62 protein-coding genes and 1 tRNA gene (2 of these 63 cut by a window edge) are annotated in these 54,512 nt (G+C 64.0%); 49 read left to right on the top strand and 14 right to left on the bottom strand.

Going from position 1 to position 54,512, the window contains the following annotated elements; translation table 11 throughout:
* From JNM03_RS09205 to JNM03_RS09220, 4 genes are all read left to right on the top strand, one after another.
* Positions 1-416, top strand: partial view of an oxidoreductase gene (locus JNM03_RS09205; protein ID WP_294036153.1) — the end only. 481 nt of this gene lie to the left of the window's left edge; the window shows 416 of its 897 coding nt (coding positions 482-897); its start codon lies beyond the left edge, outside the window; its stop codon occupies positions 414-416.
* A 240-nt stretch (positions 417-656) separates the two neighbouring features.
* On the top strand, positions 657-1,808 hold the full coding sequence (locus JNM03_RS09210; protein WP_294036154.1) for a site-specific DNA-methyltransferase: 1,152 nt from the start codon (positions 657-659) through the stop codon (positions 1,806-1,808).
* The gene (gene folP / locus JNM03_RS09215) at positions 1,808-2,941 is read left to right on the top strand and encodes a dihydropteroate synthase (RefSeq protein ID WP_294036155.1); all 1,134 of its coding nucleotides are present in this window, start codon (positions 1,808-1,810) and stop codon (positions 2,939-2,941) included. The genes JNM03_RS09210 and folP overlap by 1 nt, the downstream gene beginning before the upstream one ends.
* Positions 2,938-3,753 carry a hypothetical protein gene (locus JNM03_RS09220; RefSeq protein ID WP_294036156.1) on the top strand — a complete coding sequence of 272 codons (816 nt, stop codon included), beginning with the start codon at positions 2,938-2,940 and terminating at the stop codon, positions 3,751-3,753. Before folP ends, JNM03_RS09220 begins: the two co-directional genes overlap by 4 nt.
* A 4-nt stretch (positions 3,754-3,757) precedes the next feature.
* Here JNM03_RS09220 and JNM03_RS09225 read toward each other — a convergent pair whose 3' ends face one another.
* Positions 3,758-5,191, bottom strand: a complete 1,434-nt coding sequence (locus JNM03_RS09225) for a sigma-54 dependent transcriptional regulator (protein ID WP_294036157.1) — start codon at positions 5,189-5,191, stop codon at positions 3,758-3,760.
* Between the two features lie 235 nt (positions 5,192-5,426).
* Between JNM03_RS09225 and JNM03_RS09230 the strand changes: the two genes are divergently transcribed.
* The 6 genes from JNM03_RS09230 (at position 5,427) to JNM03_RS09255 (ending at position 10,210) form a co-directional block, all read left to right on the top strand.
* Positions 5,427-5,546, top strand: a complete 120-nt coding sequence (locus tag JNM03_RS09230; RefSeq protein ID WP_294036158.1) for an aa3-type cytochrome c oxidase subunit IV — start codon at positions 5,427-5,429, stop codon at positions 5,544-5,546.
* A 13-nt stretch (positions 5,547-5,559) separates the two neighbouring features.
* A complete protein-coding gene (locus JNM03_RS09235; RefSeq protein WP_294036159.1) occupies positions 5,560-6,681 on the top strand; it encodes an NAD(P) transhydrogenase subunit alpha in 1,122 nt (373 codons plus the stop codon).
* Between the two features lie 117 nt (positions 6,682-6,798).
* Positions 6,799-7,407, top strand: a complete 609-nt coding sequence (locus tag JNM03_RS09240) for a fasciclin domain-containing protein (RefSeq protein WP_294036160.1) — start codon at positions 6,799-6,801, stop codon at positions 7,405-7,407.
* 147 nt (positions 7,408-7,554) lie between these two features.
* On the top strand, positions 7,555-7,836 hold the full coding sequence (locus JNM03_RS09245; RefSeq protein ID WP_294036161.1) for an NAD(P) transhydrogenase subunit alpha: 282 nt from the start codon (positions 7,555-7,557) through the stop codon (positions 7,834-7,836).
* A gap of 110 nt (positions 7,837-7,946) precedes the next feature.
* Complete coding sequence (locus JNM03_RS09250; RefSeq protein ID WP_294036162.1) at positions 7,947-9,398, top strand: NAD(P)(+) transhydrogenase (Re/Si-specific) subunit beta; 1,452 nt, start codon at positions 7,947-7,949, stop codon at positions 9,396-9,398.
* Positions 9,399-9,511: 113 nt separating this feature from the next.
* A complete protein-coding gene (locus tag JNM03_RS09255; RefSeq protein ID WP_294036163.1) occupies positions 9,512-10,210 on the top strand; it encodes an aspartate/glutamate racemase family protein in 699 nt (232 codons plus the stop codon).
* A 42-nt stretch (positions 10,211-10,252) separates the two neighbouring features.
* Here the strand turns inward: JNM03_RS09255 and JNM03_RS09260 are convergent, their stop codons facing one another.
* Complete coding sequence (locus JNM03_RS09260) at positions 10,253-10,663, bottom strand: DUF2147 domain-containing protein (RefSeq protein ID WP_294036164.1); 411 nt, start codon at positions 10,661-10,663, stop codon at positions 10,253-10,255.
* A gap of 98 nt (positions 10,664-10,761) precedes the next feature.
* On the opposite strand from JNM03_RS09260, the gene JNM03_RS09265 reads away from it, so the two are divergent.
* From JNM03_RS09265 to JNM03_RS09300, 8 genes are all read left to right on the top strand, one after another.
* Complete coding sequence (locus tag JNM03_RS09265) at positions 10,762-11,973, top strand: parallel beta-helix domain-containing protein (RefSeq protein ID WP_294036165.1); 1,212 nt, start codon at positions 10,762-10,764, stop codon at positions 11,971-11,973.
* Positions 11,970-13,007 (top strand): SO2930 family diheme c-type cytochrome, encoded by a 1,038-nt coding sequence (locus JNM03_RS09270; RefSeq protein ID WP_294036166.1) that lies wholly within the window; start codon positions 11,970-11,972, stop codon positions 13,005-13,007. Before JNM03_RS09265 ends, JNM03_RS09270 begins: the two co-directional genes overlap by 4 nt.
* Before the next feature lie 148 nt (positions 13,008-13,155).
* Positions 13,156-13,788, top strand: a complete 633-nt coding sequence (gene maiA / locus JNM03_RS09275) for a maleylacetoacetate isomerase (RefSeq protein ID WP_294036167.1) — start codon at positions 13,156-13,158, stop codon at positions 13,786-13,788.
* A complete protein-coding gene (locus JNM03_RS09280) occupies positions 13,785-15,833 on the top strand; it encodes a TonB-dependent receptor (RefSeq protein ID WP_294036168.1) in 2,049 nt (682 codons plus the stop codon). Before maiA ends, JNM03_RS09280 begins: the two co-directional genes overlap by 4 nt.
* Positions 15,834-15,905: 72 nt before the next feature.
* Positions 15,906-16,352, top strand: coding sequence for a MarR family transcriptional regulator (locus tag JNM03_RS09285; protein ID WP_294036169.1), 447 nt, complete (start codon positions 15,906-15,908; stop codon positions 16,350-16,352).
* A complete protein-coding gene (locus JNM03_RS09290; RefSeq protein ID WP_294036170.1) occupies positions 16,345-16,626 on the top strand; it encodes an HPr-rel-A system PqqD family peptide chaperone in 282 nt (93 codons plus the stop codon). Before JNM03_RS09285 ends, JNM03_RS09290 begins: the two co-directional genes overlap by 8 nt.
* Positions 16,623-17,489, top strand: coding sequence for an HprK-related kinase A (locus JNM03_RS09295; RefSeq protein ID WP_294036171.1), 867 nt, complete (start codon positions 16,623-16,625; stop codon positions 17,487-17,489). The genes JNM03_RS09290 and JNM03_RS09295 overlap by 4 nt, the downstream gene beginning before the upstream one ends.
* 5 nt (positions 17,490-17,494) lie before the next feature.
* Positions 17,495-18,496 (top strand): nucleotidyltransferase family protein, encoded by a 1,002-nt coding sequence (locus tag JNM03_RS09300; protein ID WP_367235742.1) that lies wholly within the window; start codon positions 17,495-17,497, stop codon positions 18,494-18,496.
* On the opposite strand, the gene JNM03_RS09305 is transcribed toward JNM03_RS09300, so the two are convergent.
* Positions 18,493-19,155 carry an HAD-IA family hydrolase gene (locus JNM03_RS09305; protein ID WP_294036173.1) on the bottom strand — a complete coding sequence of 221 codons (663 nt, stop codon included), beginning with the start codon at positions 19,153-19,155 and terminating at the stop codon, positions 18,493-18,495. The genes JNM03_RS09300 and JNM03_RS09305 overlap by 4 nt on opposite strands.
* A gap of 60 nt (positions 19,156-19,215) precedes the next feature.
* On the opposite strand from JNM03_RS09305, the gene glmU reads away from it, so the two are divergent.
* From glmU to JNM03_RS09340, 7 genes are read left to right on the top strand one after another with little or no spacing between them, the layout of a single operon-like run.
* Positions 19,216-20,571, top strand: a complete 1,356-nt coding sequence (glmU, locus tag JNM03_RS09310; RefSeq protein ID WP_294036174.1) for a bifunctional UDP-N-acetylglucosamine diphosphorylase/glucosamine-1-phosphate N-acetyltransferase GlmU — start codon at positions 19,216-19,218, stop codon at positions 20,569-20,571.
* Positions 20,568-20,882: a hypothetical protein gene (locus JNM03_RS09315; protein WP_294036175.1), complete on the top strand. Its 315-nt coding sequence runs from the start codon at positions 20,568-20,570 to the stop codon at positions 20,880-20,882. The genes glmU and JNM03_RS09315 overlap by 4 nt, the downstream gene beginning before the upstream one ends.
* Positions 20,883-20,912: 30 nt before the next feature.
* Positions 20,913-21,137 (top strand): CopG family transcriptional regulator, encoded by a 225-nt coding sequence (locus JNM03_RS09320; protein ID WP_294036176.1) that lies wholly within the window; start codon positions 20,913-20,915, stop codon positions 21,135-21,137.
* Positions 21,134-21,502, top strand: coding sequence for a PIN domain-containing protein (locus JNM03_RS09325; protein WP_294036177.1), 369 nt, complete (start codon positions 21,134-21,136; stop codon positions 21,500-21,502). Before JNM03_RS09320 ends, JNM03_RS09325 begins: the two co-directional genes overlap by 4 nt.
* Positions 21,503-21,519: 17 nt before the next feature.
* Positions 21,520-23,343 carry a glutamine--fructose-6-phosphate transaminase (isomerizing) gene (gene glmS, locus JNM03_RS09330; RefSeq protein ID WP_294036178.1) on the top strand — a complete coding sequence of 608 codons (1,824 nt, stop codon included), beginning with the start codon at positions 21,520-21,522 and terminating at the stop codon, positions 23,341-23,343.
* Positions 23,340-23,837, top strand: coding sequence for an STM3941 family protein (locus JNM03_RS09335; RefSeq protein ID WP_294036179.1), 498 nt, complete (start codon positions 23,340-23,342; stop codon positions 23,835-23,837). Before glmS ends, JNM03_RS09335 begins: the two co-directional genes overlap by 4 nt.
* Positions 23,838-23,891: 54 nt before the next feature.
* Entirely contained in the window at positions 23,892-24,305 is a 414-nt protein-coding gene (locus JNM03_RS09340; protein ID WP_294036180.1) for an aldehyde-activating protein, read from the top strand.
* 11 nt (positions 24,306-24,316) lie between these two features.
* Here the strand turns inward: JNM03_RS09340 and JNM03_RS09345 are convergent, their stop codons facing one another.
* Positions 24,317-24,505, bottom strand: a complete 189-nt coding sequence (locus JNM03_RS09345; protein ID WP_294036181.1) for a hypothetical protein — start codon at positions 24,503-24,505, stop codon at positions 24,317-24,319.
* Between the two features lie 57 nt (positions 24,506-24,562).
* Here JNM03_RS09345 and JNM03_RS09350 point away from each other — a divergent pair, with 57 nt between their 5' ends.
* From JNM03_RS09350 to JNM03_RS09360, 3 genes are all read left to right on the top strand, one after another.
* Complete coding sequence (locus JNM03_RS09350; RefSeq protein ID WP_294036182.1) at positions 24,563-25,222, top strand: HAD family phosphatase; 660 nt, start codon at positions 24,563-24,565, stop codon at positions 25,220-25,222.
* A 205-nt stretch (positions 25,223-25,427) separates the two neighbouring features.
* Positions 25,428-26,297 (top strand): dienelactone hydrolase family protein, encoded by an 870-nt coding sequence (locus JNM03_RS09355; protein ID WP_294036183.1) that lies wholly within the window; start codon positions 25,428-25,430, stop codon positions 26,295-26,297.
* 133 nt (positions 26,298-26,430) lie between these two features.
* Positions 26,431-27,954: a long-chain fatty acid--CoA ligase gene (locus JNM03_RS09360; RefSeq protein ID WP_294036184.1), complete on the top strand. Its 1,524-nt coding sequence runs from the start codon at positions 26,431-26,433 to the stop codon at positions 27,952-27,954.
* Here JNM03_RS09360 and JNM03_RS09365 read toward each other — a convergent pair.
* Both JNM03_RS09365 and JNM03_RS09370 read right to left on the bottom strand, forming a co-directional pair.
* Complete coding sequence (locus JNM03_RS09365; protein ID WP_294036185.1) at positions 27,951-28,967, bottom strand: aldo/keto reductase; 1,017 nt, start codon at positions 28,965-28,967, stop codon at positions 27,951-27,953. The genes JNM03_RS09360 and JNM03_RS09365 overlap by 4 nt on opposite strands.
* A 73-nt stretch (positions 28,968-29,040) precedes the next feature.
* Complete coding sequence (locus JNM03_RS09370) at positions 29,041-29,631, bottom strand: LysE family translocator (protein ID WP_294036186.1); 591 nt, start codon at positions 29,629-29,631, stop codon at positions 29,041-29,043.
* Positions 29,632-29,704: 73 nt separating this feature from the next.
* Here JNM03_RS09370 and JNM03_RS09375 point away from each other — a divergent pair, with 73 nt between their 5' ends.
* From JNM03_RS09375 to queE, 8 genes are all read left to right on the top strand, one after another.
* The gene (locus tag JNM03_RS09375) at positions 29,705-30,157 is read left to right on the top strand and encodes an Lrp/AsnC family transcriptional regulator (protein ID WP_294036187.1); all 453 of its coding nucleotides are present in this window, start codon (positions 29,705-29,707) and stop codon (positions 30,155-30,157) included.
* A gap of 92 nt (positions 30,158-30,249) precedes the next feature.
* Entirely contained in the window at positions 30,250-31,236 is a 987-nt protein-coding gene (locus JNM03_RS09380) for an LLM class flavin-dependent oxidoreductase (protein ID WP_294036188.1), read from the top strand.
* A gap of 110 nt (positions 31,237-31,346) precedes the next feature.
* The gene (locus tag JNM03_RS09385; protein WP_294036189.1) at positions 31,347-32,534 is read left to right on the top strand and encodes an aspartate aminotransferase family protein; all 1,188 of its coding nucleotides are present in this window, start codon (positions 31,347-31,349) and stop codon (positions 32,532-32,534) included.
* Positions 32,531-33,457 carry an ornithine carbamoyltransferase gene (gene argF / locus JNM03_RS09390; protein ID WP_294036248.1) on the top strand — a complete coding sequence of 309 codons (927 nt, stop codon included), beginning with the start codon at positions 32,531-32,533 and terminating at the stop codon, positions 33,455-33,457. Before JNM03_RS09385 ends, argF begins: the two co-directional genes overlap by 4 nt.
* On the top strand, positions 33,454-34,368 hold the full coding sequence (locus JNM03_RS09395) for an Hsp33 family molecular chaperone HslO (RefSeq protein WP_294036190.1): 915 nt from the start codon (positions 33,454-33,456) through the stop codon (positions 34,366-34,368). The genes argF and JNM03_RS09395 overlap by 4 nt, the downstream gene beginning before the upstream one ends.
* 181 nt (positions 34,369-34,549) lie before the next feature.
* Complete coding sequence (locus JNM03_RS09400) at positions 34,550-34,924, top strand: DUF3617 domain-containing protein (protein WP_367235739.1); 375 nt, start codon at positions 34,550-34,552, stop codon at positions 34,922-34,924.
* Positions 34,925-35,092: 168 nt separating this feature from the next.
* The gene (gene queC, locus JNM03_RS09405) at positions 35,093-35,776 is read left to right on the top strand and encodes a 7-cyano-7-deazaguanine synthase QueC (protein ID WP_294036192.1); all 684 of its coding nucleotides are present in this window, start codon (positions 35,093-35,095) and stop codon (positions 35,774-35,776) included.
* 3 nt (positions 35,777-35,779) lie between these two features.
* On the top strand, positions 35,780-36,412 hold the full coding sequence (gene queE / locus JNM03_RS09410; protein WP_294036193.1) for a 7-carboxy-7-deazaguanine synthase: 633 nt from the start codon (positions 35,780-35,782) through the stop codon (positions 36,410-36,412).
* Positions 36,413-36,422: 10 nt separating this feature from the next.
* Here queE and JNM03_RS09415 read toward each other — a convergent pair whose 3' ends face one another.
* The gene (locus tag JNM03_RS09415) at positions 36,423-36,761 is read right to left on the bottom strand and encodes a hypothetical protein (protein WP_294036194.1); all 339 of its coding nucleotides are present in this window, start codon (positions 36,759-36,761) and stop codon (positions 36,423-36,425) included.
* A 10-nt stretch (positions 36,762-36,771) separates the two neighbouring features.
* Complete coding sequence (gene lipB / locus JNM03_RS09420; protein ID WP_294036195.1) at positions 36,772-37,425, bottom strand: lipoyl(octanoyl) transferase LipB; 654 nt, start codon at positions 37,423-37,425, stop codon at positions 36,772-36,774.
* Positions 37,426-37,556: 131 nt separating this feature from the next.
* Here lipB and JNM03_RS09425 point away from each other — a divergent pair, with 131 nt between their 5' ends.
* Together JNM03_RS09425 and JNM03_RS09430 are read left to right on the top strand one after the other, a co-directional pair.
* Positions 37,557-38,300 carry a hypothetical protein gene (locus tag JNM03_RS09425; protein WP_294036196.1) on the top strand — a complete coding sequence of 248 codons (744 nt, stop codon included), beginning with the start codon at positions 37,557-37,559 and terminating at the stop codon, positions 38,298-38,300.
* A gap of 87 nt (positions 38,301-38,387) precedes the next feature.
* Positions 38,388-39,263, top strand: coding sequence for a hypothetical protein (locus JNM03_RS09430; protein WP_294036197.1), 876 nt, complete (start codon positions 38,388-38,390; stop codon positions 39,261-39,263).
* 54 nt (positions 39,264-39,317) lie between these two features.
* Here JNM03_RS09430 and hemF read toward each other — a convergent pair whose 3' ends face one another.
* Together hemF and JNM03_RS09440 are read right to left on the bottom strand one after the other, a co-directional pair.
* On the bottom strand, positions 39,318-40,178 hold the full coding sequence (gene hemF, locus JNM03_RS09435) for an oxygen-dependent coproporphyrinogen oxidase (RefSeq protein WP_294036198.1): 861 nt from the start codon (positions 40,176-40,178) through the stop codon (positions 39,318-39,320).
* On the bottom strand, positions 40,175-40,633 hold the full coding sequence (locus JNM03_RS09440) for a tRNA (cytidine(34)-2'-O)-methyltransferase (protein ID WP_294036199.1): 459 nt from the start codon (positions 40,631-40,633) through the stop codon (positions 40,175-40,177). Before JNM03_RS09440 ends, hemF begins: the two co-directional genes overlap by 4 nt.
* Positions 40,634-40,858: 225 nt before the next feature.
* Here JNM03_RS09440 and petA point away from each other — a divergent pair, with 225 nt between their 5' ends.
* From petA to JNM03_RS09465, 5 genes are read left to right on the top strand one after another with little or no spacing between them, the layout of a single operon-like run.
* Entirely contained in the window at positions 40,859-41,416 is a 558-nt protein-coding gene (gene petA / locus JNM03_RS09445) for a ubiquinol-cytochrome c reductase iron-sulfur subunit (RefSeq protein WP_237837440.1), read from the top strand.
* Positions 41,417-41,429: 13 nt separating this feature from the next.
* Positions 41,430-42,710 carry a cytochrome b/b6 gene (locus tag JNM03_RS09450; protein ID WP_294036200.1) on the top strand — a complete coding sequence of 427 codons (1,281 nt, stop codon included), beginning with the start codon at positions 41,430-41,432 and terminating at the stop codon, positions 42,708-42,710.
* Positions 42,711-42,741: 31 nt separating this feature from the next.
* The gene (locus JNM03_RS09455; protein WP_294036201.1) at positions 42,742-43,551 is read left to right on the top strand and encodes a cytochrome c1; all 810 of its coding nucleotides are present in this window, start codon (positions 42,742-42,744) and stop codon (positions 43,549-43,551) included.
* Between the two features lie 26 nt (positions 43,552-43,577).
* On the top strand, positions 43,578-44,132 hold the full coding sequence (locus JNM03_RS09460) for an adenine phosphoribosyltransferase (protein WP_294036202.1): 555 nt from the start codon (positions 43,578-43,580) through the stop codon (positions 44,130-44,132).
* Complete coding sequence (locus JNM03_RS09465; protein WP_294036203.1) at positions 44,122-44,694, top strand: nucleotidyltransferase family protein; 573 nt, start codon at positions 44,122-44,124, stop codon at positions 44,692-44,694. The genes JNM03_RS09460 and JNM03_RS09465 overlap by 11 nt, the downstream gene beginning before the upstream one ends.
* Positions 44,695-44,760: 66 nt before the next feature.
* Here the strand turns inward: JNM03_RS09465 and JNM03_RS09470 are convergent, their stop codons facing one another.
* Positions 44,761-45,528, bottom strand: coding sequence for a DUF1134 domain-containing protein (locus JNM03_RS09470; protein WP_294036204.1), 768 nt, complete (start codon positions 45,526-45,528; stop codon positions 44,761-44,763).
* 240 nt (positions 45,529-45,768) lie between these two features.
* Here JNM03_RS09470 and JNM03_RS09475 point away from each other — a divergent pair.
* The 6 genes from JNM03_RS09475 to JNM03_RS09500 all read left to right on the top strand — a co-directional run bounded on the left by JNM03_RS09475 (position 45,769) and on the right by JNM03_RS09500 (position 50,626).
* A tRNA-Ser gene (locus JNM03_RS09475) sits at positions 45,769-45,861 on the top strand.
* Positions 45,862-46,214: 353 nt separating this feature from the next.
* Positions 46,215-47,516, top strand: coding sequence for an Hsp70 family protein (locus tag JNM03_RS09480; protein ID WP_294036205.1), 1,302 nt, complete (start codon positions 46,215-46,217; stop codon positions 47,514-47,516).
* A gap of 122 nt (positions 47,517-47,638) precedes the next feature.
* A complete protein-coding gene (locus tag JNM03_RS09485; protein ID WP_294036206.1) occupies positions 47,639-48,280 on the top strand; it encodes a PepSY-associated TM helix domain-containing protein in 642 nt (213 codons plus the stop codon).
* 11 nt (positions 48,281-48,291) lie between these two features.
* Positions 48,292-48,819 carry a DUF2271 domain-containing protein gene (locus JNM03_RS09490; protein WP_294036207.1) on the top strand — a complete coding sequence of 176 codons (528 nt, stop codon included), beginning with the start codon at positions 48,292-48,294 and terminating at the stop codon, positions 48,817-48,819.
* A gap of 20 nt (positions 48,820-48,839) precedes the next feature.
* The gene (locus tag JNM03_RS09495) at positions 48,840-49,670 is read left to right on the top strand and encodes a DUF4198 domain-containing protein (protein WP_294036208.1); all 831 of its coding nucleotides are present in this window, start codon (positions 48,840-48,842) and stop codon (positions 49,668-49,670) included.
* 26 nt (positions 49,671-49,696) lie between these two features.
* Positions 49,697-50,626: an FAD:protein FMN transferase gene (locus tag JNM03_RS09500; RefSeq protein ID WP_294036209.1), complete on the top strand. Its 930-nt coding sequence runs from the start codon at positions 49,697-49,699 to the stop codon at positions 50,624-50,626.
* Here the strand turns inward: JNM03_RS09500 and JNM03_RS09505 are convergent.
* The 3 genes from JNM03_RS09505 to JNM03_RS09515 form a co-directional block, all read right to left on the bottom strand.
* Entirely contained in the window at positions 50,623-51,306 is a 684-nt protein-coding gene (locus JNM03_RS09505; RefSeq protein ID WP_294036210.1) for a Fe2+-dependent dioxygenase, read from the bottom strand. The genes JNM03_RS09500 and JNM03_RS09505 overlap by 4 nt on opposite strands.
* 57 nt (positions 51,307-51,363) lie before the next feature.
* Complete coding sequence (locus JNM03_RS09510) at positions 51,364-53,841, bottom strand: TonB-dependent siderophore receptor (protein ID WP_294036211.1); 2,478 nt, start codon at positions 53,839-53,841, stop codon at positions 51,364-51,366.
* Positions 53,842-53,972: 131 nt separating this feature from the next.
* Positions 53,973-54,512 carry the 3' portion of an energy transducer TonB gene (locus tag JNM03_RS09515; protein WP_294036212.1) on the bottom strand. 186 nt of this gene lie beyond the right edge of the window, so only the last 540 of its 726 coding nucleotides appear in the window; the start codon falls outside the window, past its right edge; the stop codon is at positions 53,973-53,975.

Genomic DNA, 54,512 nt, shown 5'->3' on the forward strand with positions numbered 1-54,512 from the left:
CAAGCCGGACCTACCATCATTGGCAGCGCTACCAGACCAGCAAGCTCGCGAACCTTCTGTTCATGTTCGAACTCGACCGGCGGCTTGGCGCCGCGGGCCGCGCGACGCAGGCGATCGGATGCCATCCGGGAGTGGCGCTGACCGAACTGACGCGGCACCTGCCGCTGCCGCTCAGGACGATGACGCCGCTCGCCGCGCCCTTTTTCAACAGTGCGACGCAAGGGGCATGGCCGACGCTGCAGGCAGCGACCGGCGCGCATGTCCAGGGTGGCGATTATCTGGGGCCGCAGGGACTGGGCGAGGTGTCGGGCCGGTCGGGGCCGGCGCGCGCGACGCGCGATGCGCGCGATCCGAAACTGGGGCGCGAGCTGTGGCAGCGGTCGGTCGAACTGACCGGGGTCGATCCCGGCCTTTAGGATCAGGGCTCATGGCTTCGCAGCCTGGAGGATCAAAATAAATTCGGCTGTGAGTCTTCCCGGCCACACTACCAGTGGTTGAGTCTCCGATTCGTCCCAGACTCCATATGTCGTGGCAGACTCGTTTCGTTCTCCTGCCGTTAACCATATCGACACGCAGAATCCCTAGAATCCGTGACTTGACGGCGGACTCCGCCGGACTCATCAGGGCCTTCTTTCGGGTTTGGACAGGGGCGAAACATGGGTGTGATGGAACGGGTCAAGGCGCCGGCGGTAAAGCAACGCGCACCCAAGGCGGCGCCAGCGCGGGCCGCCGCGGACCTGCCGCTCGACAGCATCCTGCAGGGCGATTGCGTCGAGATGATGCGTTCGCTGCCGGCGGCAAGCGTCGACATGATCTTCGCCGATCCGCCCTATAACCTCCAGCTTGGCGGCGATCTTCACCGTCCCGACGGCAGTCAGGTCGACGCGGTCGATGACGAATGGGACAAGTTCGACAGCCTCGCCACCTATGATCGCTTTACCCATGCCTGGCTCGCGGAGGCAAAGCGCATCCTGAAACCGGGTGGCAGCATCTGGGTGATCGGAAGCTATCACAATATCTTCCGCGTCGGCGCGGCGTTGCAGGATCAGGGGTACTGGATCCTCAACGACATCGTCTGGCGCAAGGCGAACCCGATGCCCAATTTCAAGGGCACGCGCTTTACCAATGCGCACGAGACGCTGATCTGGGCGTCGATGGGCGAGAAGGCGCGCTATACCTTCAACTATCGCGCGATGAAGACGCTCAACGACGAGTTGCAGATGCGCAGCGACTGGCTGATCCCGATCTGCGGCGGGCAGGAACGGCTCAAGAAAGGTGGCAGCAAGGTCCACCCGACGCAAAAGCCCGAGGCGCTGCTCTATCGTATCCTTCTTGCCTGCTCGAACCCCGGCGACGTCATCCTCGATCCCTTTTTCGGGACCGGCACGACCGGCGCCGTGGCTAAGCGCCTTGGCCGCCATTTCATCGGCATCGAGCGCGAGGATGACTATATCGAGGCCGCGCTGGAACGCATCGAGATGGCGCTGCCGCTCGACGAGAGCGCGGTGAAGACGATGATGGCGCCGCAGGCCGCGACGCGCGTCGCGTTCGGCACGCTGGTCGAGGGCGGCCTGATTCCGCCGGGAACGGTGCTGACCGACACGAAGCGGCGCTGGAAGGCGAAAGTCCGCGTCGACGGCAGCCTCGAATGCGATGGCCAGCCGGCGGGATCGATCCACAAGGTCGGCGCCGGCGTGCAAGGCGCGCCGAGTTGCAACGGCTGGACCTTCTGGCACGTCGATACCGGCAAGGAATTGCGCGTGATCGATGCGGTGCGGCAGGACTGGTTGCTGGCGAACGAGGCCTGATGTTCCAGCCGCTGACCAGGCCCGACCTCGGCAAGACGTGGGAGGACGCCCGCGTCTATCTGCGCCCGGCGTGTTTCGTCGACCGGCCGCACGAGCTTGACGACGACTGCCTGCGCATCGCCGATACGCTGATCTGGTTTGCGGCCTGGCATGTCAGCCTGCGCGATACCGACGGCATCAAGTCTGCGATCGTTCCGGTTCCCGAACTCGATGGCTGGATCGCGGCGATGCCTGATGCGCTTGCCGCATCGGCGCAGGCGCAGCGTGCGGCGGCTTTGCGGCCCCGCGGCAGTCTTCAGCTTGGCGAGCGCGTCGTGCGGCTGGGCGAACCGCAGCTTATGGGAATCCTCAACGTCACGCCGGACAGCTTTTCGGACGGCGGCAAGCATGTCGATACCGCCGCGGCCAGCGAAGCCGGCTTTGCGCTGGCGGCCGCCGGTGCGGCGATTGTCGATGTCGGCGGCGAATCGACGCGCCCCGGCGCGCCGCTCATCTGGGAAGGCGATGAGATCCAGCGCGTCGAGAGCGTCGTATCGGCGCTTGCGCGTGGCGGTGTCGCGGTGTCGATCGACACACGCAAGGCGGCGGTGATGGAGGCGGCGCTCGCGGCGGGGGCGACGATCGTCAACGATATCTCGGCGCTGCGTTACGACGAGCGCGCGATGGAGGTGGTGGCGAAAGCGGGTTGCCCGGTCGTGCTGATGCACGCGCCGTCGGCGAAGAGCGACCCGCACGAGGGCGGCGGCGCCTATGCGCACCCTGTCTTCGACGTTTACGACATGCTGGCCGATCGGGTCGCCGCGTGCCGGGCGGCCGGAATCGACCCCGCGAAGATCATCGTCGATCCCGGCATCGGCTTCGGCAAGGGCGTCGCCGACAATCTGGCGCTGATAAACGGGCTGGCCTTGTTCCATACCCTGGGCTGCCCCGTGCTGTTCGGGGCAAGCCGCAAACGCATGATCGGCGCGCTCGACAACGAAGCGCCCGCCGACCAGCGTCTGGGCGGCAGCGTGGCGCTTCATTATCAGGCGGCGGGGCAGGGCGCCCAGTTGCTGCGGGTCCACGACATCGCCGAAAACCGGCAGGCGCTGCGTGTGTGGCGCGGGCTGCGGGATGCGGCGCTGACGTCATGAAGTTTCTGGCAGCGCTGTTCCAGCTGCTGCTTGTCGGGCTTCCCATCGCATTGCTGTTCATGCCTCGGCGCGCCTATGGCTGGGTGCTGGCGGTGCTGGTGCTCGCGATCGGATTGATCGGCTGGCAGGTCAACCGGCCGATCAGCATGGCCGACGACTGGGCTCCGCTCGGTCGGATGGTCGCTACGGCCGCGATGCTGCTCTGGATCGGCGTTTACGTCTTGCGCATGGCGATCGATGCCATCGTAGCGATCAAATATTCGCGGCAGCCTATCGACTATCGGCCTTTCCGGGCTTCGCTTGCGATATGCGCCACGGGGTGGGCGGGCTGGCTGTTCGGGCCGCCGTTCGCGCGATGGTTTGGGGGCTGGCCGGTATTGCTTGCCGGCGTCGCGGCTGCCTTGTTTCTGATCGGACTTGGTCGGCGGGCCGATCGTGGGCAGTGGGTGCTTGTCGGCATCGGCGCGACGATCATCGCCGGGATCGTCGGTATATTGAGCTGGCCGTCAGCCGTCGCACGCGCTGCGGCCGATCGGGCGGCGGGGCAGCCCTATTGCATCATGATCGGCGACGGTGACGGCGATTATCGGCCCGCGCGCTCGATGCTCGATCTTTCGCCGCTCCTGATGCGCGCGAACGAGGCACCCTATCTCCGCAACCAGGATGCGTTGCTGATTTTCGATGCGGGCGGCGGGCTGCATTTCTCGTATCAGCGCAGGCGGTTCGAGCGCGGAAACGAAGGCGACGAATATGTCGACAATCCGCTCTGCGCAACGAAAGTCGATTTCGCGTCGGCGCTTCCCTATTGGTGAGGCGTCACGCCGCGGTATCGATCCCGAGGTCGCTCAGCTTGCGGTACAGCGTCGAGCGGCCAATGCCGAGGCGGCGGGCGACTTCGCTCATCCGGCCGCGGTAGTGGCCGATCGCGAGGCGGATGACGTCGGCCTCGATTTCCTCGAGCGGGCGGAGATTGCCGTCGGGCAGGTAAAGCGTGACGCCGATCGCCTCGCCGTTGATCGCGACATCGTCGCTGCCTCCGGGCGTGCCGCCGCCCAGCGCGGCTTCGATCGCCTTGAAATCGGCGCTGGTCAGGACGTCGGTCTTGCTCGCGGTCGCTGCGCGGAACAGCACATCCTGCAACTGGCGGACATTCCCCGGCCAGGCATAAGCGGCGAGCAGGCGCAGCGCGTCGTCGGTGACGCCGATCGGCCCCATGCCCGGAAGACCCCCGATGCGGGCGAGCAGATGGCGTGCGAGTGGACCGACATCGCCGCGGCGTTCGGATAGCGAGGGCAGCGTAAACTGCGCGGTCGACAGCGCGTAGAACAGGTCTTCGCGGAAGTGGCCGGCCTCGATCAGCTTGTCGAGCGGGCTGGTGCTGGTCGCAATGATCCGGACATCGACGCTCTGGCGGATCGAACCGCCGATCATCTGGACTTCGCCGGTGTTCAGAAATTCGACGAGCTTTGCCTGCGTTTCCAGCGGAATACATTCGACATGGTCGATGATGATGCTGCCGCCGTCGGCCTGGACCAGCCGGCCAAGCTGACGATCGAAGGCGCCGGGGAAGGCGCCGCGTTCGTGGCCGAACAGTCCCGATCCGATCAGTCCCGGCGATACGGCCGAGCAATCGACCATCACCAGCTGACCGCGTGCGCGGGGCGAGGCACCGTGGATAGCGCGGGCAAAGACTTCCTTGCCGGTGCCGGGCCGGCCGTTGATCATCACCGGGACGCGCGCGCGCGCGGCCTTCGCGGCGATCGCCAGCGCACTTCGGAAATTGGGGCTCGACCCGATGATTTCCTCGAACGCCAACGGCGCGCGCAGCTTTTCGGTGAGCGGGCGGAGTTCGCCCTGCGGGCCGCCTTGCGACACGATCCGGTCGAGCGCTTCCAGCAATCGGTCGGGCGCAATCGGTTTCTGGACGAAGTCACTGGCGCCGGACCGCATCGCGGCGACCGCGACTTCGACGCCGTTGCGCATGGTGATCACGATCAGCGGCAGCGCGGGGCGCCAGCGCCGTAATTCGGCGACGAACTCGGCAATATCCATGCCGGGTGTGCCCTGATCGACAAGGACGGCGTCGAGCGCCATGCCTTCCTGGGTGCCAAGCTTGGCAAGGGCGGTGTCCGTGTCGGCGGCGACGATGCTGCGCCAGCCGCCGCGCGACACCAGCGCCGACAGAAAGCGCTGCTGTGCAGGCTCGCTGTCGACGATCATCACCGTTCGCGTATCGCGCGTGCTGGCCATAGTCCCGATTCTGCCCTTGTTCGGCCACGTACGTGCCGGTTCCTCCGCTCAAGCGCTGTGATTTACGGCACATGGGTAAAGGGGCGATTAAGGCCGTTCGGCTTTTACCACAGCGGCGCGTTTTCGCGCCGGGGCCACTTGACCAGCGGCAAGGCATGGCTAAGACCGGCGCGACGCCCGATTCTGGAGCGCGCGCGAGCGCGTCCTTGTGGCGAGCAGGCAAAGGGGACAGGTCATGGCGGAACAGGAAATGAAGGCAGCGAACGAAACCTACGAAGGTTTCATCAGCTTGTTCAAGGTCGGCACGATCCTTTCCGTGATCGTCGCGATCGTCGTCGTTCTTTTGATCTCCTGACCGGCCTTCCGGCATGCGCATCGCAGTCTTGAAGGAGCTCGCCGCCGGCGAGACCCGCGTCGCCGCGACTCCCGAAACCGTGAAGAAATTCATCGGCCTCGGCGCTGAAGTTTCCGTCGAATCCGGTGCGGGCGAGGCGGCATCGATTGCCGACGCCGACTATGCCGCCGCCGGAGCAAGCGTTGGCGCACGCGCCGACGTGCTGAAAGGCGCGAACATCATCCTCGCGATCCAGGGGCCCGATCCCAAGGAGCTGAAGGGCTTTGCCGATGGCGCCTGGCTTGCCGCCGGATTGAACCCGTTCGGAGAAAGGGCGCGCGTCGATGCCTATGCGAAGCTCGGGCTCGAAGCGCTGGCGATGGAGTTCATGCCGCGCATCACCCGTGCGCAGTCGATGGATATTTTGTCGAGCCAGGCGAATCTCGCGGGATACAAGGCCGTTCTGATCGCGGCGAACGCCTATGGCCGTGCCTTTCCGATGATGATGACCGCTGCCGGCACCGTCAGCGCGGCAAAGGCGTTTGTGATGGGCGTCGGCGTCGCCGGACTGCAGGCCATTGCGACCGCTCGGCGGCTGGGCGCGCAGGTCAGCGCGACCGACGTGCGCGCTGCGACGAAGGAACAGATCCTGTCGCTTGGCGCCAAGCCGATCTTCGTCGAAAGCGTCGCGGGGATCGAGGGTGAGGGTGCGGGCGGTTACGCCACGGAAATGTCCGAAGAATATCAAAAGGCGCAGGCCGAGTTGGTGTCGGGACACATCGCGAAGCAGGACATCGTCATCACCACCGCGCTGATTCCGGGGCGTCCCGCGCCGCGGCTGATTTCGGATGCGCAGCTCGCGACGATGCGCACGGGCAGCGTGATCGTCGACATGGCGGCCGAAAGCGGTGGCAATGTCGAAGGGTCTGTGTCGGGCGAAGCGAAGAAGATCCATGGCGTTACTGTCATCGGCGCGAAGAATATCGCGGCGCTGATGCCCGCTGACACGAGTGCGCTGTTCAGCCGGAACCTGTTCAACTTCCTGTCCGCCTTCTGGGACAAGGAAGCGGGCAAGCCCGTACTCGACGAGGAAATCGGCAATGCCGTGCGCCTGACGCAGGGCGGCAAGGTCGTGAACGAGCGACTGCTCGGCTGAATCCGCTCAGGACTGTCTTTCTCCTGAAACTTTCGCGTCACAGGGCGCGTTGACTGGGGAGTGTTCCGCGGGTTCGGCGAATCCGCGGAATCCCGTCGTTGGGCAGGGAGAATTCGGATGAAGTCCATATGGCTGCTTACCGCAACACTGGCGGGCGGTCTGGCGCTCGCGGGGTGCAACGGCAATCCCGGACAGTCGAAGGCCGAAACTGCGGCGACGGGCGACGTTGTGACCGCCAGTAGCAATCCGACCGTCGGCGGCGCCGAGATGCTGCCGACGAAGACGATCATCGAAAACGCCTCGGCCTCGCCTATCCACAAAACGCTGGTAGCCGCATTGAAGCAGGCCGATCTGGTCGCGACATTGTCGGGCGCCGGGCCTTGCACCGTCTTTGCGCCCACCGACGAAGCTTTCGCTCAGATCCCTGCGGTGCAGCGCGACGGCTGGATGCGTGCCGCGCAAAAGCCGGTGCTGGCGGGCATCCTGAAATATCATGTCGTTCCGGGCAAGCTGACCGCAGCCGACCTCGATGCGAAAATCGCCGAGGGGAAGGGGCAGGCGGTGCTGGCGACGACGGACGGGCAGGACCTGATCGCAACGAAGAGCGATGGCGCCATTCTTTTGACCAGCGCGAGCGGCAACAAGGCGCTCGTCACCCAGGCCGACGTGCTTCAATCCAATGGGGTGATCCATGTTGTCGATTCGGTGCTGTTGCCCCGGATGTAAGCGGCCGAAGCAATTTTATTTCACGCAAGGCGCGGATTTTTCGCACGGGCGAAGTCCGCGCCTTTCTTTTTGGCAGCTTTGGAGTCGACACGTCCCCTTGCGCACGGCAAGAGGTGCGCCAAGCGGAATCAGCAGGGGAGCGGACCCGTGGACTTTATTTCGATTTTCTCGATTTTCCTTCTGGCCTGTTTCGTCGGCTATTTCGTCGTCTGGTCGGTGACGCCGGCGCTGCACACGCCGCTGATGAGCGTCACCAACGCCATTTCCTCGGTCATCATCGTCGGGGCGCTGATCGCCAGCGCGGCCGCGGGATCGCCGGTGTCGAAATGGCTTGGCCTCGCGGCGGTGGTGATGGCGAGCGTCAATATCTTCGGCGGCTTTGCGGTCACCGAGCGGATGCTCGCCATGTACAAGAAGAAAGAGCGCTGAGGCGCAGTTTTGTCGTCCCGGCGCAAGGCCGGGGTCGCGTCGATACGATTTGACGCGAGACAGCATATTCCGGCTCGCGCCGGAATGACGGGGCAGGGGAAGAGTTTCACATGCACGAAGTAGCACCGATCAATCCCTGGGTGGCGTTGGCCTATCTGGCCTCGGGCATCCTGTTCATCATGGCGCTGCGCGGCCTGTCGAGCCCGGCGTCGTCGCGGCGCGGCAATCGCTTTGGTATCCTCGGCATGACGATTGCGGTCGTCACCACCCTGCTGACCCATGTCCCGCGGACGGCCGATGGCGCCCTGGATGCGATTTCGATCGCCGAAGTGCTGGGGGCGATCGGGATTGGCGCGGTGATCGGCATCGTGATGGCACGTCGGATCGCGATGACCGCGATGCCGCAGCTTGTCGCGGCCTTCCACAGCCTCGTCGGCCTTGCGGCGGTAGCCGTGGCGGCGGCGGCGTACCTCAACCCCTCGGCTTTCCACATCGCCGACGCGGCGGGTCAGATTTTCGCGGTCAGCCGGATCGAGATGGGCCTCGGCATCGCGATCGGTGCGATCACCTTCTCGGGTTCGGTCATCGCGTTCCTGAAGCTGAACGGCAATATGTCCGGATCGCCGATCATGCTGCCGGGGCGGCACGTCATCAATCTGGCGACGCTTGCGGGCATCCTCGGCCTGATCGGATATTTCCTCACCGACCAGTCGCCCTGGGTGTTCTGGACGATCACGGCGCTGAGCTTCGTGATCGGTTTCCTGCTGATCATCCCGATCGGCGGCGCCGACATGCCCGTCGTCGTGTCGATGCTGAACAGCTATTCGGGCTGGGCCGCCGCGGCGATGGGCTTCACCCTCGGCAACACCGCGATGATCATCACCGGCGCGCTTGTCGGATCGTCGGGCGCGATCCTGTCGTACATCATGTGCCGGGCGATGAATCGCAGTTTCCTGAGCGTGATCGCCGGCGGTTTTGGCGCCGACGCAAGCGCGGCGGCGGGCGGCAGCAAGGAACAGCGTCCGTGGAAACCGGGCAGCGCCGACGATGCCGCCTTCCTGATGAGCCAGGCAGAGAATGTCATCATCGTGCCCGGATATGGCATGGCGGTCGCGCAGGCGCAGCACGCGCTGCGCGAAATGGCGGATCAGCTCAAGAAAGAAGGCGTGAACGTCAAATATGCGATCCATCCGGTCGCGGGCCGTATGCCGGGCCACATGAACGTGCTGCTGGCGGAGGCGAATGTCCCCTATGACGAGGTGTTCGAGCTGGAGGATATCAACGGCGAATTCGCGCAGGCTGACGTGGCCTTCGTGATCGGTGCGAACGATGTGACCAACCCGGCGGCAAAGACCGACAAGACCTCGCCCATCTATGGGATGCCCGTGCTCGACGTCGAGAAGGCGAAGACCGTGCTGTTCGTGAAGCGCTCGATGGGCGGGGTCGGCTATGCCGGCGTCGACAACGACGTTTTCTACATGGACCAGACGATGATGCTTCTGGGCGATGCGAAGAAGATGGCCGACGACATCGTCAAGGCATTGAGCGGCGGCGGCCACTGAGCGGTTTGTCGCAAACTATCGCGCGCGGGGTTGTCCGCGGGCCACAGTTTTTCTAGCCAAGTTCGGGACCGGGTCCGGCGAGACCCGGTCCTGTTGCATTTCGGAGGATCAGCTTGCGAAAAATCGGTCTTATCGGCGGTATGAGCTGGGCCTCAACCGAGCTTTACTATCGGCACCTCAACAAGGGCGTGCAGAAACGTATCGGCACGTCCTGCTCGGCGCCCATCCTGCTCGAAAGCCTGAATTACTGCGAGTTGTCGCGTATTTCGACGCCCGAGCAGTGGACTCATGCGAAGGAGGTCCTGATCGCGTCGGCGAAGCGGCTCGAAGACGCGGGGGCGACCGCGCTGATGATTGCGGCGAATTCGATGCACAAGGTCGCCGAGGACGTCGCCGCGGCGATTTCGATTCCGCTGCTGCATATCGTCGACGAGACGGGCGAGAAGATGAAGGCGGACGGGATCAGGTCGGCCGGAGTCATCGGGACGCGCAACGTGATGACCGAACCCTGGTTCCGCCAGCGGCTCGTCCGTCATGGCCTGACGCTTGCACCCTATGACGCCTCGCGCGCCGATGCGGTCGACAACATCATCTATGACCAGTTGATGCAGGGGAAGGTGACCGAGGACGCGCGGCGGACGATGCGTACCTTCATCACCGACATCGCGAAGCAGGATGTGCAGGCGCTTGTGCTGGCCTGTACCGAACTGGTCATGATCGTCGATCCCGACGCGAACGTGCTGCCGGTCTACGACACGACGCGCATCCATGTCGCGGCGGGGGTCGACTGGATTCTGGGCGACGCACCCTGACGAAAGCCTTGCTCGCCGCAAGACGGCAGGAAAGGAGCTGAACTAGGCCATCCGCGTCCAGGTCACCGTCCGGCAGAACACCGCGACGCAGCCTTTCATCGTCAGCGTATTGCCCTTCACGCGCAGATGCGCCGTGTAATAGCGGCCGTCTTCGGGGCTGTAGCCTTCGCCTTTCCAGCCGTCGCCGTTCGGTGCCAGGTCCCAATAGATCTGAAGCCCGGCAACCTTCCGGCTACGTTTCGCCTTGTCGGGGTTGCGCTCGTCTAGCTGGCCGCCTGCGGGCTGCTTGATCAGCAGGCGCTCGATACGCCCGCACATCTTGTCGCCGCAGGGCGCCATGACGACGATCCCCTTGCCATCATCGGTTTTCCAGCGTCCGGCAATCGACGCGGGTGCCGCGGCCGACGCCGGAACGGCGAAGGCGGCTAACGCCATCAAGAATATGCGACCCAAAGCGACCTCTCCCTTTATGAGTTACATGCATGTCAGCAACATCGCTTGGCATCCGTCAAGTCTTGCCGCATGCTCGCCCGCAAACGAGGGAGAGAGACATGCGATTCCACAGCCTGCGCCGTGCGGCGGCGCTTTGTATCGCGGCAAGCCTGGTCGCCGGTCCCGCCGCCGCAAAAACGATCAGCGTCGCTGCCGGAACGCCCGACGCCAACGAAAAGCTGCAAGAGGCCCTGATCCTCGCCGAACCGGGCGACGTCGTCGAACTGGCCGCGGGGACATGGAAGCTGGCGGACGGGCTGTCGCTCGACGTGAACAACGTCACCGTGCGCGGCGCGGGAACGGGCGAGGGAGGATCGATCCTCGATTTTTCGGGTCAGCAGGGCGCGGGCGAGGGGCTGCTCGTCACCTCCGACGACGTCTATCTCACCAATTTCGCGGTGATCAACACCCGGGGAGACGGGATCAAGTCGAAGGACGCCGATCGCATCGTCTATCACAAGCTGCGCGTCGAATGGACCGCCGGACCCAAGGCGACGAACGGCGCGTACGGCATCTATCCGGTCGAAAGCACCGACGTGCTGATCGACAGCGTCTTTGTGCGCGGCGCCTCGGACGCGGGCATTTACGTCGGCCAATCGAAAAACATCGTCGTGCGCGAATCCATCGCGCAGGAGAATGTCGCCGGGATCGAGATCGAAAACAGCTTCGACGCCGACGTTCACGACAATATCGCGACGCGCAACACCGGCGGCATCCTGGTATTTGACCTGCCCAGCCTTCCGCAACAGGGCGGACACAATGTTCGCGTCTTTGAAAATGCCGTGACCGACAACAGCACTCCCAATTTCGCGCCGAAGGGGAATATCGTTGCCGGCGTGCCGACCGGAACCGGCGTGCTGGTAATGGCGAACCGCAATGTCGAGGTTTTCGACAATGTCTTCGACCAGAACGGTACCGCCAATGTGATGATCGTCGGCTATCGCTATGACTATAAGGATCCGAACTATCAGCCGTTGCCGAAGGCGATTGTCGTGCGCGGCAATCAGCACGGCAAGGCGGGTTATGCCCCCGCGTTCGAAGGGGGCGACCAGATCGCCGCCGCGCTTGGCGGATCGTTGCCGCCGGTGCTGTGGGACGGCGCGGGCGACGCGGTGGTGCTCGACGATGTGGGTGTGCTGTCGCTCGGCCTGCCCGACGTGAAGACGCCGCGCAGCGAAGCGAAACCCGAGCCCGCGAACCTCAAGGGTACGCCGCCCGCGCCGCTGCCCGAAATCAGGCTTCCTGCCAGCATGGAGGCCCGGCTCAAGTGAGACGATTTGCCGCAGCGATCGCGGCGGCCCTGCTCTGTGCCAGCGGAGCCTATGCGGTGTCGGGTCCGCTTCCCGATCAGGCGGTGCCCCATCAGGCGGTGATCGACGGCACGGCGATGCCGACGAAGCTGTCGGCCTTTGGCCTTTTTCGCGAAGGCACCAGCGAACTGATCCCGGCCCTGCTGCCCTACAGTCTGCGAACGCCCCTGTTCAGCGATTATGCCGAAAAGCATCGCGCCGTCTGGATGCCGCCGGGAACCAACGCCCCGATCGGCCGCGACGGTGTTCCGGGTTTCCCGGTGGGGACCGTCATCGTCAAAAGCTTTGGCTGGCCCGACTGGAACGGCGGCCGCCCGGTCGAAACGCGGCTGTTGATCCGGCGCGCGGGCGGCTGGGTCGCGCTGCCCTATATCTGGGATGCGGATGGTCGGGATGCATCGCTCGCGATCGCGGGGCGCCGGGTTCCGGTGACCTTCAGGAGCCCGGACGGAATATCGCACAGCATCAATTATGCGGTGCCGAACAAGAACCAGTGCAAGGAATGCCACAGCCTGAAGGGCGACATCGTCCCCATTGGACCCAAGGCCAATAATATGGAGTTCGGGACGGCGGGCGGCCGGTCGGATTCGTCGCGCTTCTTCTCCTATCCTGCGATGCGGATCGCGTCGATGCCCAAGTGGGACGATCCGAAGAGCGGGACGGTGCAGGACCGTGCCCGCGCCTATCTCGCCGTCAATTGCTCGCATTGCCACAATCCCGAGGGAAGCGCGTCGAACAGCGGCCTGTTCCTGCGCTGGACCGACCCGGTGAACGTGAACTACGGCATCGGCAAGCGGCCGACCGCGGCCGGGCGGGGTAGTGGGGGCATGGACTTCGCGATCGCGCCCGGCGACCCGGAGCACAGCTTCCTGATCTATCGCCTCGAAAGCCTCGACCCGGGAATCGCGATGCCTGAGCTGGGGCGCTCGACGGTTCACAAGGAAGGCGCGGCGCTGCTGCGGCAATGGATTGCCGAGATGCCGAAGGACGAGTGAGAGCAGGCGATCGGGCTTGAATGATATGGACCTAGCCCATATTCGTCATCCCGGCGAAGGCCGGGATCTCATCGTCGAGACCTGACGCGCCGTCGAGATCCCGGCCTTCGCCGGGATGACGCAAAAAGTGGATGGTGCGCCGAACCTTATGACATCTCTCGTCCTCCACGATTATTTCCGCTCCTCGGCCAGCTACCGCGTTCGCATCGCGCTCAACCTCAAAGGGCTGGCGTATGAGCGGGTCGAGGTCAGCCTGATCGCTGGCGAGCAGAAGAGCGACGACTATCTGGCGCAGAATGCCCAGGGTTTCGTGCCGATGCTGGTGGCGGACGGCGAGACGATCATTCAGAGCCTTGCGATCATCGACTGGCTCGACCGCAGCTTTCCCGAACCGCGGCTGATCCCCGACGAGGCGATGCCGCGCGCGGTCGCGCTGGCGCAGGCACAGGTCGTCGCCAGCGACATCCACCCCCTCAACAATCTTCGCGTGCTGAAATATCTCAAGAATAGCCTTGGGCTCAACGAGATCACCAAGGACCGCTGGATTCACGAATGGATATTGCAGGGCTTCGACGCGCTTGAGGCGATGGCCGGCGACGGCACCTACCTTGGCGGCGAGGCACCCGGCATCGCCGATTGTTGCCTGGTGCCGCAGGTTTATAATGCGCGGCGCTTCGAGGTTCCGCTCGACAGCTACCCACGGCTGCTCGCGATCGATGCCGCATGCATGGAACTGGAGGCGTTTCGGCGCGCGCATCCCGATGCGGTGAAATCGGCGTGATCCGGTGGCTGGTCGGGGTATGCGCGCTGGCCTTGCCGGCGGTCGCGATGGCACAGGACGAATATAGTGGCGACACTGACTGGACGACGGCCGATCCCGTCGCTTTCCACAGTCCATATGAAATCGTGGTGCGCGGTGGCTTGCTTCAACGCAATGACGGCGACCTGGTCCAGGACAGCGCAATCCTGACGGATTTGCTTCCCGGCCTCGGTGTCCGCGTCGAAAACCGCCTGCGCGACGAAGCGGGCCTCGTCCAGTTCCGCCGCTCCGACGGTCGCAGCGCTCATCCAACCAGTCACGGTGTCACCCTGCGTGGTCTTGGCGGCAATGCGTCGAGTCGCGCGCTGGTAACGCTCGACGGCGTTCCCCAGGCCGATCCGTTCGGCGGCTGGGTCGCGTGGAGCGCCTATGACGCGATCAACCTTGGCGGAGCGATCATCGCCCGCGGGGGTGGGAGCGGGGTCGATGGACCGGGCGCGCTTGCCGGAACCGTCGGCCTGTATTCGACGATCACCGATGGCGCCGACGCAAGCTTCGCTTATGGTGGCCGACAAAGCTGGGACGTTTCGGGATCGGTTGGCGGCAGGGTCGGCACCGGCGCCGTTGCGATCGATGGTCGCTATGGCCGCGGTGATGGTTTCATCCCGGTCGCGAAGGGGCAGCGCGGGGCCGTCGATCGCGCCGCACCCTATGAACAGGGCGGGCTTGGCCTGCGCCTGCGTTTCGACACCGGCGGAAACGGCCGCGTCGAAGCAAGCGTGCGTGGGTTTTCGGACCGGCGCGACCGCGGGACCGACTTTACGCAAAGCAAGGTCGACGGCGTCGATGCGAGTGTCCGGTTCGTTCACGATCCTTATGGTGAAACCCAATGGCTCGCGCTCGGCTATATCCAGCTTCGCGATTTCGAAAGCGGTTTTGCCAGCGTGGCGGCCGGCCGGAACAGCGTTGTCCCGGCGCTGTTTCAGCGTGTCCCGGCGACGGGGCTGGGAGCCCGCGTCGAGGTGCGTCCCGGAGTCGATGGAGCAAACCCGCTGCGCGTGGGCCTCGACTGGCGGCGAACGGTCGGCCGCACCGAGGAGGATTTCTTCTTCACCGGCCTGGTACCCGGCCGCCACCGGATCGCCGGAGGCAGCAGCGACACGGTCGGCGCCTTCGCCGAATGGACGTCGGGCGAGACGAACTATGGCTTGCTCTGGACGTTGAGCGGTCGCATCGATCGCTGGTCGCTGGGTGACGGCTATCGGCTCGAACGCAATATCGGCGGATCGGTGATCACCAATCTTGCCTTTGCGTCCCGCAATGGCTGGGAAGGCAGCGGACGGGCGGGCGTGCGCTGGGCGTCGGACGCCTTTTCGCTCCGTGCCGCGGCGTATCGCGGCTGGCGCCTGCCGACGCTCAACGAACTCTATCGTCCGTTTCGCGTCGGCGCGGAGGTGACGACGGCGAATGAGGCGCTGCAACCCGAGCGGCTATGGGGCGGAGAGATCGGGGCGGACTGGCAGCCGGACGATACCAGGCTGTCGCTGACGCTGTTCGCCAACCATCTGACGAACGCAATCGCCAATGTCACACTCGCGCCGAACCTGAACCAGCGGCAGAATCTCGATGCGATCGACAGCAAGGGGATCGAGTTGAGCGCCGAACATCGGTGGGGCTTTGCCACGCTGCGCGCGACCTATGCCTATACCGATGCAAAGGTCGATGCTTCGGGTGCGGCGCTGGCGCTCGACGGTCGGCGACCGGCGCAGATCGCAAAGCACGGCGGCAGCGTCTCGCTGCGCAGCAACAACAGCGGACCGCTCGGCGGCTTCGCGACGATGCGGTATATCGGCAGCCAGAATGAGGATGATCTCGGCCTCCTCAAACTCGACGACGCGCTGACGTTCGATGCCGGCTTGTCGTGGCGCTTCTCCGATAACTTCAGCATCGAGGCGCGCGGCGAGAATATCACGAACGAGCTGGTCCCGGCGGCCATCTCGTCGGCCGGGATCGTCGAGCGCGCGACGCCGCGGACGCTGTGGGTCGGTGCGCGCGTCGCATTCTGACCTTCACAGCCGGGGGAAAAGCGCGATAGGATGACGTACGCCGGAAACGGTGCGTTGGGGGAAGATCAAGGAATGGCCGCGAAGAAACTGAATCTCGACAATTTCCTGCCCTATCGCCTGTCGATCGCGTCCAACGTGTTGTCGAGCCGGATCGCCGCCGAATATCAGAATCGGTTCGGGCTCAAGATCCCCGAATGGCGCCTGATGGCGGTGTTGGGAGAAGGAAGGCCGCTGACTCAGCGCGAACTGGTCGCGGCGACGCGGATGGACAAGGTGACGGTCAATCGCGCGGCCAAGGCGCTCGCCGAACGCCGGCTTATCGCCCGCCAGGCGCACGAGGCCGACGGGCGATCGCACCACCTCGAACTGACGGAAACCGGGCGGTCGCTGTACGATGCGATCGTTCCCGCCGCCCTCGCCAGCGAGGCGCAGCTCGAATCGAACCTCGCGGATCACGAACGCGAAACCTTGCTTGCCATTCTGGCGAAACTGACGTCCGCTGCGGAGGATTATGGTTGATCGCGTCTATCGCGCGGCGCCTCCCGATGCGCTGCGGATCGAGCCTCTGGGCGAACTGACCGCCGTTTTCGACCGCCGCTCGATGCAGACGCATCTTGTCATCTCACCGCTGCCGGAGATTCTGGCGATGATGGGGAACGAGGCGGTCAGCGCGTCGTCGCTGGCCGGGCGACTCGCCGCCGATTTCGATCTCGACGGCGAGGGCGACGTTGCGGTCCTTGTCGCCGATCGGCTCGCCGAACTGGCGGCGCTGGGCCTGGTGGGGGAGGTGTGAGGCATAGCACCCGAATCGCCGTCGGCCCTGTCCAGTTCCGCATCGGCAGCGATTGGCGGGCGCCGATCGCGGCGCTCGAAAAACTATATGCCGCCTATCCAGGCGAGGATGCACGGCCCGCCGATGCCACCGTCCGCCTTTTCGCGGCGCGCCCCTGGCGTCGCTGGTTGCGGCCCTCGGTTCATATCGGCGGCGACTTCGTCGTTCCCGACGCACTGCCGCTGCCGCTGTCGATGGGCCTGCTCGCGGCCGAGATGGGAATGAATTTGCAGGTCGCGCTTGGCTGGCGTCGGCACATGCTGCTGCATGCGAGCGCCGTCGCGAAGGACGGCTGTGCCGTGATCCTGTCGGGGGAATCGGGATCGGGCAAATCGACGCTCGCGGCGCTGCTCGGCGAGGGCGACTGGCGGCTGATGGGCGATGAATTCACGCTGATCGATCCCGCGACCGGCGACGCGCTGGCCTTTCCGCGCGCGGTCAGCCTGAAGAATGAGGCGATCGGCGAGATTGCGGCGCGCGTCGATGCGGGGCGGCTTGGGCCGCTGCTCGCGGGAACGCCGAAGGGGGACATCCGCCACCTGATCCCGCGCGCCGACGCGGTTGCCGCAATGCATGAACCGGTGCGCCCCGCGCTGCTGCTGTTTCCGCGCTTTGGCGGTGAAACGGCGATCGAACCGATGGGGGAAGGAGAGGCGTTCGTACGGCTTACCGAGGCATCGACCAACTATATCGCGCTGGGCGAACCGGGCTTCGCGGCGCTGACCCGTCTGGTGAGGGAAACGCCGGCTTTCGGCATTTCCTATCCCGACAGCGCCGCCGGCATGGCGCTGGTTGAGCAGCTTTTCGCCGAGGCCCGCCGGTGAGCGCGATGCGCCTCCTCGTCGATTTGCTGGCGGGGCGGCGCGGGGCAGCGACGCTGGCTCCGCGCGAGTGGGACGGCGTGATGTCGGTGGCCCGCGCCGAGGCGATGCTCGCGACGCTCGCGCACAGGCTGGACGGTGCGGATTTGCCGCCGTCGGTCACCACGCTGTTCGCCGACCAGCGCGCAGCGGCGGCCGTCGCGCGGACCCAGTCGCTGTGGGAAGCCGAAATGGCGCGGCGCGCGCTGGCGAGCGAGCGGATCGAGTTCGTGCTGCTGAAGGGTGCGGCCTATGCCGCCGCCGGCCTGTCTTGCGCCGAAGGGCGTCAGATCGGTGACCTCGACATCCTCGTCCTCGGTCACGATATCGGGCGGGCCGAGAATGAATTGCTGGAGGCCGGATGGGAGTGGGTGAAGCCTGACCCCTATGACGACGCCTATTACCGCGAGCATATGCACGAGCTGCCGCCGCTGATCCACAAGGCGCGCGACCGGATGATCGACGTGCATCACACGATCCTGCCACGGACGCACCGGGTCACGCCCGATCCGCTGGTCCTGATGGCGGAGGCCGTTCAGACCTCCTCCGGCTTCCGCGTGCTCAGTCCGCCGGCCATGGTCTGCCACTGCGCCGCCCACGTGCTGGCCGACGGCGACCTTCAGGGCGGCTTGCGCAACCTGTGGGATTTCCATCTGCTGGTGACCGAATTCACCGGCAGGGATACCGGTTTTCAGGCGCAGCTTTTTAAGCAGGCGGCTTTGCACGGCCTCGTCGATGTCGTGAAGCGCGCGCTTCGGTTGTCGCACCGCCTGTATGATACGCCGCTGATGCTGGACCAGCGGACGGTCCCGTCGGACGATCTCTTCATACGCCGCCTGCTTGCGCGGGACGATTGGGGACGCCCAACGCAATTTGCGCTGCATCAGGCGTTTTACATTCGCTCGCACTGGCTTCGGATGCCGCCGCTCATGCTATCGCGGCATCTTTGGACCAAGTGGCGAAAGCGCTAGAGCGCCGCGAGTAACGGCACGAGTTCGCCATAATCGTCGATGACATGATCGGCGCCGAACTCTCTGGCGGGGCGGTCGAGAAATCCAAAGCCGACGATGACGCTCGGTACCCCGGCGTTTCTGGCCGCCATGACGTCGTAGATGCTGTCGCCGACGAATGCGGCGCGTCCGCCCCCGCTCTGTTCGATCATCGCGCGGATCGGTTCGGCCGCCGGCTTGCGGATGGCCAGCGTGTCGCCGCCGATGATCGCGGCCATGCGGTCCGCGAGCCCCAGTTCACCCAGCAGCTTTCGGGCCATGCCCTCGGCCTTGTTGGTGGCCACCGCGGTGCGCACGCCAAGGGCGTCGAGCTGGTCGAGCGTGGCGATCAGGCCCGGAAACGGGCGGCTGTGGACGGCGATATGCGCTTCGTAATAGTGCAGCAGGTCAGGATAGAGCCGCTCCACGGTGCCGTCCTCCGCACCGCCGGTCGCGCGAAGCCCCTGTTCGAGCATATGTTTCGCGCCGAGCCCGATCATCGGCCGCACCTCGGCTTCGCTGAGCGGCGCGCGGTCGATCAGCGCAAGCGCGTGGTTGACCGCGGCAGCCAGGTCCGCGGCGGTATCGACGAGGGTGCCGTCGAGGTCGAAACCGACGATACGGAAAGGGAAATCGTTCATATCGGCCCGCATGGCGTGATGTGCTGGAATCCGCAATGATTTGCTGGCATGGCGCGCGGTATGACCCACAAGATCGCCGCCATCGTCCTTGCCGCGGGCAAGGGCACCCGCATGAAGTCCGACCTCCACAAGGTGCTGCATCCGATCGCCGGGCGGCCGATGCTGCTGCACCTGATGGCGAGCGTCGATGCGCTGAACCCCGCGAAGAAGGTCGTCGTCGTCGGTGACAAGGCCGACCAGATCGAAACCGCGCTCGCCGGCAGCGCTGGGCTTGCGGTGCAGGAACCGCAACTCGGTACGGGTCATGCGGTGCAGCAGGCCGAAGGCGCGCTGGCGGATTTCGATGGCGACGTGCTGATCCTTTATGGCGACGTGCCTTTCGTGCCGACCGCCACGATGCAGGCGATGATCGAACGGCTTGGCGCCCCCGACGCGCCCGCGGTCGTCGTGCTCGCGTTCGAGCCTGCCGATCCGCTGCAATATGGCCGCGTCATTACGGATGGCGACCGCGTCGTGAAGATGGTCGAGCACAAGGATGCGACCGAAGCCGAACGCGCGGTGCGGCTTTGCAATTCGGGGTTGATGGCGGCGAAGGCGCGCGACCTGTTCGCGCTGCTCGCGCGTGTGACCGACGACAATGCGGCGAAGGAATATTATCTCGTCGATATCGTCAACATTGCCAACGCCGACGGCCGGTCCTGCGCGGTCGTGAAAACCGATCCCGATGACGTTGCCGGCATCAACAGCCGTGCCGAACTCGCGCAAGCGGAGGCGCAGTGGCAGGCGTTCAAGCGCGAGGAGGCGATGGCGGGCGGCGCCTCGCTGCGTGCACCCGATACCGTCTGGTTTTCGTGGGATACCGAACTCGGCCGCGACGTGACGGTCGAACCGAACGTCTTTTTCGGTCCCGGCGTGACGGTCGCCGACAAGGTGACGATCCGCGCCAACTGCCATATCGAAGGTGCGATAATCGGCGAGGGATGCGACGTCGGCCCCTTCGCGCGGCTGCGCCCCGGCACCGTGCTGGGCGAGAAAGCGAAGATCGGCAATTTCGTCGAAACCAAGAAGGCGGTGCTCGGCAAGGGCGCCAAGGCTAGCCACCTGACCTATCTGGGCGATGTCAGCGTCGGCGCGGGCGCGAACATCGGCGCGGGGACGATCACCTGCAATTACGATGGCTATTTCAAATACAAGACCGAAATCGGCGAGAATGCCTTCATCGGGTCGAACAGCGCACTGGTCGCCCCGGTGAAGATCGGCCGCGATGCGATCGTCGGCGCGGGCAGCACGGTGACCGCGGATGTGATGGACGGCGAGCTTCGCCTCGTTCGCGCCGAACAGTCTGTGAAGCCCGGCTGGGCCGACCGCTTCCACGACGCGATGCGCAAGAAGAAGGCGGCGGAGAAGAAAGCATGAGCGACCGCTACGACGACAAGCCCTTCCTGCGCTATGTCGATGCGTGGGTCCTGAACGCGATCGGCCATCTCGACGATGCTACGCGCGCCTATTGCGTCGCGATGGAGCCTACCCTGCGTCAAAGCCTGGGCCTTGCCGGCAACTGGACCGCGATGGTCGAAAAGCAGATGAAATTCGCGCCCGAATTGCCCGCCCAAATCCGCAAGATCTGGGAAGAGGGAAAGGTTCGGTTCGAAGCTGGCAATGGGCGCCCCGCCGATCCGGTGCAGTTCGCGATGACGTTCGTCGATCGCAATTTCGGACGCACTTGATTTGATATCATGATATGATATCAGAGTCGCATGCGCTTCCTTGCCGACCTTCCCGATACCGACGTCGAATGGCTCGACGCGCTTGCCGTCGAGCAGGGCGTGTCGCGCGCCGAACTGGTGCGCCGCGCGGTGGCGGCGTATCGTGCCGACGCTTTGGGTGACGCGGTCGACAATGCGTTCGGTATCTGGAAAGAGCGCGACGACATCGGCGACGGCCTGAAATATCAGCGCCGCCTGCGGGGCAAGCGCGAATGATCGACGCGCAGTTCGACAGCGACATATTGATCGACGCACTCAACGGCGTCGAGGCCGCGCGCGGCGAGATTCGCCGTGCGGGGCGCAAGAGCATCAGCCGCGTTAGCTGGACGGAGGTCATGTCGGCCGCCGACCCGCGGACGGTAAAGGCGGTCGAGGCTTTCCTCGGCTGTTTTCAGGTCGAGGAAATCGGCGACGCGGTCGCGCGCCGCGCCGCCGCGTTGCGCGCCGAGCGCAAGGGCTTGACCCTGGCCGATGCTTTCGTACTGGCGACCGCGCAGATCAGCGGCCGCATCCTCGTTACACGCAATATCAAGGTGTTTCCGGCATCGATGCCGGGTATTCGCATTCCCTATACGCTCTGACAGAAAGCCCAGCTCCCATGTGCGGAATTATCGGAATCATCGGTACAGCCCAGGTGGCAGACCGTCTCGTCGACGGGCTTCGACGCATGGAATATCGCGGCTATGATTCGGCGGGCGTCTGTACGGTCGAAGGCGGGCAGCTCATCCGCCGCCGTGCCGAGGGCAAGCTCAATAATCTGGTCAAGGAACTGGCGGGCAACCCCGCGCCCGGCACCGTCGGCATCGCCCACACGCGCTGGGCGACCCACGGCGCGCCGACGACCAGCAATGCGCACCCCCATGCGACGGGCGAAATCGCGCTCGTCCACAACGGCATCATCGAGAATTTCAAACCGCTGCGCGAAGAGCTGACCGCACGCGGCCGCAAGTTCGAGAGCGAAACCGATACCGAAGTCGTCGCGCACCTCGTCTCCGAACAGGTCGAGGCCGGCAAGTCGCCCGAGGAAGCCGTCAAGGCGGTGCTGCCTGAGCTTCGCGGCGCCTTCGCGCTGGCGATCGCCTTTCGCCAGCACCCCGATCTTCTCATCGGTGCGCGGCTCGGTTCACCGCTCGTGGTGGGTTATGGCGAAGGAGAGACCTACCTTGGCTCGGACGCGCTCGCACTCGCGCCGCTGACGCAGAAGATTTCCTATCTCGACGAGGGCGACTGGGTCGTCATCACCCGCGACGGGGCGCAGATCTATGACGCGGCGAACAATCCGGTAACGCGCGAAATCACGACGTCGGGCGTCACCGCCGCCGCCGTCGAGAAGGGCAATTACCGCCATTTCATGCAGAAGGAGATTTTCGAGCAGCCGACCGTCGTCGCGCAGACGCTCTCCTCCTATATCCGCCCGCTCGAACAGACGGTGGCGCTGCCGCAGATGGACTTCGACCTGTCGAAGGTCGAGCGCATTACCATCGTCGCTTGCGGCACCAGCTTCTACGCCGGAATGGTCGCCAAATACTGGTTCGAGACCTTCGCGCGCGTCCCCGTCGACATCGATGTCGCGTCGGAATTCCGTTACCGCGACCCGGTGCTCCAGCCGGGCGGGCTCGCGCTGTTCATTTCGCAGTCGGGCGAGACCGCCGACACGCTCGCGGCGCTCCGTCATTGCAAGGCGAACGGGCAGACGATCGCGGTCGTCGTCAACGTGCCGACCAGCAGCATGGCGCGCGAGGCCGATCTGCTGCTCCCGACTCACGCGGGGCCGGAGATCGGCGTCGCCTCGACCAAGGCCTTCACCTGCCAGCTCGCGGTGCTCGCGGCGCTGGCCGCGCATCTCGCGCTCCGGAAGGGCAAGCTTGGCGAGGCCGACGAACGCGAAATCGTCCGGCATCTCATCGAGGCGCCTGCCGCATTGAACGCCGCGCTCGCGTATGACGAGGAGATTGCGAAGATGGCGCATCTGGTCGCCCCCGCGCGCGACGTGCTCTACCTCGGCCGCGGCCCCGACTATCCGCTGGCTCTGGAAGGCGCGCTGAAGCTCAAGGAAATCTCCTACATCCACGCCGAAGGCTATGCCTCGGGCGAGATGAAGCATGGCCCGATCGCGCTGATCGACGAAGCGGTCCCCGTCATCGTCCTCGCGCCCAGCGGACCCTTGTTCGAAAAGACCGTCAGCAACATGCAGGAAGTGATGGCGCGCGGCGGCAAGGTCGTGCTGATCAGCGATGCCGAGGGTCTGGCCGAAGCCGGCGACGGCTGCATGGCGACGATCGAAATGCCCAAGGTCCACCCGCTGATCGCGCCGCTGGTGTACGCGGTGCCGGTGCAGCTCTTGGCCTATCATGCCGCGGTCGCGAAGGGGACCGACGTCGACCAGCCGCGTAATCTGGCGAAGTCGGTGACGGTGGAGTGACGGGACGGGCTTTCGTTGCGCGTTATTCGCTGTGGCGGATGGCGTTGCTGGCGCTTGCCGCGGTCGGGTTCGTGTTCGCGGGTTTGCTTCTTGCCGGAACGTTCGGTCCGCCGCTGCGGCCGGGCGCCGAATGGATCGGCTGGATCGGCGTGGTGTTCTTCGGGGCTTGTCTGCTGGTCATCGTCCGGCGCATGTTCGATGCGGCGGAGATCATCCGCATTTCGGGTAATGGTATCTATTTCAAATCCTGGTCGGACCAGACCGTTCCCTGGTCGGAGATCACAGATGTCACGATCTGGGAGTATCAGCGCCAGAAAACGATCATCCTTCACCTGCGCCGACCGGATCGGTTCCCCTCGACCAAGCTGCTCGGCAAGGTTTCCGCCGCCAATCGTGCGCTGACGGGGGGCGATATTCCGATCAGCCTGACCGGTACCGACGGCAAGTTCGCCGACGCGATGGCCGCCATCGCTTATTATCGGCGCGCCACCTGATATGGGTACGGCATTCCGACCGATCATTTCCTTCGTCGTTTCCGGGAGAATCCAGTGAACTGGGAAACCCACTGCCACTGCGGCGCCGTCTCGGTTCGCCTCACCAAGGCGCCTGAAGACATTGCCGAGTGCAATTGCTCGCTCTGCTTCTCGCACGGCATCCTCTGGGCCTATTATTCGCCGCGCGATGTAGCGATCGAGGGTGTGACGCGGACCTATAATCGCGCCGATCGAGCAAACCCCAATTCGGACCTGCATTTCTGCCCGACCTGCGGCTGCACGACCCACTGGTCGGCCACCGCGGGTCTGATCGAACGGATGGGCGGTACGGTCGATCTGATGGGGGTGAACATGCGGTTGTTCGCTCCCGACCGGCTCAGCGGATTGAAGCTGAGCTTTCCGGACGGGCGTCATTGGTCGGGCGAGGGGGCGTGGGGCTATGCGCGCGACGCGCAGATCATGCCCTGAAGTTCCGGGGGTTATTCCGGCGCATTGGCCTGGGCGAGAATGGACGCGGCGATGTCTTCGATCTTTCCGGCCACCAGCAGCGGCGCGCCGCCGACCATGCCGACCTGGGTCTGGTCGTTTTCATAGTCGCGAAGCCAGGCGACATTTTCGGCGACGAGCAGATAGTTGCCGCCGCGGGAATTTAACTTGATGAAACGCATGCCGATGTCTCCTGATCGCGAAACTCTAGGCCGGAAATATGAACAAATGGGGTTCGCATGAGTTTTTCGGCGATCATCTTCGACTTCGATGGCGTCATCGCCGACAGCGAAGTTCGCGCGAACCAGTCGCTCGCAGAAAGTCTGACCGCGGTCGGTATGCCGACGAGTTACGACGAGTGCCTGCGCGACTATTACGGACATAATTGGCAGGAAACGCAGCGGCGGATCGAAGCGCGCTTCGGCCGTCCGCTTCCCGTCGATTTCCGCCAGACGCACCGTGTCCGTGCCCGGGCGCGTTTCATGGAAGGATTCGATGCCGTTCCCGGCGCGCCGGCGTTTCTCGATATGCTGGGGGCGACGCCGCGCGCGATCGCCTCGTCAAGCCGGGCCGAATATATCGACTGGACGCTCGGCCTGTTCGGGCTTCGCCATCACTTCGGCGATCATATCTATAGCGCCGACGGGTGGGACCGCGGCAAGCCGCATCCCGACATCTATCTCGCTGCCGCAAAGGGTCTCGGGGTCGATCCGGCCGCGTGTCTCGCGATCGAGGATTCGCCGACGGGCGCACAATCCGCGCTTGCCGCGGGCATGACGGTCATCGGATTTTGCGGTGCCAGCCACATCCTCGACCGAACGGTTCACGGCGAAATCCTGCGCGGCATCGGCGTCCACCATGTCGCGCTCGGCTATGACGAGATTTCGCTCGACGCTTGAACTTCCACCCTTGCCGCTTTTCGTGACGGGAAGGGCGGGCCTTTCCTATTATACCGCGCCGTGCTTAGCTGTGCGGGTGGCGATTGGCCGACGATATGCGAATTGCGAGTAAAGTTGCGCAGTTTTCTGCACCTTTTCGCGAATCGTTCCCGACGGCAGCATCGACCTTCCGGACCATATCGAGGGGGTTCGACAGGAGAGACTGATGTGCAATGACATAACCGAAGCCGACCTCGATCGCGCGGGGCTGGCCGTAAACCGGCGGAGCTTCGGCACGATCGTCGGCGTGGGTGCGCTGGCTGCGATGCTGCCCGTATCGGCAGGGGCCGCCGGGCCGGTGAAGGGCCGCGATGTCGAGATCAAGACCGCCGATGGCACCGCCGATGCCTATTTCGTCGCGCCCGCAACGGGACGGCATCCCGGCGTGCTCGTGTGGCCCGATATCCGGGGGCTGCGTCCCGCCTTTCGCCAGATGGCCGACCGACTGGCCGGTGAGGGTTATGCGGTGCTCACCGTGAACCCCTTCTATCGCTGGCAGGCGTCGCCGGTCGTCGACGCCGCGAACGATTTCAGCGATCCGGCGATCCGCGACAAATTATTCGGTTACCTGAAGCAATTGAACAAGACGCTGGTGACGACCGACGCGACGGCGCACCTTGGGTTTCTCGATGCGCAGAAGGAAGTCGATGCGCGGCGCAAGCTGGGCACCACCGGCTATTGCATGGGCGGGGCGATGACGATCTACACCGCGGCGCTGAAACCCGACCGCGTCGGGGCGGCGGCCAGCTTTCACGGCGGCGGCGTGGGCAGCGACAAGCCCGACAGCCCGCATCTGCTGATTCCGGGAACGCAGGCGGGCTATCTGTTCGCCATCGCCGACAACGACGATCAGCAGGATCCCGAAGAGAAGAACCGGCTCAACGCCGTGCTGACGCCGCGCAAGCAGTGGCACGAGGTCGAGGTGTACAAGGGCGCGATGCACGGTTGGTGTCCGCCCGATGGCCGCGCCTATAATGAGGCCGCCGCCGAAAAGGCATGGGGCCGCATGCTCGAACTGTTCAAGGCCAGCCTGTAACCGCCCCTGCGTCACGCCGTCGAAGGCCGGGATATGCCCTCTCTGCAAGAGGGAGCCGACCTTCGCCGGATTGACGATTGTTGGGACTCGCTTTCCTCCCCGGAAACCGTACATTTGCCGTGGGAGAGAAACGATGGACGACATGCTGGTGTACGACTGGATCGCGGAAAATGCGCAGCGCTTTCCGGACAAGGTCGCGACGATCGATATCCACAGCGGGCGGCGGCACAGCTACGCCGAAATGCATGAGCGTGTGGCGCGGATCGCGGGCCATATGCAGTCGATCGGGGTAGGCAAAGGCGATCGCGTCGGCCTGCTGTCGATGAACAGCAGCGACATGCTCGACATCATGTTCGCCTGTTGGCGGATCGGTGCGGTGCTGACGATGCTCAACTTCCGGCTGACGGCGCATGAGCTGGCTTTCATGGTCAACGACAGCGGGGCTAGCGCGGTGTTTCACGACACCGATCTCGCCGCGGTCATTCCGGCGTTGAAGGAAAAGACCGAGGTCGCGCACTGGATCGGCATGGACCCGGCCGGGAAGGGCGGCGAACTGGAGGCGGCGATCACCGGGGCAGCGCCGGTCTATCGGCAGGCATCCCTGCTGGGGTCGGACCTCAGCATGATCATGTACTCGTCGGGGACGACCGGGACGCCCAAGGGCGTGAAGTTCAACCACGCGCAATTCATGTTCATCAATGCGGGGTCGGGCGGCATCTCGAATGCGTCGAACCGGATGGTGGGGCTCGTCGCGCTGCCGCTGTTCCATATCGGCGGCCTCGTCGCCTACACGACGATCAGCTTTGGTTTTGGCGGCACGGTCGTCGTGGTGCGGGCGTTCGATCCCGGCGCGATGTTGCGCCTGTTCGGCGACCCCGATCTCGGCGTCACCCACTTCCTCGGCGTACCGGCGATGTACAACGCCATGCAGGCGCATCCCGACTTCGCGACTACCGATTTCTCGCGAACCCAGACGATGAGCTGCGGGGCCGAGAGCGTCCCTGAAAGCCTGCTGCGGACCTGGTTCGCCCGCGGCGTGTCGATCCGCGAAGGCTATGGGATGACGGAAACCTGCGCGGCTGCGCTGATGCTCGAGGCGCGGGACATTCCCGGCAAGATCGGCGCTGCCGGCAAACCGGTGCGCCATTGCCAGGCCAGAATCGTACGCGGCGACGGTACCGACGCGGCGGTCGGCGAACTGGGTGAAATCTGGATGCGCGGGCTCAACATCACGCCCGGCTACTGGAACCGCCCCGATGCCGACGCGGCAAGTTTCGTCGACGGCTGGTTCCGATCGGGCGATGTCGGTCGACAGGATGAGGACGGCTATTTCTATATCGAGGACCGGGTGAAGGACATGTACATCACCGGCGGCGAAAATGTGTATCCGGCCGAAGTCGAAAACGCGCTGTACGAGATGGCGGCGATTCACGAAGTGGCGGTGATCGGGCTGGCCGATCCCAAATGGGGCGAATGCGGCTGCGCGGTCGTCGTTCCGCGTCCCGGGGCAAGCGTGACGATCGAAGAGATCCGGGCGCATTGCGGCGACCGGCTGGCGCGTTTCAAGCATCCCGTTCGGCTGGAACTCGTCGACGCGCTGCCGCGCAACGCGACGGGCAAAGTGCTGAAGTTCGAGCTGCGCGAGCGGTTCGGCTAGCCCATCGGGTAGAGGATGTCCTTGCCTACCTTGTTGAGCGCTTTCATCACATCGTCGCTCAGCACCAGTTCCTTGGCGGCGAGGATCGGATCGACCTGATCATAGGCGCTGACGCCGACAATCGTCGAGGCGACGAAGTCGTGCTGTTTCGACCAGGCGGTCGCCATCGTCACCGGATGCAGCCCCGCCTCCTCGGCGATCTGAAGATAGCGTTCGGTCGCGGCGAGGCTCTTGTCGTTGACGAAGCGGCGTCCCATCGCCGCCTGCCGCCCTTCCATGCCGAGATAGCGAGAGAAGCGTGCGCCGTCGGGCCGGGCGCCGTCCTGATATTTCCCCGACAACACGCCGCCGGCGAGCGGCGAATAGGGAATGAGGCTGACGCCTTCATGTCGGCACACTTGCGCCAGCTCATCCTCGAACCGGCGGTTGTTGAGGCTGAAATTGTTCTGGATCGTATGGTAACGCGCCGCGCCGATCCGTTCGGATGCCGCGATCGATTTCATCAAACCCCAGCTCGTTTCGTTCGAACAGCCAAGGATGCGCACCTTGCCTTCGCGGACGAGGTCGTCGAGCACATCCATGATCTCGTCATAAGGCGCATCATGATCGGGCCAGTGCGTCTGATAAAGATCGACATAGTCGGTTTGCAGGCGCGTCAGGCTGGCGTCTATCGCGGTGCGGATATGGTGGCGATCGAGCGCGGTCGTGCCGCCACGGCAAGGCGACTTGAACCAGACATGGCTCGGTCCCGACACTTTGGTGGCAAGGATGATCGCGTCGCGGTTCTTCGTCTTCATCCAGCGCCCGACGATCTCTTCGGTGCGGCCGACCCACTTGATGTCGGGCGGCACCGGATAGCCTTCCGCCGTATCATAGAAGTCGATGCCTTCGTCGAAGCAGCGGTCGAGAATACGAAGGGCCTCGGTTTCGTCGGTCTGGCTGCCGAAGGTCATCGTCCCCATGCAGATGTCGGAAACATGGATGGCGCTTTTCCCGAGCCGGCGGCTTTGCATGACGGTTCTTCTCCCGATCGGACGACGATATGTGTGCCGCCTTTAGGTTGCATTCGGCAACCTTGCAATCGGATCAGATGAGCAGGGCGAGCGATCCGACGAGCAGCACCGCCATCGTCCAGTTGAACAGGCGCAACCGCTGCGGGCTCGACAACCAGCCGCGCAGCGACAATCCCATCACGGCCCACAGGCTGGTCGACGGAAGGTTGATGACGCCAAAGATCGCGGCGACCAGCAAAACTGCGGCGAAATTGCGATCGGGGGCATAAAGTGCGATCGCGGTCAGCGCCATCGACCATGCCTTCGGGTTGACCCATTGGAATAGCACCGCCTGAAAAAAGCTCATGGGTTTGCCGCCCGGATTGCCGTCATCGCTCGGCGCGGCAGCATTGGCGATCTTCCACGCCAGCCACAGCATATAGACAACGCTGACGACCTTGAGAGCGATGTTGAGGACAGGGAACAGAGTGAATAATTCCATCAGCCCGACGCCGACGAGGACGATCATCAAGGTGAAGCCGATCCCGACGCCGAGCGCGTGCGGAACCGTCCGGCGCAGGCCGAAGTTCGCGCCCGACGCCATCAGCATCATGTTGTTCGGTCCCGGCGTGATCGATGTGACGACAGCAAAGGCGGAGAGCGCGGCAAGAGCGGTTTGTTCCATGTGCGCAATATAATGCTTCCTGGGGTGTAACAGGTTGCAAAGTTGGCCTGTTATGGAATAGATTGCACAATATATGACCAAGATTGACGCCATTGGCCGCAAGATATTGCACGAATTGTCCCGCGATGGGCGAATCTCGAACCTCGAGCTTGCCGAGCGTGTCGGCCTGTCTCCGTCGGCGTGTCTGCGCCGTGTTCAGGAACTGGAGCGCAGCGGCGTGATCAAGGGCTATCGCGCGGTCATCGATCCGGCGAAGCGGGGGTTGACCTTCGTCGCCTATGTTACCGTTGGCCTGTCTTCGCACACGAAGCAATCGCAGGCCGATTTCGAAGCGGCAATGGCCGTCGCACCCGAAGTTCGAGAATGCCACAACATTACCGGGACGATCGAATATCTGTTGCGCGTCGAGACCGAGAACCTCGCGTCGTACAAGCACTTCCACACCGAAATACTCGGTGTGCTGCCCCAGGTTCACTCGATTACGACCTATGTGCTGATGGATTCGCCGAAAGATGAACGCGCCTGATCGCGCCGCATTCGTGTGGGGTCTGGGCCATGAACACGCCGCAATGACGGCCGCCGCTTGAACCGGCGACCGCAGGGACGCATATGGGTTTCATGGTGAAACTATCTTTCCTTGACCTCGTACCCGTCACCGACACCGGCACGATCGGACAATCGCTCGCCAATGCAGCCGATCTGGCGCGTCATGCCGAAGCTCTCGGCTATGAGCGTTATTGGGTGGCCGAGCATCATGGCATGGCCGGAATCGCGAGCGCGGCGACCGCGGTCGTGCTGGCCCACATCGGGCAGGCGACATCCACCATTCGTATCGGCGCCGGGGGCATCATGCTGCCCAACCATGCACCGATGGTGATCGCGGAGCAGTTTGGCACGCTCGAGGCGCTCTTCCCCGGCCGCATTGATCTGGGGCTCGGCCGCGCGCCGGGATCGGATGGCGTCGTGGCGCGCGCGCTGCGCCGAAATCTGGCGAGCGACGAGCGGCAGTTCCCGCAGGACGTCGTCGAACTGCGTGCGTTCCTGGCCGGCGACGATCGGCTTGGTATTCGGGCGGTGCCGGGTGAGGGGACGAACGTGCCGCTCTGGATCCTGGGATCGAGCCTGTTCGGCGCGCAGCTCGCCGCGATGCTCGGACTTCCTTATGCGTTCGCCAGTCACTTCGCGCCCGACGCGCTGGACGAAGCGCTCGACGTCTATCGCCGGCAGTTCAAGCCGTCGGAACAGTTGGCCGAACCCTATGCCGCTGCGGCCTTCAACGTCTTTGCGGCCGATACGCGCGAGGAGGCCGAGTTGCTGGCGTCTTCGCAGCAGCAGGCGTTCGTGGCGCTGCGCACCGGCAATCCCGGCAAGATGAAGCCGCCGCTGGCGGGCTATAAAGACAGCCTGCCGCCGAACGCGCGCGCGATCCTCGATCATGTGCTGCAATGTTCGGCCGTCGGCACGGTCGATGATATTGCGGTCGGACTGAAGGGGTTTCAGGCGCGTACGGGCGTCGACGAGATCATCGTCGCTTCGTCGATGTACGATGCCGCCGCCCGCAAGCATTCGGTCGCACTCGCAATGCAGGCGGCAAAATCGCTCTGATCCGCCGTGTTGACGCGGCTCCGGGGGCGGCAGTATAGGGACCGCGCGACCAAGGGCGGCCCGCGCTGGGTCGCCTTTTTACTTTTTGTCCTTTTGGAAAGGTGCCCGATATGTCGATCACGCCACTGATGCCCGTTTACCCCCGGTGCGGTGTGCGTCCGGTGCGCGGCGAGGGTGCCTATCTGATCGGCGAGCGAGGCGAGCGATATCTGGACTTCGCGAGCGGCATCGCGGTCAACCTGCTGGGTCACGGACACCCGCATCTGACCAAGGCCATTCAGGATCAGGCCGCGACGTTGATGCATGTGTCGAACCTGTATGGCAGTCCGCAGGGCGAAGCGCTGGCGCAGCGGCTCGTCGACAACAGCTTTGCCGACACGGTTTTCTTCACCAATTCGGGTGCCGAGGCGGTGGAGTGCGCGATCAAGACCGCGCGCGCCTATCATTCGAGTGGCGGGAACCCCCAGAAGCATAATCTGATCACGTTCAATAATGCGTTCCACGGCCGCACCCTGGGGACGATTTCGGCAACCAATCAGGAGAAGCTGCGCAAGGGTTTCGATCCGTTGCTTCCCGGTTTCGACTATGCGCCGTTCGACGATCTGAACGCCGCGCTGGATCTGGTCGACGACAATACCGCCGGCTTCCTTGTCGAACCGGTGCAGGGCGAGGGCGGTATCCGTCCCGCATCGCAGCCTTTCCTGCAGGGTCTTCGCGACATCTGCAACGAGCGCGATCTTGTTCTGGTCTTTGACGAGGTCCAGTGCGGCGTCGCGCGGACCGGCTCGCTCTATGCCTATGAACAATATGGGGTGGAGCCCGACATTCTGGCCAGCGCCAAGGGCATCGGTGGCGGATTCCCCATGGGTGCCTGCCTTGCGACGGAAAAGGCCGCGCGCGGCATGGTGATCGGCACGCACGGGTCGACCTATGGCGGCAATCCGCTGGCGATGGCGGCCGGTCAGGCCGTGCTGGATGTGGTGCTTGAAGATGGCTTCATGGATCAGGTCAAGGCGACGGGCGAGCGGCTTCGCGGCGCGCTGGAGCAGCTTATCCCGAACCATGATCATTTGTTTGAGGGCACCCGCGGGATGGGCCTGATGCTCGGTATCAAGCTGAAGTCCGACAGCCGCGCTTTCGTGGCGCATCTGCGCGACAATCATGGTCTTCTGACGGTGGCGGCGGGCGACAATGTCGTACGCATTCTGCCGCCGCTCAATATCGAGCAGACCCATATCGACGAGTGCATCGAGAGATTGTCGGCCGGAGCGGCGAGCTATACGCCGCCCGAAACCTGATGCGGCATTTCCTGAACCTGTCCGACGCGGGCGGGGATGCGGTCGCGGCGATGCTTGCCGACGCGATCGATCGAAAGGCTGCGCGGGTCGGCTGGCCGAAAGCCAGGCCCGACGCCGACAAGCCGCTGGCCGATCATGTGCTGGCCATGGTGTTCGAGAAGAACTCGACACGCACCCGCGCGTCGTTCGACATCGCGATCCGCCAGCTTGGCGGCGTGCCGATGATTCTCGACGCCGGAACGACGCAGCTCGGCCGCGGGGAGACGATTGCGGACACGGCGCGTGTCCTGTCGCGATACGCGGACGCGATCATGATCCGGACCGATCATCACGAAAAGGCCGAAGAGCTCGCGGAATATGCCGGCGTACCGGTGATCAACGGGCTGACCGACCTGTCGCATCCGTGCCAGATCGTCGCCGATCTGCTGACGATCGTGGAGAGCGGAAAGGCGTTGCCGGGGCTGGAACTTGCATGGCTGGGCGACGGCAACAACGTGCTTGCGTCGTTGATCGAGGCGGCTGGCCTCTTCGGTTTCAATATCCGCGCGGGCGTTCCGCAAGGCTATGAACCCGATGCCCGCTTTGTCGAGGCTGCCCGAGCGAAGGGTGCGCGCATCGACATCCTTCGCGATGCGCGCGAAGCGGTTGCCGGTGCAGACCTGGTCGTCACCGACACATGGGTGTCGATGGGACAGGACCATGCGCACAACAAGCTCGCCGCCATGGCACCCTATCAGGTTGATGAGCGGTTGATGGGCGGCGCGAAGAGCGATGCGCTGTTCCTGCACTGCCTGCCCGCGCACCGCGGGGAGGAAGTTGTCGATGCCGTCATCGACGGCGCGCGGTCGCGCGTCTGGGACGAAGCCGAAAACCGCATTCATGCCCAGAAATCGGTGCTGCTGTGGGCGCTTGGCAAATTATGAGCGACCCGAAGGAAACCTGGTTCGACCAGAACCTGTTGTTCACGATCGCCGAACGTCACGTCCGGGGGCGCATGGTTCGTCTGGGGCCGGCGTTGAACAGGATCATCGCCGCGCATAATTATCCACCCGTTGCCGAAAAGCTGTTGGCGGAAGCTCTGGTTCTGACCGTCCTGCTCGGTTCGACGCTGAAGGACGAACAGGGGCAGTTGACGCTGCAGGCCCAGACCGGCGGCGGACCGGTGGAACTGCTCGTCTGCGATTATCGCGGCGGCGAATTGCGCGGCTACCTGAAGTTCGATGCCGAGCGGCTGGTTGAGGTGGGCCCCGATCCCACGCTGTTTGCACTGTTCGGCGAGGGCTTTCTTGCGATCACCTTCGATCAGACCGCAACCAGCGAGCGGTATCAGGGAATCGTCCCGCTGGAAGGCACGTCGATCGGCGACGCAGCCGAACATTATTTCGAACAGTCCGAACAGATACCGAGCCTCATCCGCCTGTCGGCGCGGCATGATGCCGAGGCCGGCTGCGTTGCGGGTGGAATGCTGCTTCAGCACCTGCCCGAGGGTGAGGTCGGGCGCGACCGCCTGCATGTTCGCCACGATCATCCGGAATGGGAACATGCGCGGACGATCGCGACGACCCTGCGGGACGATGAGCTCACCGATCCGGCGACGTCGCTGGAGACGCTGGCCTGGCGCCTGTTCCATGAGGATGAAGTCCGCGCCGAGCCGGGTGTGATGCTGTCGCGAGGCTGTCGGTGCAGCGTCGATTATTTTGCCGGGGTCCTGTCGAAGTTTCCGGAAAGCGAGCGGCGGGAGATGGCCGACGATGCGGGCCTCGTGCAGGTCGATTGCGCCTTTTGTTCGCGGATTTTTCCGATCCCGCTTGCCGAAATCGCGGCGCACGGCTGAGCGCAGGGGCGCCGATTACCGGCCGTTTTCGCCGACGAAGCGAGCCTCATGCGCGCCGAACAGTTGAAATCGCCCCGCCGGGTTGCTAGCTAACAAGGAATGGGGTCGCTTTTTTGCCCGGGCGCGGGGCAGCCAGATGGAAGGTGAAATGGCGATCTTTTCTCCCCTTATGCGATGCTCTTTGCTCGCGCTCGGTCTGGCCGGCGCGGGGGCCGTGCCGGCGCAAACGCCGTCGCTTGCGATGCTCGATCGTCTTGAAAAGGGAAGCTGGCAGCTTCGCGAACGTGGCAAGGATGCCGTGCTGCAGACCGTCTGCCTCGGCGATGCGCGCCGCATGATCCAGATCCAGCATCCGCGTGCCAATTGCTCGCGCTATATCATCGAGGACACGCCGGGTTCGGTGACGGTCCACTATACCTGTCCCGGCGCCGGCCATGGCCGTACGACGATCCGCAGCGAGACAAATCGCCTGGTTCAGATCGATACGCAGGGCATCGCCGAGGGGCGTCCCTTTTCGCAGGCGATCGAAGCCCGGCGCGCGGGCGCCTGCTCCTAATTCTTTGTTTACCACGCTCTGTTAGACGGGGATCACGACGCACCGATGTGTGTCCCTCCCTAACGGCTTTCATGCCGAACTGGGCCGTGCAGCAACCGCCGCACGGCCCGTTTCTTTGGAGGCGGGGCGGCCCTTGCGCGTCCGCTGGCACAGGACTATCTGGCGCCGATGCAGCAAGTTTCCGGAAAAACGGTGATCGTCCTCCTGTCGGGCGGGCTCGACTCGATGGTCTGTGCAGGCCTCGCGCGGGAAGCGGGTGCGCGGATTGTCGCGCTGACCATCGACTATAACCAGCGCCACCGCGTCGAACTGGAATCGGCGGCGCGCATCGCCGATTATGCCGGAGCCGCGGAGCATATCGTCCTGCCGCTCGATCTTCGCCGGTTCGGCGGGTCTGCGCTGACGGCCGACATCGACGTTCCCAAGGATGGCGTGGGGAACGATGTCCCGGTCACCTATGTACCCGCGCGAAACCTGATCTTCCTGTCGCTGACGCTCGGGCTGGCCGAAGCGCGGCAGGCGCAGGATATCGTGATCGGGGTCAACGCCCTCGACTATTCGGGGTATCCCGACTGCCGTCCCGAGTTCATCGCGGGTTTCGAGAAGCTCGCGCGCCTCGCGACGCGCGACGGCGACAAGGGGGTCGATTTCCGCATCCATGCGCCGTTGCAGCACATGACGAAGGCCGATATCGCGGCAGAGGCATCGCGGCTGGGCATGGACGCGGGGATGAGCTGGTCGTGCTATGACCCGACCCCGGACGGACTGCATTGCGGCTATTGCGATAGCTGCCGTCTGCGCAGCAAGGGCTTTGCGGATGCCGGGCTCGCCGATCCGACGCGCTACGCCTGATCCATGGCCTACGCTGTCAAAGAGATTTTCCTGACGTTGCAAGGGGAGGGTGCGCAAGCCGGCCGCCGTGCCGTCTTCTGCCGCTTTGCGGGGTGCAATCTCTGGACAGGACGCGAGCAGGACCGTGCGAAGGCGATCTGCAAATTCTGCGACACCGATTTTGTCGGCACCAACGGCACGCTTGGCGGAAAATATGCCGACGCGGCGGCGCTGGCAAAGACGATTGCGGGGAATTGGGGCGAGGGGTCAGACGATCGTTATGTCGTCCTCACCGGGGGCGAGCCGATGCTGCAGGTCGATGACGCATTGATCGATGCGCTGCATGCCGAGCGCTTCACGATCGCGATTGAAACCAATGGTACGCACGCTGTCCCGCGCGCCATCGACTGGATCTGTGTGAGCCCGAAGGCGGGCAGCGAGCTGGTGCAGACGAGCGGCGACGAATTGAAGCTCGTCTGGCCGCAACCGGGTAGCAATGTGCAGGAGCTTGTCGCGCTGGATTTTACGCACCGGCTGATCCAGCCGCTGGACGATCCGCATGCCGCCGCCAACGTGCAGGCGTGCATCGATCTGGTGATGGCGGATCCGCGCTGGCGCCTGTCGCTTCAGACGCACAAGAGCCTTGGGCTGCGTTAGGGGCGGCGCGTCAGTCGCTCTTTTTGGCGGTGCCGTCGGGCGTAACCGCTTTTTGACCGCCCGGAGCGGGAACCGCTTCGGGATTGTCCGACTTGAGCTCGCCAGCATTTTCGTCAGCGGTTTCATCGGTTGGTTTCGCCGCGTCGGCCTTTTTGGTGCCGTCATCGGGGATGCTGTTATCGACCGCGGTGCCGTCGCCGGCGCTGTCGTCGAGAATGATCATCGAGTCGCTGATCGATCCCGGCTGCACTTCGACGGCGTCGAGCTTGGCGGTCGATTTCCCGGCGGGCTCGCTATTGCAGGCAGCGAGCAGGAAAAGGGGCAGGGCGATGAAGATGGTCCGCGTCATGGCGCCGTTCCTAATCGCTCGTCCGGAGCTTGTCGAGAAAGGCAGCGCTAGCATCCGCCAGCGCCCGATCGACATCAGCCAACGTGGCGGGATTGTTCAGCGCGGCAAGACTGGTGACCGGAAACTCGGCGATCCCACAGGGCACAATGCCGTTGAAGTGCGCGAGGTCCGGATTCAGGTTGAGCGAAAAGCCGTGTAGCGTGACCCAGCGCTTTACCCGGACGCCGATCGCCCCGATCTTCGCTTCGCGCCCCTGCGGGTCGTCGGTCCAGATGCCGATCCGTCCCTCGGCCCGCCGTGCCTCGACGCCGAGCAGCGCGAGCGCGTCGATGACCCAGCTTTCGAGAGCGGCCACATAGGCCCGCACGTCGCGTCCGCGTCGTGCCAGATCAAGCTGGACATACCCCACACGCTGTCCGGGACCATGATAGGTATAGCGTCCGCCGCGCCCGGCATCGAAGACAGGAAATCGCGCGTCGAGCAATTCGGCGGGATCCGCACTGGTTCCCGCCGTATAAAGGGGCGGATGTTCGAGTAGCCAGATGCGTTCCTTGCCCGTGCCTGCATGAATCGCGGCGGCCCGCGCCTCCATGTCGATCAGCGCATCGGCATAATCGGCAAGACCTGGCGATACGATCCATTCGGGTGCGGGAAGGGCGGACATGGCGCGGTTCCTGCCGTGTTGCTGCGCGGGAAGCAAGGGCGGGATTTGCGGTCGGCATGAAGGCTGGACATTGCGGACGAAGACCGTCAGTTTCATCCGAAATCGGGCACAAGATAAATCACGGGGTATCAATGGCAAAATTCGACATGGGTGCGGCCTGGGACGACGCGGTGACACTGGTGCGGGCGCACCTGCCGCTGACGAGCGTCCTGGCCGGATTGTTCCTGTTTCTTCCGGGGATGGCGATGGCCATTCTGGGGCCGGAGCCGCTCGCGCCGGCTGGCAACGCGACTCCCGATCAACTCGGCGCGATGCTTGTCGAGGAAATGCGTCAGCAGATACCGTGGCTGCTTGCGGTCATGGTCGCATCGACGCTGGGTTCGGTGGCGATTCTCCGCCTCTGGCTTGCCCGGTCGGGTACCAGCGTGGGCGAGGCGTTGGGTTTCGCGTTCACCATGCTCCCGACCCTGATCGTGATCTTTGTCGTCCAGTCGGTGATGTTCGGTATCGCGATGCTCCTGCTGATCATTCCGGCGCTCTATCTGGTTGGTCGGTTTGCCGCGGTCTACCCGTTGCTGGTCGACCAGAATCTGAAGAACCCGGTTTCCTCGCTGATGGGAAGTTGGCAGCTGACGCGGGGCAACGGATGGCGGATCGCGCTTTTCGTCATCCTGTTCGTGATTGCCATGCTGGTGATTTCGATGATCGTCGGCGGCGTTACCAGCGTGTTCGGTGCGCGCGGGTCGTTCGGTTATCTGATTGGCAGCATAATAAACTCGGCGGTATCGGCAGGTTTTGGCTTGCTCAACACGGCTGTGATCGCGTCCGTTTACCGGCAGCTCGCCGTGCGCGGCGCGGGCGAGGTCTTCGCGTGACGAACGATCGTCAAGGCGATGGGGCATAACAACAGGTGCGAATGGGGTCGGCGGTAACGGAGTAAAAGCAACAACGGGGGAAGTGATATGGTCAAGATGAGTATCGGAGCCGCCTTCTCGGAAACCTTCGCGTTTCTGAAGGCGAACTGGGTGCAGATGCTGATGTGGCTTGGCGGCGCGGTGGTCGTGGCCTGCCTGCTCGGCTGGCTGCTTTTGCGTAACGCGATGATGACGATGATGATGGCGCAAGGCGATCCGTCGGCCGCTTTCGGAGCGCTGGGATCGTTCATGCTCTTCGGGCTCGTTGCCGGGACCATCGTCTTTGCGGCAAGCCTGTTGATCTGGCGAACCGGGCTTGTGGGCGGCGAGCCGGCGAGCGATATCGGCTGGGGCCTGGGGGCAGGCGCGGCCTATATGCTCGGGATGTTCGTCGTCTACATTGCGACCGTCATCATGATGTACATTGTCCTGCTGATCGTCGGCCTGCTGGCTTTTGCCGTGTTCGGGGCGAGCGGGATGTCGATCGAGAGTCTGGCGACGGGTGGAGCCTCGGCAGGACTCATCCTGTTCGGCATCATCATCTATGCCGCGATCATCATCTTCTTCCTGTGGTTCTTCGGTCGCCTGACGGTTGCCGGCCCGTTGATGGCGGTGAACCGGTCGTCGAATCCCTTTTCGGCCTTTGCCGAGTCGTGGCGGCTGACGAGCGCGTCGCAGTGGACGATCGTGGGTTTCAATGTCCTGATGGGGATATTGTTCCTCGTCTTCTTCTTCATCGTATCGCTGGTGCTGGGCAGCGTAGCGAGTGCGATGATGACACCCGATGCGGGATTCGGCGCAATGATCGGCGCGCTCTTTCTCGCGCTGGTCATCTATGTTCCGACGATCCTGGTGTCGGTTTCGATGCCCGCAGCGGTTTATCGCTGCATCGGAACGAGCGGGGGCGCAGACGTTTTCGCCTGATCGACGGCTGTCGATTGCAAGAGGGCGCTCCGGTGACGGGGCGCCCTTTTTGTATCAGCTCCATTTCGCCAGCGGCGGCAGGCTCATCAGGATCGCATCGATATTGCCGCCGGTCTTGAGCCCGAAGAGCGTCCCGCGATCGTAGACGAGGTTGAATTCGGCATAACGCCCCCGCCAGATCAATTGCTCGTCGCGTTCAGCCTCCGTGAAGGGCTGCGCCATCCGCCGGCGTACGATCTGCGGGAATATGTCCAGAAAGGCCTCACCCACCGCCTGGGTGAAACCGAAGCTGCGGTCGAACTCGGCATCGTCGCCGCATTCGAGATGGTCGTAGAATATGCCGCCTACCCCGCGATGGACGCCGCGATGCGGAATATAGAAATATTCGTCCGCCCATTTGGCGTAGCGTTCATAGACGTCGGGGCCGTAGGGGGCGCATGCGGCACGGAAACGCGCATGGAAGGCGTCGGTATCTTCGCGGTAGGGAATCGGCGGGTTGAGGTCCGCGCCGCCGCCGAACCAGCGTTTTGTCGTCGCAAGAAAGCGCGTGTTCATATGCACCGCCGGAACATGCGGGTTCGCCATATGCGCGACCAGGCTGATTCCGGTTGCGAAGAAGGCCGGGTCTTCGCCGGCTCCGTGGATCGACTTCGCGAAGTCCGGTGCAAATTCCCCGCCGACGGTCGAGACATTGACGCCGACCTTTTCAAAGACCTCGCCGGTCATCACGCCGCGAACGCCGCCGCCGCCCTGACCGACGGCGAGTCCCTCGGCCTCCCGGTCCCATGGCGTATAGCCGAAGCGCGCGTCGCTGCCGGCTTCGCGCTCAATGGCCTCGAATTCGGCGCAGATGCGGTCGCGCAGCGACTCGAACCAGGTGCGTGCCGCCTGCTGCTGAGTGTCGAGCGGGATCATGCGGGATAGCCTTTCGTTTGGCGGAGCGCCTCCGCGAGCGCGATGCCAGCCGCCACCGCGACATTCAAGGATCGAAAGCCGGATTGCATCGGAATCGCGACCCGCGCCGAGACCGTTTCGTGGACGTGGTGCGGCACGCCGGAACCTTCCGACCCGAAGAGGAGAATATCGTCCGGATCGAACGTAAAATTGGGAAGGGGAGTCGCGCCCGCGGTCGTGAGCAGCACGGTTCGCCGTTCGCCGGTCTGCGACCATTGCCTGAAGGCGCCCCATTCGGCATGCCTTTGCACGTTGGCGCGCACGGCATAATCCATCCCCGCCCGCTTGAGCGCCGCATTCCCAAAAGGAAAGCCGCAGGGTTCGATGATATGCGCCGGTACGCCGAAGCAGGCAGCCGTCCGCAGGATGGTGCCGACATTGCCGGCGATGTCGGGCTGAAACAGGGCGATTTCCATGCCGCTGCCATAAAGGGGCAAGCGTCGGGAATCGAGAGGTTTGGCCGCAGCATCCCGATCAAGTGACCGAAGCGGAAATTGCCTGTTGGCAAGGCCGGACTGTCCGGCTATCAGGCCGGCAATTCCCGGAGGGGCCGCCGGGCTGCGCCGTTTTGCGCGCGCGCATCAGGGGCGGGCCATCCTTCTTCGGGGACTTTGTCAGTTCACCCATGCAAGGGCAATCGAATGGCCAGTGAAACCGATACTACCGCCGGCATCGAAGATGGCGTGCGGCGCCGGGACTTCATCAACATCGCAGCAGTCAGTTTTGCAGGTGTCGGTGCGGCCGCGGTGGTGCTCCCCCTGGTCAACCAGATGAACCCCTCCGCCGACGTGCTCGCGCAATCGACCACCGAAATCGACATTTCGGCGATCCAGCCGGGGCAGGCGATCAAGACCAGCTGGCGCAAGCAGCCGGTTTTCGTCCGCAACCTCGTGCCGGCCGAAATCGCCGCCGCGAAGAAGGTTCCCCTGAGCGACCTTCGCGACCCGCAGACGATCGACGAGCGCACCAAGCCCGGCAAGGAAAACTGGCTGATCACGCTTGGTGTCTGCACCCACCTTGGCTGTGTGCCGCTTGGCGCGGCCGAGGGTGAAAATCGCGGTGACTTCGGCGGTTATTTCTGCCCGTGTCACGGTTCGCACTACGACACTGCGGCGCGTATCCGTAAGGGCCCGGCACCCAAGAATCTGGTCGTGCCCCCCTATGAATTCAACAGCGACACTGTCGTGACGATCGGCTGAGGAGCGAGATAAGATGAGCTTTCCCTGGGCCAAGAACTACGAACCGCAGCAGCCGCTGATGAAGTGGCTGGACGAGAAGCTGCCGCTTCCGCGCCTCGTCTACAACGCGATCGGTGCCGGCTATCCGGTTCCGCGCAACCTCAATTATTTCTGGAACTTCGGCGTCCTCGCGGGCGTCGCGCTGGTGATCCAGATCGTCACCGGTATCGTATTGGCGATGCATTATGCCGCCAATGCGGGTGTCGCCTTCAACTCGGTCGAGCATATCATGCGCGACGTGAATGCCGGCTGGTTCATCCGCTACGCGCACATGAACGGCGCGAGCATGTTCTTCATCGTCGTCTATCTGCATATTTTCCGCGGCCTTTACTACGGTTCGTACAAGGCGCCGCGCGAGATGGTGTGGCTGCTCGGCGTGGTGATTTTCCTCCTCATGATGGCGACTGCCTTCATGGGATATGTTCTTCCGTGGGGGCAGATGAGCTTCTGGGGCGCGCAGGTGATCACGGGCTTCTTCTCGGCCATTCCAGCCGTCGGTGACCCGATCCGCGTCTGGCTGCTTGGCGGCTTTGCGCCGGATAATGCCGCGCTGAACCGCTTCTTCTCGCTGCATTACCTGCTGCCGTTCGTCATCGCGGGCGTCATCATCCTGCACATCTGGGCGCTGCATATCCCGGGTTCGTCGAACCCGACCGGCATCGAGGTGAAGGACGAACAGGACACCGTCCCGTTCCACCCCTATTACACCGCGAAGGACGGCTTCGGCGTCGGCGTCTTCCTGCTGCTGTTCGTTACGCTGACCTTCTTCAGCCCGAACCTGCTCGGCCACGCCGACAACTATATCGCGGCGAACCCGCTTTCGACGCCGGCGCACATCGTGCCCGAATGGTATTTCTGGCCGTTCTACGCGATCCTGCGCGCCTTCACCTTCAACTTCCTGTGGATCGATGCGAAGCTGTGGGGCGTGCTCGCCATGTTCGCGGCGATCGCGCTGCTGTTCTTCCTGCCCTGGCTTGACAGCTCGCCGGTGAAGTCATCCAACTATCGCCCGCTCAACCGGATTTTCTTCTGGGTCCTGGTTGCGGACGTGTTCATTCTGGGCTGGTGCGGAAAGAGCCCGGCCGAGCAGCCTTATGTTCTGCTCAGCCAGCTTGGTGCGGCTTATTATTTCGCGCACTTCCTGATCATCCTGCCGATCATCTCGCGGATCGAGCGGCCGTTGCCGATGCCGAATTCGATCACCGAGGCGGTCCTCGCAAAGCATGCCGACGCCCCGTCGGCAGCCACGGCCTGAGCGCCGGACTTTAATAGGAGCTGATAAAGCCATGGTTCGTCCGCTCGGTTTCCTCGTCGGCCTGGGTTTCATTGCCGCGCTGGTGTTCGCGATCCTCACGACGCCGCTCACCAATGAGCCCAATGCTTCGCACGAGTTCCACAAACATCCGAAGCATCTGAAGCTGGCCAGCGATGGCTTGATGCCGCACTGGGACAAGGCCCAGTTGCAGCGCGGTCTTCAGGTGTACAAGGAAGTCTGCTCGGCCTGTCATAGCCTGCACCTCGTCGCGTTCCGCGATATCGGGGATCTCGGCTATACCGAAGGTCAGGTGAAGACCTTCGCGAAGGGCTTCCAGGTGCCGTCGGTCAACCCCGACACGGGCGAACCGGCGACGCGCGACGGCCTGCCGTCGGATTACTTCCCCGGCCCCTATGCCAACGAAGTTGCGGCGCGTGCAGCGAACAACAATGCGTTGCCGCCTGACCTGTCGTTGATCACCAAGGCGCGCGAAGGCGGCAAGGACTATGTCTATTCGCTGCTGACCGGTTTCCAGAATCCGCCGGCGAACCTGCCGAAGGAATTGCGTCCGGGCACCGGCCTCCACTTCAACCCCTATTTCGCGAACCTGAACCTCGCGATGGCGCCGCCGCTGACCAAGGGTCAGGTGACGTTCGCCGACGGTTCGCCGAATACGGTCGAGGCGATGGCCAAGGATGTCAGCGCGTTCCTGGTCTGGACTGCCGAACCCAAGCTGGTGAAGCGCGTCCAGGTGGGCTGGGCAGCCCTCATCTTCCTGCTCATCTTCACCGGCCTGACCTATATGTCGTACCGCAACATCTGGGCCGACAAGAAGCATTGAGGTCATAAGGGAGGGCGACCACGACGATGATCGCCCTCCCGCCTCAGCCGGACCTCGACCTTGCGTCGCTCGTCCGCACCATCCCGGACTTTCCCAAGCCCGGTGTTCAGTTCCGCGACATTACGACGTTGATCGGCGACGCAGTCGGCTTTGCCGAGAGCGTCCGCCGCCTGAGCGCGCGCGCCGCGGCCCATCGTCCCGACTACATCGTTGCAGTCGAAGCGCGCGGGTTCCTGTTCGGTGCTGCGATGGCGACGGCCATGGGGCTGGGGGTCGTCCCTGTGCGCAAGGCGGGAAAGCTGCCGGGCGTCACCATCGGCGTGGATTATGAACTCGAATATGGCGTCGACCGGCTCGAACTGCACGAGGGTGCGGTTTTGCCGGGGCACCGCGTCGTATTGGTCGACGACCTGCTGGCAACAGGCGGCACGATCCTCGCGACGGCAGCGCTGATGCGCAGTGTCGGAGTCGAAGTCGCGGCGGCGATGTTTGTCATCGACCTGCCTGATCTGGGCGGCGCGCAGCGACTGGGGGCATCAGGGATTGCTTGCGAGACGCTGATCGCGTTCGATGGCGATTGATAGCGAGGACCGGGCGAACGCCATGGTGCGCGCGCTCCTCGAGGCCGACGAACACCGCATGGCGGCCCTATCGGCCGTCGCCGATCTGGCGCTTCCCGATGGATGGATCGGCGCCGGATTTGTGCGCGACGCCGTTTGGGATCATCTGCACGGTCGTTCGGGCGCTCCTCCGGCAGGCGACACGGATGTGTTGTGGTTCGATCCCAAAGCGGCGGATGAAGCTGTCGATCGGGCCTTCGAAGAGGAGCTGGGAGCAGTGCTGCCGTGCTTCGACTGGTCGGTAAAGAACCAGGCGCGGATGCATGTACGCAATGGCGATGCGCCCTATGTTTCTGTGGCCGATGCGATGACGCACTGGCCCGAAACGGCGACTGCGGTCGCGGCGAGGCTGGTTGCGGGGGGCGTCGAAATCAGCGCGCCTCTAGGCCTCGACGATCTGTTTGCCATGCGATTGCGGCCGACGCTTTCCTTCGCAGGAAGAGCAGATCCGATTTTCCGGCAAAGGCTCTCGTCGAAACGCTGGCTCGAACGCTACCCGATGCTGACGATCGCTCAGCCCTGACGGCGGCAAAGAAAAGGCCCGCGTCCGAAGACGCGAGCCGATCGCCCTTTTTATGCGCGCCGGGTCTTAGAATGGCACCCAGTTCTGCTTTTTGCGGAACTTCATATAGCCGACATTCGCGCCGAGCCGCGCGCCGACGCCGACGCGGATCGGGATGAGGACGACATCGCCGCGACGAAGATAGGAGGCGTTGAAGCCGCCGATCAGATAGGCGGCGCCTTCGCCCGCAGGATAGCGTTTATAGAGGTCGTTGGTGTCGAACAGGTTGTAGACGAGGACGAAGGTGTTGCCCGCATTGGCGCCCGCGTCGAAACCGACCGAGGGGCCCGTCCAGTACGCCGGCATCTCGCCCTCCACTTTATGGAACAGGGTTCCCGAGCCATAGCGGACGCCGAGAACAAGCGCGCCGCCAGCCTCGCGGCCGACGATATAGGCATTGGGCTCGCCCTGCTTCTTGAGGATGTCTTCTATCAGACCCGCAAGACCCTGCGCCCCCTTGCCGAAAACGCCCTCGGCCGCGCCGATCAGGTCGTCCTTCTTGTAGGTCGTTCCCGGCGGCGCAGTGTTGACCACCGTATCGGTCGTGCTCGTGGTCGTGCCGGCGTCCGGAGTCGCCGAATATTGCTGGTCGCCGGTGGCGAGGTCGCTGTCGAGTGACGGGTCGCTTGCGGCTGGCGATGCGGCTGGGGGTGCGGGGCGCGGATTGTCGAGGTCGGAATCGATAGCCGTGTTCGGATCCACCGAGGTCATCTGTGCGTTTACCGCGACGGGCGAGAGCATCAGCCCCATGGATGTAACGGCGGTGGCGGCAAGATAGGTGAGCGTCTTACGCATATTTCCCCCAAATCGGTTGGCGCATGGTGCGCCACGCGAGTTTACCATGACTCGTACAGTGAATCGCGAGCAATGAATGGGCGATGACTTGAGTCGATTTTGCGCCAGACCGAATCGATTTTGCCGCGAGCCGTGACGTGGAACGTCAAAATAGGGCAATGTTTGGCGTTGCGGGGCGCGAAACGCATGGCTATAGCGACCCGCCTAAGGCCAGCCTGCCGCTAGCGCGGTAGACCATGCGGAGACGTGGGTGAGTGGCTGAAACCAACGGTTTGCTAAACCGTCGTACTGGTAAATCCGGTACCGAGGGTTCGAATCCCTCCGTCTCCGCCACTTCTCTTCGGCCGTGTTAACTTCAGGCTGAAACGCGGCGAACTGCTTCGCATCGGCGCGATTGCCCGCTGAGCGATCAGGGAGCTTTTGGCGTTGCCTGCGGGGCGTGTTGCCGACATTGGCGAAGCCTCCTGCCGGAGGATCCGGGCTCCGATTGCCACACATATTTCGGGCGCGCCTCGGACTCGCGGTTCCCCATCGATCGCGCTGCTCTGTTGGAGCTGTGAAAGTTCGTGTTTCCGTTGACCTGATGGCCGTTTGCCGCTGTGAGGCACGCAGCCGCAACCTGTCGCCCATCGTTGCAGCGGTCGTGCCGCGCCGGCGCTGAACGACCGGGCAACAAAGGATGGACGATGCAAAGCAAGTCGACAGGTGGCGCCCTTGGGCTGGATTTCGGTACGACCAACACCGTGGTTGCGCTGGCGGACGGTGCGGGCGCGACCGAGCTTGTCGAATTCGGCAGCGAGGACCCGCACAGTTCGGTGTTCCGGTCGGCGCTGTGTTTCTGGGAGGAGGAGCGGGCCTGGCAGGGCATCGCGCATGAGGCGGGTCCGTGGGCGATCGAGGAGTATCTCCAGTCGCCGCTCGACAGCCGGTTTGTCCAATCGTTCAAGAGCGTCGCGGCGAGCCCGCTGTTCGAGCGCGCGATGATCTTCAACAGGATCTTTCGATTCGAGGATCTTGGCCGGCTTTTCCTGCAGAAGCTCGTGGTTCACGCTGGCGGGCGTCTGGACGAAAGACCGCGCCGGATCATCGTCGGCAGGCCGGTCGAGTATGCGGGCGCCCGCGCCGACCCCGTGCTGGCGCGCCAACGCTATGACCTTATGCTCCAGGCGTTTGGTGCCGAGCTTCATTATGTCTTCGAACCGTTGGGTGCGGCCCATAGTTATGCCTCGCGGCTGTCGCGGCCCGCGACGATCCTCGTTGCGGACTTCGGGGGCGGGACGACCGACTTCTCGGTTGTTCGCATCGCCGAGCCGGGCGCAGTGCGGCGCTGCATCCCGCTCGCGTCGGCGGGAATTGCGATTGCCGGCGACCAGTTCGACTATCGCATCGTCGACCGGCTTGTCCTGCCGTTGCTGGGCAAGGGTAGCCATTATCGCTCGTTCGAAAAGATCCTCGAAATTCCGGGCGGCTATTTCGCCGATTTTGGAAACTGGTCTCGCCTCGCGCTGATGCGGAACCGTCGAACGCTCGACGAGCTTCGGCGATTGCAGCGGGACGCGGAGCGACCCGAACTCATCGGGCGGATGATCGCGCTGATCGAGCATGAGCAGGGTTTTCCACTCTATGACGCCGTTGGTCGGCTGAAACGGGCGCTTTCGAACAGCGATGCGGCCCAATTTTCGTTCAGCGGCGGGGGTGTGGAAATCCGGGCGGACGTCCTGCGCCGCGATTTCGAACATTGGATATCGGAAGATCTTGGCCGTATCGAGGCCGCAATGGACCGGGCGCTGGAAAAGGCGGGGGTGGAGGCTCGCGGTATCGACCGCGTCTTCCTGACCGGAGGGTCGTCGTTGATCCCGGCGATCCGCGCCGTCTTCGACCGCCGTTTCGGTTCCGAACGGATCGCCACTGGCGATGAACTGACATCGATCGCGCACGGTCTTGCCCTGATCGGTGAGGAGGAAAATCCCGGCGAGTGGGCAAGCTGATCGCTATGGCGGATCAAGAGAAGGATTAGCCCGTCGGGAAAAGGCGAAAAAGGCTACAATAATTATTGTAATTGCGAATCGTTCTCGATAATGGCGAGCTTCCTTCAGGCAGACTCCTCCCAATGCATGCACCCCAAAATCAGCGACCGGCGAGCAAGAAGAGCCGCAAGGCCTTCTGGCTGAAGCAGCTGCATATGTGGCATTGGATGAGTTCGGCGATCAGCCTGATCGGGCTCGTCCTGTTCGCGATCACCGGCTTCACGCTCAATCACGCCGCCGATATCGAAGGCTCGCCCGTCGTGACCGAGAAAGCGGTGCAAATGCCGCCGACGATTCTCGGACAACTCGGCGCCGATCCCGCGGGCGGGAAGGGTGCGCTGCCCAAACCCGTCGCGACGTGGGTCGAAGGTCATTTTCCGGTCAAGGCGTCGGGTGAGGCCGAATGGTCCGCCGATGAAGTGTATCTGCCGGCGCCGCGCCCGGGCGGAGATGCCTGGGTCGCGATCGATCGCGCAACGGGCGAGGTGACAAGCGAAGTCACCGACCGTGGGTGGATCTCCTATCTCAACGATCTCCACAAGGGCCGCAATTCGGGGCAGGAATGGAGCCTGTTCATCGATATCTTCGCCTTTGCGTGCATGGTCTTCGCGATCACGGGCCTTTTCCTGCTGTGGCTGCATTCGGCAAAGCGCAAGAGCACGTGGCCGCTCGTTGGCGCGGGCCTTGTCCTTCCGGCGGCCGTCGCGATCATTTTCATCCACTAAGGAGAGCTTTCATGCAGTCCCCATCGCGAACGATCCTGATTGGCGGAACATTGGCGGCGGCGTTGACGGCGCCGGTCGTCGCGGCGGCGGCACCGGCCACGATGGACGTCACGATCACGATCCCGCAACTGAAGGTCGCCGAATATCACCGCCCTTATGTGGCGATCTGGGTCGAAAAGGCCGGCGCGCCCGCCAAGACTGTCGCGGTCTGGTACGACCATGACATGAAGAACAACGAGGGCAACAAGTGGCTGCGCGACGTGCGTCAGTGGTGGCGTGCCTCGGGCCGCACGATGACCTTCCCCGCGAATGGCATCACGGGCGCGACGCGCGCGCCCGGCGCGCAGAAAATATCGTTCACCCGGGCGCAGCTCGGCGCGACCGCTGCCGGCGAATATACACTTGTTATCGAAGCGGCGCGCGAGGTTGGCGGCCGCGAACTTCTCCGCATTCCGTTCACTTGGCCGGCGAAAGCCGGTGCCGGCGGCCGCGCCGCGGGCAAAGCCGAATTGGGCGCCGTCTCGGTCGCTTTCCGTTGATCTTTCGAAAGGACAGGCAAATGAAGAAGCAGATTCTCCGACTGGCCGCGACGGTCGCGTTGGCGGCAATGGCCGTTGTTCCGGCGAGTGCACATCGGCAGTGGATGATGCCGTCGTCCACGGTGCTTTCGGGCGATGATGTCTGGGTAACGGTCGACGCCGCGGTTTCGAACGACCTGTTCTATTTCGAACATCAGCCGCTGCGGCTCGACGCGGTCAAGGCGTGGGCGCCCGACGGCACCGAAGTGGCGATCGAGAACAAGTCCACGGGGCGCTATCGCAGCACGTTCGACGTTCACCTGACGCAGAAGGGGACCTATCGCATCGCGTCGGTCGCCGACATGCTGATGGGCAGCTATGACCTCAATGGCAAGACCGAGCGTCTGCCGCGCGGGACGACCGCCGACAATCTCGCCGAGAGGGTTCCTGCGGGCGCGACCAACGTGAAGACCGCTGAAGCCAACAATCGCAACGAGATTTTCGTGACCGTCGGCGAGCCGACGACAACATTGTTCAAGCCGACGGGCAAGGGCATCGAGCTGGTTCCCGTGACCCATCCGAATGACCTGATCGCCGGAGAGGCGGCGACATTCCAGTTCCTGCTGGACGGAAAGCCCGCGGCGGATTTGCCGGTGACAGTCATTCCCGGCGGAATCCGGTATCGCGACCAGCTTGGCCAGATCGATCTCAAGACCGGTGCCGACGGCAAGGTGTCGGTGACCTGGCCCGAAGCCGGCATGTACTGGCTGAACGTCACGACGCCGCAGGCCGGCGAGGGCGCGGAAGGGACGCCGCCGCCGATCGCGCGCCGCGCGAGCTATGTCACGACGCTTGAGGTGCTGGCACCCTGAACGACCGGGTTCTGATTCCGCGTGCGTTGACGCCGGCCGCCTTTGCGCCGCGCGTCGCGGACGGGGGCGTCGAAAGCTTCGCGGGCGAGACGATGGGCACCAACTGGTCGCTCCACGTCCTGTCCCCGCCGTCCGATGTCGTGGCGGGGCTTCAGGCCGCGTTCGACCGCGTCGTCGCGCAGATGAGCCAATGGGCGCCGGACTCCGATCTGTCGCGTTTCAATCGGGCGCCGGCCGGGCAATGGCAGGCGGTGCAGCCCGAACTGGCCCATGTCATGACGGCCGCGACCAGGATTGCGGAGGCTAGCGATGGTGCCTTCGATATCGGCCTTGGCAAACTTACCGAGCTTTGGGGATTCGGCAGCAACGGGCTGGTGACTCGTCCGCCGGACAGCGTCAGCCCGGACGACCGCACGATCGAATTCGATGCCGGGACGTCGCGCGTCCGCCGCGGCGCGCACGCGGCGCTCGATCTGTCGGGGATCGCCAAGGGCTATGGCGTCGATCTCGCGGCCGAATGGCTGCTTGACCAGGGTGTCCGGCATTTCCTGATTGAAGTCGGTGGCGAACTGCGCGGAGAGGGAATTCGCCCCGACGGCCAACCCTGGTGGGTCGATGTCGAGATGCCGCCCACATCCTCCCGTCCCGCCTGGCGCATCGCGCTGCATGATCTGTCGGTTGCGACTTCGGGCAACTACCGGCGCAATTTCGAAGCGGATGGCCAGCAGTTTTCGCACAGCTTCGACCCGCGCACTGCGCGCCCGATCATCAACGGCGTGTCATCGGTGACCGTCGTGCATCGCAGTTGCATGATGGCGGATGGTTGGGCGACCGCCTTGACAGTAGTCGGGCCGGACAGGGCGATGGAGCTGGCCGACGCGGAGGGGCTGGCGGCGACCATGGTCGTGGGCGACCGCGAATTCTGTTCGCGCGAGTGGCGCGCGATGCTGGATTAGCTGTCGGCCCAGCGCCGCAACAAATTGTGGTACACTCCGGTCAGACGCACCACCGTCGCATCGCCCTGACCGAGCGCCATCGCCGCACCTTGCACGCCCATGTCGAGATCGAAGAGCAGGTTTCGCTGGCCCTGATCGCGGACCATCGACTGGATCCACATGAAGCTCGCCACGCGTGCGCCCGATGTGACGAGTTCAACGCGGTGGACGGTGGTCGAAGGATACAGAACCATGTGCCCCGCCGGCAGTTTGAGTCCCGGCGCTTCGGTAAACCCCTCGACCACCAGGCCGCCGCCTTCATAACTGTCGGGGTCGGCAAGAAAGAGCGTAGCGGACAGATCGCTGCGCATCCGGAAATCGCTGCCGCGCCGCATCCGGATCGCATTGTCGATATGGTCGCCGAAATTTTCGCCGCCGGAATAGCGGTTGAAATAGGGGGGATAGATTTTGAGCGGCAGCGCCGCCGCGATGAACAGCGGGGCGCGGCCAAGCGCGTCGAGAACAAACCGCCCCGCCTCTGCTGCGGCTTCGCCGAATTCGGGCAATTGCTGGTTGTGCTTGGCGAGCGCCGCCTGGGGCCCCGACGTTTCATTACCGTCGACCCAGTCGGCGGCATCGAGCAGCGCGCGGAGCCTGGCGACGCCTGCCGCGTCGAGAATATCTGGAATGATGCGGATCATGCGCCGCTTCTAGGCTGAAAAGGGCGGGAACGGCAATCGCCGCGCCCGCCCGCTTGATCAGAAATTATAGAAGAGACTGAACACTGCCGAGCGCGCGTCGCCGGGCGTTGCCCAGCCGCCGCTGACCGCGCCCCCGCCAACGACACCCGTGCCGGATATCGTCGCCGCGCCGACATTGTTGCGGACGCCCGTGTAATAGTCCTCGTTCGTCAGGTTCGAGACATTAAGCTGCGCGACGAAGCCGTTCTTGAAGTCATAGGACACAAAGGCACGGTGGATCAGATAGTCATCGACCATGAACTGCGTGCGCTGAGCGAGGTTGCGCTGGTTGGTCGCGAACTTGCCCTGATAGGTGATGCCGTAACCGATCTGGAGCCCGAACGGGAAGACATAGGTCGTGAACAGGCTTCCCGAATGCTTCGGCGTCTGGATGAGCTGGTCGCCGCGCTGCGGATCGGGGGTAGCGGCATTGTTGCCGCAACCGGTCGCTCCCGGCGTCGCAAGGCAGAAGTCCGAAACGCTCTGTCGCACTTCGCTGTCGAGATAGGTGTAGTTGGCAAACACCGCCCATTCCGGGGTGATATTTCCGGTCACACCGAGCGCGACGCCGTCGACGCGCGATTCGCCGTCAAGAACCTGCAGCGAATTGGGCTGTGCGGGATCGTTCGACGGGGTCCGGAAGTTGCTGCGCTCGTTGCGGAACAGTGCTGCGGTAAGCAAAAGCTTCTTGTTCGCCAGTTCGGCCTTGGCGCCGATTTCGTAGGTCCGGGCCTTTTCCGGCGCGACGGCGCAGGGATCGGCTGCACCGGTCGCGGCGAGCGTGCCGCAGCCCAGGCGCACCGTCGCCGACGAGGGCGTCTTGGCATTGCCATAGGCGCTGTACAGGCTGACGTTTTCGATCGGATGGAAGACCGCGCCAACGCGGTACGAGAAGAGGCTCTCGTCGCTGACCTGCGTCGGCAACTGCAGCGCCGTGAGCGGAGTCGTACCCGGCGGATAGGTTCCGAGCGGGATGTTGCGGAATTCCGCGCGGTTCTTTTCGTACCGCACGCCGGCGTTCAGTTCGAACATCGAGCCAAGTTCCAGCGTGTCGAACGCATAGATCGCGGCGTTGTGGCTATGCCCCTTCGATCGGGCGGTGACCGTGAAATTGATCGGGCCGGTGTAGACCGTGTCCGGGTTCGCAAGATTGATCTGCGGCAGCGGGATCGCCTGACCCAAGGTGTTGCGCGCAAGGCTGGCGGTCGTGATGCTGTAGTCTTCCCAGCTCAGCGAGCCGCCGACCACGAGTGTGTTGTGGACGCCGCCGGCGGTGCCGCTCTCGACGGTCAGGTCCGTCTGGTTATGGACAAGGTTGTTCACCTGGTCGCGGACCAGTCCGCGCGGGCCGTTGGGCTGGAAAAAGCCGGGCGCCACCGTGACGACGAGCGGGTTCGCGCTGGTACGGAATACCCCGGCGGAATCCACGACGTTGGTCAACGAGACAGTACAGGCGTTACCCGTCGTCGCGTTTGCCGACGATCCGACCGGTTGTCGGTTGTTGGCGAGGCAGAAGGTGCCTTGCGGCGCACTCGTCTGGCTGTACTGGCCGACGCGCTGCCAGCGGGTCAGGTTACGGATCGAGATATTGTCGTTGAAGGCGTGGCGGAACGTTGCGGTCAGGCGGTCGACCTTGGTCTTCTGCTTGTCCAGATTGACGATACCGAAATAGTCGCTGTCGTTGACTCCGGGCAGCGGCCCGTCGTTGAGCGTGCTGAGGAAGAAGGGGACGCCATAGATCGGCGTGTTGTTATCGTCCTGATGGATATAGGCCAGCGTCAGGCTGGTGTCGCTGTCGACGCCGATCGTGATCGACGGCGCGACGCCCCAGCGCTGGTAAGATTCAACGTCGCGGCCCGGAACGTCGTTCTCATGATACATCGCGTTCAGGCGGACGGCGATCAGCTCGTTCACGCGCCAGTTGCTATCAACGGATGCGCGATAGTAATTGTCGGTCCCGACCGCGGCCTGCACCGTCGTCGCGTTGCGCGCGAACGGGATCTTGCTGACGAGATTGATCGTGCCGCCGACGCTGCCCGATCCGTTGAAGACGGAATTTGCGCCGTTGTAGACTTCGATCTGCTGCAAATTGAACGGGTCGGTCCGGCTGTACTGCGCGCTGTCGCGGACGCCGTCGACGGTGAGGTCGTTGTTCGCCGAATAGCCGCGCAGGTTGATCGAGTCGCCATAGCCGCCGCCGCCTTCGCCGGCGCCGAAGGTGATGCCCGGGATCGTCGACAGCGCGTCGCGCAGCGTCAGGAGATTCTGCTGGCGCAATTGTTCCTGCGACACGACGGTGACCGTCTGGGGCGTATCGACGATGGGTGCCGTGGACTTCGGCGATTCCACCTCGGTCGCGAGGCTGCCGGTCACGATAATGTCGTTACGGCTGCCAGGTGCGTCCTGGGCGGCGTCGGCTTCGGCTGCGAGCGCGGGCGCGCTGATCAGGCTGCCCACGCAGGAGAGTGCGAGGAACGATGCGGAAGAAGTTTTCACGGATAACCCCCTTTTGGTTTGGTTGTCCGCGCCGCTATTGAGAGTCGTTCGCAGTGTCAACAGATATTGATAATCGTTCGCGTTTATGTCGCAAATTGTGGCAATCGAGCATCTGAAAGGGTGTGGGCGCCTTAGCGCTTACTTTCGAGCCACCAACGCTGCCGCCAGCCATAGGAGCTCGCGACCGGCTCACCCGCGCTGTTCGTCGCGGGCCTGAAGCGGAACCGCTCTTCGATCAGGCGACACGTCGTCGCGTCCAGCGAAGCATCGCCGCTCGACCGCGTAACGCGGCACCTGGTAACTCGCCCGGTCGGCTCGATCGTGAAGCGCACCTCCACCTCGCCACCGACGTTCGCGCGGCTTGCCGTCTTTGGATAATCGCGGTCGCGGATCACGCCGCTCTGCCATATGGCTTTGCTGCCACCTCCCGTTCCAGAGCCCGAACCGCCAGCGCCCGTTCCGTCGCCGCGCCCCCCGGCGCCTGAACCGGGGCCGGGCGTGGGCGTGGCACCGGCGGAAGCATCCGCGCCCGATCCTGGCGTTGATGCAGCGACAACCTCCTGCGGCTTTGGTGGTGGCAGCCTGGGAGGCGGCGCGACGACAGGTGCAGCCTTCGCATATTCGTTCGCGGCTGAGGCCTTGCCGCTCGGTCTCTCCCGCGGTGTCCGATC

The organism is Sphingopyxis sp. (genome assembly GCF_016793825.1).
Classification (GTDB): domain Bacteria; phylum Pseudomonadota; class Alphaproteobacteria; order Sphingomonadales; family Sphingomonadaceae; genus Sphingopyxis.

What these genes read in the sequence shown, in the direction of transcription:
- JNM03_RS09210 (WP_294036154.1), top strand. Translation starts at nt 657, where the DNA reads ATGGGTGTGATGGAACGGGTCAAGGCGCCGGCGGTAAAGCAACGCGCA.
- folP (WP_294036155.1), top strand. Translation starts at nt 1,808, where the DNA reads ATGTTCCAGCCGCTGACCAGGCCCGACCTCGGCAAGACGTGGGAGGAC.
- JNM03_RS09220 (WP_294036156.1), top strand. Translation starts at nt 2,938, where the DNA reads ATGAAGTTTCTGGCAGCGCTGTTCCAGCTGCTGCTTGTCGGGCTTCCC.
- JNM03_RS09225 (WP_294036157.1), bottom strand. Translation starts at nt 5,191, where the DNA reads ATGGCCAGCACGCGCGATACGCGAACGGTGATGATCGTCGACAGCGAG.
- JNM03_RS09230 (WP_294036158.1), top strand. Translation starts at nt 5,427, where the DNA reads ATGGCGGAACAGGAAATGAAGGCAGCGAACGAAACCTACGAAGGTTTC.
- JNM03_RS09235 (WP_294036159.1), top strand. Translation starts at nt 5,560, where the DNA reads ATGCGCATCGCAGTCTTGAAGGAGCTCGCCGCCGGCGAGACCCGCGTC.
- JNM03_RS09240 (WP_294036160.1), top strand. Translation starts at nt 6,799, where the DNA reads ATGAAGTCCATATGGCTGCTTACCGCAACACTGGCGGGCGGTCTGGCG.
- JNM03_RS09250 (WP_294036162.1), top strand. Translation starts at nt 7,947, where the DNA reads ATGCACGAAGTAGCACCGATCAATCCCTGGGTGGCGTTGGCCTATCTG.
- JNM03_RS09265 (WP_294036165.1), top strand. Translation starts at nt 10,762, where the DNA reads ATGCGATTCCACAGCCTGCGCCGTGCGGCGGCGCTTTGTATCGCGGCA.
- maiA (WP_294036167.1), top strand. Translation starts at nt 13,156, where the DNA reads ATGACATCTCTCGTCCTCCACGATTATTTCCGCTCCTCGGCCAGCTAC.
- JNM03_RS09285 (WP_294036169.1), top strand. Translation starts at nt 15,906, where the DNA reads ATGGCCGCGAAGAAACTGAATCTCGACAATTTCCTGCCCTATCGCCTG.
- JNM03_RS09290 (WP_294036170.1), top strand. Translation starts at nt 16,345, where the DNA reads ATGGTTGATCGCGTCTATCGCGCGGCGCCTCCCGATGCGCTGCGGATC.
- JNM03_RS09300 (WP_367235742.1), top strand. Translation starts at nt 17,495, where the DNA reads ATGCGCCTCCTCGTCGATTTGCTGGCGGGGCGGCGCGGGGCAGCGACG.
- JNM03_RS09305 (WP_294036173.1), bottom strand. Translation starts at nt 19,155, where the DNA reads ATGAACGATTTCCCTTTCCGTATCGTCGGTTTCGACCTCGACGGCACC.
- glmU (WP_294036174.1), top strand. Translation starts at nt 19,216, where the DNA reads ATGACCCACAAGATCGCCGCCATCGTCCTTGCCGCGGGCAAGGGCACC.
- JNM03_RS09315 (WP_294036175.1), top strand. Translation starts at nt 20,568, where the DNA reads ATGAGCGACCGCTACGACGACAAGCCCTTCCTGCGCTATGTCGATGCG.
- JNM03_RS09320 (WP_294036176.1), top strand. Translation starts at nt 20,913, where the DNA reads ATGCGCTTCCTTGCCGACCTTCCCGATACCGACGTCGAATGGCTCGAC.
- JNM03_RS09325 (WP_294036177.1), top strand. Translation starts at nt 21,134, where the DNA reads ATGATCGACGCGCAGTTCGACAGCGACATATTGATCGACGCACTCAAC.
- glmS (WP_294036178.1), top strand. Translation starts at nt 21,520, where the DNA reads ATGTGCGGAATTATCGGAATCATCGGTACAGCCCAGGTGGCAGACCGT.
- JNM03_RS09345 (WP_294036181.1), bottom strand. Translation starts at nt 24,505, where the DNA reads ATGCGTTTCATCAAGTTAAATTCCCGCGGCGGCAACTATCTGCTCGTC.
- JNM03_RS09350 (WP_294036182.1), top strand. Translation starts at nt 24,563, where the DNA reads ATGAGTTTTTCGGCGATCATCTTCGACTTCGATGGCGTCATCGCCGAC.
- JNM03_RS09355 (WP_294036183.1), top strand. Translation starts at nt 25,428, where the DNA reads ATGTGCAATGACATAACCGAAGCCGACCTCGATCGCGCGGGGCTGGCC.
- JNM03_RS09360 (WP_294036184.1), top strand. Translation starts at nt 26,431, where the DNA reads ATGGACGACATGCTGGTGTACGACTGGATCGCGGAAAATGCGCAGCGC.
- JNM03_RS09365 (WP_294036185.1), bottom strand. Translation starts at nt 28,967, where the DNA reads ATGCAAAGCCGCCGGCTCGGGAAAAGCGCCATCCATGTTTCCGACATC.
- JNM03_RS09370 (WP_294036186.1), bottom strand. Translation starts at nt 29,631, where the DNA reads ATGGAACAAACCGCTCTTGCCGCGCTCTCCGCCTTTGCTGTCGTCACA.
- JNM03_RS09375 (WP_294036187.1), top strand. Translation starts at nt 29,705, where the DNA reads ATGACCAAGATTGACGCCATTGGCCGCAAGATATTGCACGAATTGTCC.
- JNM03_RS09380 (WP_294036188.1), top strand. Translation starts at nt 30,250, where the DNA reads ATGGTGAAACTATCTTTCCTTGACCTCGTACCCGTCACCGACACCGGC.
- JNM03_RS09385 (WP_294036189.1), top strand. Translation starts at nt 31,347, where the DNA reads ATGTCGATCACGCCACTGATGCCCGTTTACCCCCGGTGCGGTGTGCGT.
- JNM03_RS09395 (WP_294036190.1), top strand. Translation starts at nt 33,454, where the DNA reads ATGAGCGACCCGAAGGAAACCTGGTTCGACCAGAACCTGTTGTTCACG.
- queC (WP_294036192.1), top strand. Translation starts at nt 35,093, where the DNA reads ATGCAGCAAGTTTCCGGAAAAACGGTGATCGTCCTCCTGTCGGGCGGG.
- queE (WP_294036193.1), top strand. Translation starts at nt 35,780, where the DNA reads ATGGCCTACGCTGTCAAAGAGATTTTCCTGACGTTGCAAGGGGAGGGT.
- JNM03_RS09415 (WP_294036194.1), bottom strand. Translation starts at nt 36,761, where the DNA reads ATGACGCGGACCATCTTCATCGCCCTGCCCCTTTTCCTGCTCGCTGCC.
- lipB (WP_294036195.1), bottom strand. Translation starts at nt 37,425, where the DNA reads ATGTCCGCCCTTCCCGCACCCGAATGGATCGTATCGCCAGGTCTTGCC.
- JNM03_RS09425 (WP_294036196.1), top strand. Translation starts at nt 37,557, where the DNA reads ATGGCAAAATTCGACATGGGTGCGGCCTGGGACGACGCGGTGACACTG.
- JNM03_RS09430 (WP_294036197.1), top strand. Translation starts at nt 38,388, where the DNA reads ATGGTCAAGATGAGTATCGGAGCCGCCTTCTCGGAAACCTTCGCGTTT.
- hemF (WP_294036198.1), bottom strand. Translation starts at nt 40,178, where the DNA reads ATGATCCCGCTCGACACTCAGCAGCAGGCGGCACGCACCTGGTTCGAG.
- JNM03_RS09440 (WP_294036199.1), bottom strand. Translation starts at nt 40,633, where the DNA reads ATGGAAATCGCCCTGTTTCAGCCCGACATCGCCGGCAATGTCGGCACC.
- petA (WP_237837440.1), top strand. Translation starts at nt 40,859, where the DNA reads ATGGCCAGTGAAACCGATACTACCGCCGGCATCGAAGATGGCGTGCGG.
- JNM03_RS09450 (WP_294036200.1), top strand. Translation starts at nt 41,430, where the DNA reads ATGAGCTTTCCCTGGGCCAAGAACTACGAACCGCAGCAGCCGCTGATG.
- JNM03_RS09455 (WP_294036201.1), top strand. Translation starts at nt 42,742, where the DNA reads ATGGTTCGTCCGCTCGGTTTCCTCGTCGGCCTGGGTTTCATTGCCGCG.
- JNM03_RS09460 (WP_294036202.1), top strand. Translation starts at nt 43,578, where the DNA reads ATGATCGCCCTCCCGCCTCAGCCGGACCTCGACCTTGCGTCGCTCGTC.
- JNM03_RS09465 (WP_294036203.1), top strand. Translation starts at nt 44,122, where the DNA reads ATGGCGATTGATAGCGAGGACCGGGCGAACGCCATGGTGCGCGCGCTC.
- JNM03_RS09470 (WP_294036204.1), bottom strand. Translation starts at nt 45,528, where the DNA reads ATGCGTAAGACGCTCACCTATCTTGCCGCCACCGCCGTTACATCCATG.
- JNM03_RS09480 (WP_294036205.1), top strand. Translation starts at nt 46,215, where the DNA reads ATGCAAAGCAAGTCGACAGGTGGCGCCCTTGGGCTGGATTTCGGTACG.
- JNM03_RS09485 (WP_294036206.1), top strand. Translation starts at nt 47,639, where the DNA reads ATGCATGCACCCCAAAATCAGCGACCGGCGAGCAAGAAGAGCCGCAAG.
- JNM03_RS09490 (WP_294036207.1), top strand. Translation starts at nt 48,292, where the DNA reads ATGCAGTCCCCATCGCGAACGATCCTGATTGGCGGAACATTGGCGGCG.
- JNM03_RS09495 (WP_294036208.1), top strand. Translation starts at nt 48,840, where the DNA reads ATGAAGAAGCAGATTCTCCGACTGGCCGCGACGGTCGCGTTGGCGGCA.
- JNM03_RS09505 (WP_294036210.1), bottom strand. Translation starts at nt 51,306, where the DNA reads ATGATCCGCATCATTCCAGATATTCTCGACGCGGCAGGCGTCGCCAGG.